Origin of the sequence: Rhodoligotrophos appendicifer, from assembly GCF_007474605.1 — a bacterium.
Classification (GTDB): domain Bacteria; phylum Pseudomonadota; class Alphaproteobacteria; order Rhizobiales; family Im1; genus Rhodoligotrophos; species Rhodoligotrophos appendicifer.
In genome coordinates, this window is sequence record NZ_VHKL01000001.1 from 1 (window position 1) to 56,137 (window position 56,137).

Here is a 56,137-nt window from a genome sequence, read left to right on the forward strand (position 1 = left end):
CGGCGGGCGCAGCGGGTGCCGCAGGGACGGGCGCAGCGGGCGCGGCGGGCGCAGGCTCGGCAGGGGCCGGCGCGGCGGGGGCGGGAGCCGTTGACGCGGGTGCGGGCTTCGGAGGATCGAAATAGCCGCTCGGCCGCAATGCGACCCAGGAAAATCCTGCGATAGCCAGAATTGCGACCACGATCAGCAGGTAGCCCCACGATTTGGTGGACATAGCGTTTCCTTTCTTCTTGGCTTTATGGGAGTCATCTTTGCATGGAAGTATCGATCACAGATTAACGTTCCGGGCACCTCCGCTCTTGGCACGACCCTTTCACGGCCGGGCGCCCCGCGCCTTGCGCGACGTTGCTGTCGGGGAGCATTCGTCAGGAACCCTGGAAGGTCGCGAGCGCCGTCAAAGTTCGGTCGCGCCCCTCCACGTCTCCGTCGGCATGGACCGGCTGAATGCAGACGTGATCGGCGCCTGCCTCCAGATGCGCTCTCAATCCCTGGGCGATCTGCGCCGGCTCCCCCCAAAGCACCATCGCATCGAGGAACCTGTCGGAGCCGCCATCCGCGAGATCGGCTTCCGTAAAGCCGATCCGCAGCCAGTTGTTGCGATAGTTCGGCAGCGTCATGTAGCGCGCCAGCTCGTGCCGGGCGAGGCCCCGCGCGACTGTGGCATCCGTTTCCAGGCACACCTTCTGCTCCACGGCGAGCAGCTTGCCGGGTCCCAGGATGGCCCGCGCGGTCCTCGTATGCTCTGGCGTCACATTGTACGGAACGGCGCCGGCTGAACGCTCCCCCGCCAGCTTCAGCATCATCGGCCCCAGCGCCGCGATCACCAGGGGCCATTCCGCCGTATCCCGTCGATCGTCATACACGCCGTCGAGATAGCGGCGCATCGCGGCGACCGGCTTTTCATAGACATGACCGCGAACCCCCTCGACCAAGGGCACGTGACTGACGCCGAGGCCAAGGATGAAGCGGTCGTCATAGAGGCGCGACAAGGTCCGCAAGCCGCGCCGGGAGGTGAAAGGGTCGCGCGCATAGATGTTGGCGATGGAGCTGCCGATGATCAATTTCTTGGTATTCGCCAGCATGAAGCTGGCAATGGAGAGGGACTCGTATCCGAGCGCTTCCGGATACCAGAGGGCCGAATAGCCGAGGTCTTCAACCCGGCCCAGCAACTGTCTGATTTCGGCTTCGTCCAGCCGGTCGATCGAATACCAGACCCCGACTCTTCCCAATGTCCTCATCATGCGAACTCCTGAACCAGCTGCCTGGATGACGCGCCCTGACCGCGCACGGTCTGTTGACGCTGACTTATAGAGCCGAACGCGCAGCAAGCCAGCGCCGATCTGACCTCCCGTCTCCGTGTTGAACACCCCTCGCCTCCTGAGCCCCCACCGGCCTGGATTTTGCTTCGGCGAGGTGCCGGTCCCCTCCACCACGGGGCGGCATATCGTTGGCAGACACGATCAGGTGACATGCGGACCCTGTTGGACACCGCCTTGAAGCGACTGGCCCTGGGCCGCATCCTCGATCCGAGCGCAGTGCTCGGCGGCGCATTTCGCGTGCTTGTCATCCGGGTGATAGGCGCTGCCCTGGCCTATTTGGCGATGGTGATGCTGATCAGGTGGATGGGCGTCGCCGAATTCGGCATCTACAGCTACGTCCTCTCCTGGGCGACCATAGTGGCACTCCTCTTGCCCCTCGGCCTGAATGCGGGCGTTTTGCGGTTCATTCCGGAATACCAGGAGCGTCGCTTTATGGGACGCCTGAAGGGGGTGATCTCCCGATCGCGTCTGATCGTGACCCTGGTGAGCACTTTGGGCGCCGGGATCCTGTTGCTGGGGGTCATAGGCTTCAGGGACAGTCTTCCCTCCGCCTTCGTCATGCCGCTGATCGTGAGCCTCGCCTGCATCCCGGTCTTTGCTCTCATGGACCTCCACGAATCCTTTGCGCGCGCCTTCGGCTGGCCGGCGCTGGCTTACGGGCCACCTTACGTTCTCCAACCGCTGATCGTGCTGATGGCCGCGGGCGCCTTCGTCTTCCTGGGACACCGCCTCGACGCTGCCTTTGCGATGGCCATCATGATGGCCGCCTCCGCCCTCTGCCTGGCTTGGCAGATGGTCTCGGTGCAAGCCGGGATCAGGGAGCGGCTTCGCGGCGTGAAGATCCGCTTCCACACGCGCTATTGGATGGCCATCTCCGTTCCGATGCTGTTGATGGAGGCCTTTCGGGCGCTCCTGGAGCACACGGACATCATCATGCTCGGCTCCTTCGCCGAGCCTGAGACGGTCGCCGCCTATGTCGCATCGGTCAGGACGGCGGGCCTGCTGGGCTTCGTTTTCTTCGCCATCGCCGCCATGGCCGTCCCGAAGATCCCCGAAGCGCATTTCGCTGGTGGTCGGAAGGCCTTGCAGAAGCTCGTCTCCACCATCGTCGCCATGATCTTCCTTCCCTCGCTTTTGCTCGGCGTCGCCCTCCTTGTCTTCGGCCCATGGATATTGACGGTCTTCTCCCCTGATTTCGCATCCGCCTATCCGGCCATGGCCATTGTCATCTGTGGCTACTTATTCCGCGCCGCCACCGGGCCGGTGGAATACATGCTCAATCTCACGGGGCATCAGAGGGAGTGCATCTGGGCCTATGTCGCGGCGTGCGTCTTCAACATCGCCGCCAACCTCGCCCTCATTCCCAGCTTTGGCCTGATGGGAGCGGCCCTTGCAACAGCCTCTTCCACGATCCTGATCCAGGCTTGGTTGGGGTTCAAAGTCTGGCGGCACCTGGGCGTCATACCCTTCGTCATGCCGTTTCTCCTGCGGCGTGATCCGCGCAGTCCGATGTCGGACGCCTTAGCGTCTGACGCCGACGCGACCATCCAAACCGAATTGGCAAGATTATGCTCGAAGCACTAACCGCGCTGCAGGCTTTTGAGATTCTCGGGCCTCTTTTCCCCACGGTCAGGTGGTTCTGGCGACGCCGGCTATCGACTTCTGTCGCAGCTCGATGCTCAGCAGAGGCAAGCCGCAAGGAAGAGCGGCCCGCCGAGCGCCGACACCCTACGACCTCCGCGCCCAGCAACCCGTTCTTCGAACCCTGGGCTCTGGACCCCGCAATGGCCTGGCTCGGGCGGGGGGAGGCCGACATGGCCTTGATCGGTGGCGAGGAACAGCCCTTGGGCGTGTTGCCGTTGTCGCCTCTCATCACGGCTCCGGTCCCGGTCTACGCCTTGACTTCCGTTTGGCGGCATCGCCACTGCTTCGAGTCCACGCCAATTATTCGAGAGGGGGAGGAAGCGAAGTTCCTGGCGGCTCTGTTCCGCGATCTCCGCCGCAATGGGGTCAAGCTGTTCCACTGGCCCTCATTGGCGCTCGATACGGCCTTTGCAGAGGAACTTCTGCAACATGTGCGCCGCAACGGCTTCGCCTGCCAGGTCATCCAGCGCGTTGATCGACCTCTGCTGATTGCGGAGGATCAATGTCCCGACACCTTCATGTCCTCCGTGCTGTCAAAGAAGCGCCTGCGGGAGCTGCGCCGCTGCAGGCGCCGTCTGGATGAGTTGGGCCAAGTCCGTTTTCGTGTCTTTGAAGGCGTCCACGATGCTGGCGAATGGTGCCAGGATTTTCTGGCGCTGGAGGCCTCGGGCTGGAAGGGAGCGAGCGGCACCGGGACCGCCTTGTCCTGTCGGCCAGAGGATCGCGCCTACTTCGAGGCCCTCGCCTCCGGCAGTGCCGCGCGCGGCGCAGCATTGGTCCATAGCCTCGAACTGGATGGCCGACCGGTCGCGATGACGGTCAATTACCGTGACGGGGGTCGGGTTTGGGCCTTCAAGACGGCTTATGACGACCGCCTTGCGCATCTGTCGCCGGGAGTGCTGGTGGAGATCGAAGGAACGCGTGCAGCCCTTCGTGATCCGAACATAGCCTGGATCGACGCCTGTACGGACGGCAATCCGGGCCTGATGAACGAGTTGTGGCCGGACCGTCGGCCCGTGGTGGATCTCTTGATCGCCACGTCGTCCACATCCAACGCCCTGGTCCGCCCGGTGACGAAGATCATCCGGTCCATTCGCAGGCTGCGATCCGGCGCAGGCGAACTCCGCCGCAGGATGCGCAGGCGGGGTCACCGGTCGCGCGGCGGCCCGACCTGACCGAGACAAGCGCAGGTCAGCCTCTCTCCCCGGTGATCCGGGCGAGATTACAAACGTCGTTCCGCGATCATATGCCAGTGCCAGGACCCCGGCACGGAATGGACCCGATCCTCCAGGGAAAGCAGCTCGAAGCCGTCGAAGAACTCCACCAGCTCTTTCGCGTCGCAATAGAGATGCGGATGGACCTTGTCGTCGTCGTCGTCGGCCTTCACGAACGTGCTCGGCGCGATCTCTGTGCCCTGTCCGTAATTGGCGTTTCGCTTTGACAGCATCGTCCCCTGATAGACGCCTCCCGGCCGCAGGACGCGCTTGATCTCGGCGATCGTCTCGCGGACGACGGTCTCGTCCCCATGATAGATGACGTTGAAGGCAAGGACGTAATCGAAGTGGGCATCCGGAAACGGCAGTTGTGTCATGGGAGCGTGATAGGTTTTGACGTCGAGAGTGGCATGTGTTGCCACGCGTCGAAGTTCGTCGAGTCCCGCACCGGCCATGTCCACGGCGGATACGTCCAGGCCCATTCTTGCGAACTCCAGGGAATGTCGGCCGACCCCGCATCCAAGGTAGAGAGCGCGCACGGAGCCCTGCGCCTGCAGGAGTCGCTGCGCGCAGGCCACCACATCCTGCTCCGGTGTGAGCCAGTCGTGCCGCCCTTCGGCATTGCTCCAGCGGTCGTTCCACGCGAGATGAGCGGTATCTGTCGTCATATGCCCTGGACCTGATCGGTAAGCTGTGGACCCGTCGCCCGGACCGTGACCGAGGCGAGGCCGAAAGTCACGAACTGTCGTCGAGAAAAGGCCCACCCGAGGCGATCCTATTTCTTCAGCGTGATGCCTGCACTTTCCCGGTCCCACGTGGCAGACGTTCGGCCCGCCTCCCTCAAAATGTGCTTCTTCACCTTTCCCGTGGGCGTCTTGGGCAGCTCTGCCGCGAATTCGAGAAACCGCGGGATCATGAAATGCGGCATCCTTGGCTCGGCGAAGCGGATGAGATCCTCAGGTGAAAGCGTCTCCTGCGGCTTGAGCACGATCGCCGCCATCACCTCATGTTCGGTATGGATGGAGGAGACGGGAAAGACGGCGCATTCGGCGATGGCAGGATGCTGGCACAGAAGTCCCTCGACCTCCATGGAGGAGATGTTCTCGCCGCGGCGTCGGATGGTGTCCTGGATCCGATCCACGAAATAGAAAGTGCCCGCCTCGTCATACCGGCCCGCATCCCCGCTGTGCAGCCACAAATTGCGCCACATCTTGACGGTCTGCGCCGGCTGGTTCCAGTAGCCGAGCATCGTGATCCAGGGCTGCTTCGGGCGCACCAGGATCTCTCCCAACGTCCCCGGCGGCACCGGCATGTCGTTCTCGTCCGCGACCATCACGTCGAACCGGTCATGTCTGATCTTGCCGACATTCTGACTGTCCGCGACGTGCCGTGCGAGGGGCATGGAGAGCGGCGCATTGACTTCCGTCGATCCATAGGCCGAAGCGATCCTCACGTCGAAGCGCTCGGCGAACTCCCCCACATCCGGCAGCAGCGGACACATCAGCACCTTGCCCAGGGGATTGTCCGCATCCTCCGGCAAGGGTGGTTGACGCTGCAGGAAATTGGCCATGGCGCCGAGCAGGTACGTCGCCGTGACCTTGAACCGGCGCACGTCGTCCCAGAATTTCCGCGCGCTGAACTGGCGCGGCAGGGCGGCCGTGGCACCGAAAAGGGCGGCACCGAAGATCACCCCCCATTTGCCCGCCACATGGAACAGCGGCAGACCCGCTGTATAATAGACGTCCTGGTCGTGGATCTCCAGGACCCCGGCACAGCCCGCCGCATATTCGAAGGCATGGGCATGAGACACCATCACTCCCTTGGAGCCTCCCGTCGTCCCCGACGTATACATGATCGACATCACCTGCGATTCCGGCGGCAGGCCGCCGGCCTCGGCCTCGTCCCCGGAAATCAGGCTCTCGAACGCAGCCACCCTCAGGCCCTGCACGTCCCGGAAGGCTGACACCGCGTCCTCGCCCTCGACGGTGAACGCATAGACCTGCTGCAGGCTTTGCAACCGGTCGCGGATATCCACGAGCCGTTCCGCGAATCCCGCGCCGATAATCGCCGATTTTGCCCCGCAATCGTTCATGATGTGGGCCAGGAACTCGCCGCGATAGGCGGTATTCACCGGCACCTCTATGATGCCGAGCTTTGCGCAGGCGATCCAGATGGCGATCTGCTCGGCCGAATCCGGCATCATGACGAGCAGGGTATCGCCCGGCTGCACGCCGGCATTCACGAGACCATGGGCCAATCGGTTCGACAGGGTCTCCATCGCCGCATAGCTCATATCGCCGGCATCCGAACGGAGCCAGGCTTTATCAGGATGCGCCCGGCAGGCCTCGCGCAACACATGTACGATCGTTCGCTCGCCCATAGCGAAGGACGTCATCGCCACCACCAGTCCCTCTCCCCCATAACGCCGGCTCGGACTGCCAAGCCCGCCTTGCTTTCTTTTCGACTGCTCAGTAGGTTATCCGACCATATGGACGGTTTCCACAAAAAGTGGCGCAGGGAGGCAACATGAAGTCACCGATCAGGGTCGAGAAATCAGGGCATATCGCGTGGATGTATCTGGATCGGCCTGAAAAGCTGAATGCCATGACCATCGACACCTGGGCCCTGATGGGTGACTTGCTCCGCGAGCTGAATGCGGATTTGGAAATCCGGGTCCTGGTCATCGCCGGAGAGGGACGCGCCTTCCTGGCGGGCCACGATGTCGGCGAGATTAAGGAGCATTCGGAGCATATCAGCTCCGGTCAGATCGGCGCCAGCCAGCTGCGGGAGTGGCAGAAGAAGCTGCAGGACACCACGCGCCTCATCCGGCTGGTCCGTTTCCCCGTGATCGCCGCCGTGCAAGGTTATGCGGTCGGTGCGGGCTGTGAGCTGGTCTTCGCCTGCGATCTCGTCGTCGCCGAGCGTGCGGCGAAATTCGGCTTCCCCGAGGTGAATATCGGCGCCACCATCACCAACGGCGGGACCTTCTTTATGCCGCGGAAGGTGGGCTTGGCCAAGGCCCGCGAGCTCGCCTATACGGGTGAGTTCATCGACGGCGAGGAGGCTCACCGAATCGGTCTGGTGAATCGCCTGGCTGCGGAGGGCGAGGTTCGCGCCGAGGCCGCCAAGCTGGCCCAGCAGATCGCCAGCCGTGCCCCGATCGCAGTCCAGGCGCACAAGGTCATGCTCGACAGGGGCATGGAGGCCTCACTTGAGGTCATGCTGCATTTCGAAACCGAGTGCATGATCCAGTCCAACCTGTCGAAGGACAGCCTGGAGGGCACCTCCGCTTGGCTTGAGAAGCGGCAGCCGAATTTCACGGGCACATGACGCGCGCGACACATGCGCCTGTGCTGGCCGGCTGATGCCGGACCGCAAGGACAGCATCGCCCTCACCGAATCTCGCAACAAGGCGCTTCACGGAGAACGTGGACGCCAGCGCGGCAATGTCGATCGCGAGCGTCTCCTCGACGTCGCCTCCGTGTTGTTTGCGGAAAAGGGCTACCGGGCAACGTCCTTGGACGATGTCGGCAGCGCCTTGGGCATGAGCAAATCGAGCCTCTACCACTACGTCGCGTCCAAGGACGAGATCCTGATCGGACTCTATGATCGGCTTTACGAGCTGGTCGAGGCCCGCATCCAGGAGATCACCGCGGAGGACCTGCCTCCCGACGAGAAGCTTCGCAAGATGGCCGCCGCCTACATCGATCTCATCACCACCCATGTCGATATCTTCGCCATGGCGTGGCGCAACGAGCACGAGCTCTCCCCTCGCAACCGGCTGTCCATCCGGCGCCGGCATCGGCGCATGGAGCGGGTGTTCGAAGCGGTCATCGTCGACGGTCAGCGACAGGGCCTGCTGGCGGAGCTGAACCCCCGCCTCATGGAACTGGCCATGTTCGGCATGATCATGTTCATCCAATACTGGTACAGAAACGCGAAGATCCCGCGTGAGGAGATCGCCGCGGATTTTCTGTCCCTCCTCGAATCGGGCTGGAGGCTCGGTGCCCGCCGAGGCATCCCCGCTGCATCGAAGAAGCCCTTCGAAGGCGTGGACCGAGCGCTCACTCTGCTTCAGCAGGAGCTGAACAACCTGAAAATGGCGTGAGCAGCTCACCCCAATCCTCATCCTGAGGTGCCTGCGCAGCAGGCCTCGAAGGACCCTCGCCTAGCTGACCGCCTGCAGCTTGTCCTGCGTCTTCGTCTCGAAGTCGCTGGCATCATGCCGCTCATGCAGCTGGCTTGCCGGGTCGCCGGTGATGCGATTCACCATCCGCCCGCGTTGCACCGCCGGCCTCTTGGCGATCTGGTCGGCCCAGCGAATGACATGCGTGTATTCATGCACCTGCAGGAACTCGGCGGCGTCATATTGCAGCCCCTTGGCCAAGCCCCCATACCAGGGCCACACGGCCATGTCCGCGATCGTATACGCATCGCCCGCGAGATATTCGCTCTCCGCCAGGCGCCGGTCCAGGACGTCCATCTGGCGCTTGACCTCCATGGCGAAGCGGTCGATGGCATATTCGATCTTGAGGGGCGCATAGGCATAGAAGTGCCCGAACCCGCCGCCCAGATAGGGCGCCGCCCCCATTTGCCAGAACAGCCAGGACAGGCACTCCGCCCGCGCCGCTGCCTCGGTCGGCAGAAACGCCCCGAACTTTTCCGCGAGATAGACCAGGATCGCGCCGGACTCGAACACCCGGATGGGTTTCGGCCCGCTGCGATCCATCAGCGCCGGGATCTTGGAATTCGGATTGATGGCCACGAAACCGCTGCCGAACTGTTCGCCATCGCCGATCTTGATCAGCCAGGCGTCGTACTCGGCCCCCTTATGTCCCCGGGCCAGCAGCTCCTCCAGCATGACCGTGACCTTGACGCCGTTGGGTGTCGCTAAGGAATAGAGTTGCAGGGGATGCTTCCCCACCGGCAGCCCCTTGTCGTGGGTTGGGCCGGAGATGGGACGATTGATGCTGGCGAACCTGCCCCCGCTCTCCTTTGTCCAGCTCCAAACCTTCGGCGGCGTGTACTCGGTCGAGCTTGTCATGATCTCAACTCCAGATGATCGGGCGGCAACGGTGTCGATGGTGCATCCATCCTGCCTCACGCTTACATAGTTGCGCCGCAGCAATGATCAACGCCGCACGGCACCGATCGAGACGTCTTCTTGTTGAAAACGAGGCAGGCTTGGGGCGGTGCTCCCCTCCGCCTGGCCGGGTCCTTGCGGCCACCGCAGCAGTGCGTCTTCACCGGCCTGCGTCAGCCGGTATGAACCCCGCTCCACGCGCTCGAACCACCCATAGACATTCCGCAGCAGGATGGCTGCTGCATCGGCATAGTCTTGTTTCAGATCCCTCGGACGCCGTGCGCCATGCGCCAAGGCCGCCGCACAACCGAGGGCGCGCTGCCGGTAGGCCGTCATCAATGGCATTCGCGACTGGCCCCCGACGGCCGGGTCGCCACGGCGCCGCCGATGCTCATGGATCAAGCGCGACCGGCGCTTCGGGTTTCGGCGCGGAGTCGCGGCCTCTGGGCTCACAAGCACCTGGACCTCCCCCGCCGGCGTAACACCGAGCAGGCCGAGTCCGAGGCGGCGGCAGAGATTTCGGAATCGCGCATCCCCCTCGCGTCCCTTCCCCAACTTGGAGAGCTTGGCTGCCAGCCACACCTCGTCGCTCGCAGCCAGCCGATCGACGCCCTGGAGGACCAGCTCGAGATTGAAAACCTGTTTCAGCTCCCCGATGACCACGACGGGCGGGTCTTCGCCGCTCAGTCCCACCAGATCGCAGCCGCCGATCTCGCCTTTGACCACATAGCCAAGGCGTTCGAGGAACGCTTTCACCGGCACGTAAAGCGCTGTTTCCAAGGGCGGCTCCGGGCTTGGGCGTGAAAGGATGCGGGGCAGCGCGAGCCGCCTCCATCCTCAACCTATGCAGATCATCCTTACCAAAATCTTCCCGTCCGCCACTCTCTATGCGATCGGCCAGGGCGGCACGGTCTCGATTTAGAGGTTTGAGCCGGAAAATTTTGGAGTATACCTGAATGGCAGCGCTGCCATTCCATGCCGCCCGATCTGCCGGAGTTTGCCATGAGCCATCCTGTCCAGCCCAGAACCCTTCGCTCTCGCGCATGGTTCGACAATCCCTCGAATGCCGACATGACGGCGCTCTATCTCGAGCGCTACCTGAATTACGGCCTGTCGCTGGAGGAGCTGCAATCGGGCAAGCCCATCATCGGCATCGCCCAGACCGGCTCTGACCTGTCCCCCTGCAACCGTCATCATCTGGAGCTCGCCAAGCGTGTCCGCGAGGGCATCCGCGAGTCGGGCGGCATTGCAATCGAGTTCCCCGTCCACCCGATCCAGGAGACCGGCAAGCGCCCGACCGCTGGCCTTGACCGCAATCTCGCTTATCTCGGCCTGGTGGAAGTCCTCTACGGTTATCCTATCGACGGGGTGGTCCTCACTATCGGCTGCGACAAGACCACGCCGGCCTGCCTCATGGCGGCCGCGACCGTGAACCTCCCCGCCATCGCCCTCTCCGTCGGCCCCATGCTGAACGGCTGGTTCCGGGGTGTGCGCACTGGCTCGGGCACGATCGTATGGAAGGCCCGTGAGCTGATGGCGGCGGGAGAGATCGACTATGCCGGCTTCATCAAGCTCGTAGCCTCGTCAGCCCCCTCCACGGGCTTCTGCAACTCCATGGGGACGGCGACGACGATGAATTCCTTGGCTGAAGTGCTGGGGATGCAGCTCCCCGGCTCCGCCGCCATTCCGGCCCCCTATCGCGACCGTCAGGAGATGGCCTATCGCACGGGCAAGCGCATCGTCGACATGGTTCATGAGGATCTGAAGCCCTCCGACATCATGACCCGCGACGCCTTCATCAATGCGATCAGGGTCAACTCCGCCATCGGCGGCTCGACCAACGCGCCCGTGCACTTGAACGGATTGGCTCGGCACATCGGTGTCGAGCTTTCCGTCGACGACTGGCAGGCCTATGGCGAGGAAATCCCCCTGCTTGTGAACCTGCAGCCCGCCGGCGAATATCTCGGCGAGGACTACTATCGCGCCGGCGGTGTTCCCGCCGTGGTGAACCAGTTGATGCTTCAGGGCCTGATTGTTGAAGACACCATGACCGTGAACGGTCGCACCCTCGGCGACAATTGCCGTGGTGCGGAGATCATCGATGAGGAGGTCATTCGCCCATTTGACCGCCCGCTCATGACCCATGCGGGCTTCCGCGTGCTGAAGGGCAACCTCTTCGACAACGCCATCATGAAGCTCTCGGTGATCTCGGCCGAGTTCCGCGAGCGATACCTGTCGAACCCCGACGATCCCATGGCGTACGAAGGCAAGGCGATCGTCTTCGACGGACCTGAGGACTATCACGCCCGAATCGATGACCCATCCTTGGAAATCGATGAGCATTCGGTCCTTTTCATGCGCGGCGCCGGCCCGATCGGCTATCCCGGTGCGGCCGAGGTCGTCAACATGCGCGCCCCCGATTACCTCCTCAAGCAGGGCATCCATACCCTCGCCTGCATCGGCGACGGCCGCCAGTCCGGCACCTCCGGTTCGCCGTCCATCCTCAATGCATCGCCCGAGGCTGCGGCCGGTGGCGGATTGTCCCTGCTCCGAACCGGCGACCGCGTGCGCATCGACCTGGAGCGCGGCACCGCGAATATGCTGGTGCCGGAGGAAGAGCTCGAGGCACGTCGCGCAGCCATGCAGGACGCGGGAGGCTATCCCTACCCCGCCCACCAGACCCCCTGGCAGGAGATCCAGCGCGGCATCGTCTCCCAACTCGATGTGGGCATGGTGCTCAAGCCGGCACTCGCCTATCAGCGCCTGGCTCAAGGCGGCATCAACGGCAAGGGCCCCCTTGTCCCTCGCGACAATCACTGAAAACTCAGGTCGTCGTTCCCTCGATCAGCTGGAAGGCGACCTCCACCACCGTCGGTGGTCCATCCTCCAGGATCAGCCTTGCGCCGATCTCCCCGACCTGCGTCCGCGGGGTGAGCACCGTCGTCAACGGCTGCGGGGCGAACCGTCCGATGTCGAGCCCGTTATAGCCCATAATGGCGAGCTGCGAGGGGATGGCAAGTCCCGACGCGATGCAGTGGAAGACGCCCCCCATCGCGAAGTCGTCATTGGAAAAATAGACGGCATCGAAAATCTTGCCGCGGCCCAGCAATCGCTCCAGCGCCGCACGGCCAGCCTCCGTCGATGAAGTCCCGGTGATGATCTCCATGTCGACCAGATCCAAGCCGCACTCCAGCAGCACGCTGCGAAATCCCTCATACCGCTTGGCCGACCGTGAATCGCTGTCGAACGCCGGGCCGACATAGCCGATCGATCGATAGCCTTTCGCGATCAGATGCTTGGCGCTCGTGGCACCGGCCTCCCGCTGTGAGAAGCCCACGACGATGTCCATCCCCTCCCCGTCCGTGTCGAGAAGCTCGCCGACGCGCACCCCGCTGCTGGCGAGCATCGCTCGGGTGCGCGGCGTATGCTCCAGGCCCACCAGCAGGAAGCCTGCGGGACGCCATGCCAGCATCGACTGCACCAGAGCTTCCTCTTGCGCGAAGTCGTACTCCGTCACCCCGATCACCGGCTGGTACCCGTGCGGCGTGAGCGATCGCGCAGCACCGCTGAGGAGATCCGGGAAGACGATGTTGTGGAGCGATGGGATGACGATGCCCACCAGGTTTGATCCCGCGGATGCCAACGCGCCTGCCACGCGGTTCGGCACATAGCTCAGCTGCTCCACCACCTCCATGACCCGCGCGCGGGTCTCGTCGGAGAACGAGCCATGGTTGCGCAGCACCCGCGAAACCGTGGACATTCCCAGGCCGGCGGCCTCGCTGACCTCCCGCAGGGTGACCGCCTTGGTCGCCTTCGAGCCCCGTCCGTGTTGCGTCATGCTCCCGCTCCCGGCGGCCTCACTCGCCACTCGCAGCAGCGCAAAGCGGTCGATGATACACCCTTTTATGACACGATGGCAGCGCTGCCAATTGCTAGTTGCCAGCCCCTGAAGAATGAGTTACCGATTCAGGCGATGCTGTGAATGAGAGCGGCCTACCGCCAGATGCAGCGCCCGGTTCCGCAGAAATCGGACCGAGGGAGGAATGAATTTATGGCGTCAGTCGACATCGACGACGTACGCAAGTCCTTTGGATCGCACTCGGTCATCAAGGGCGTGACCGTCAACATCGAAGATGGCGAGTTCGTCACTCTGGTCGGCCCTTCGGGCTGTGGCAAGTCCACCCTTCTGCGCATGCTGGCGGGGCTGGAGCACATCACCTCCGGACAGATCCGCATCGGCAACCGCGTTGTGAACGATCTTCCGCCGAAAGATCGCGACGTGGCGATGGTGTTCCAGAACTACGCCCTCTACCCCCACATGACGGTGGCCCAGAATATGGCCTTCTCTCTGTTGTTGAAGGGAGCTTCGAAGGCCGAAATCGAGGAGAAGGTGAAGCCCGCAGCGGCCATTCTCGGCCTGTCGGGTCTGCTCGACCGCTATCCTCGCCAGCTCTCCGGAGGCCAGCGCCAGCGCGTCGCCATGGGACGCGCCATCGTTCGCGATCCACAGGTCTTCCTCTTCGACGAGCCCCTCTCGAACCTCGATGCGAAACTCCGTGTCTCCATGCGCACGGAGATCAAGAACCTGCATCACCGCCTCACCACGACCACCGTTTACGTCACCCATGACCAGATCGAAGCCATGACCATGGCCGACAAGATCGTCGTCATGCAGGATGGAATCGTGGAGCAGATCGGCGCCCCGCTTGAGCTTTACGACTCGCCGAACAGCATCTTCGTGGCCGGCTTCATCGGTTCGCCCGCCATGAACATGCTGCGGGGCCGGCTGGACCCCGCCGATCCGACGCGATTCCTGGCGGGCGGCGATATCGTTCTGCCCATCGCGCGCCCGGCAAACGGGGCCCAGGGGCGCGATCTCGTCTACGGCGTCCGGCCCGAGGCGATTGTGCTGGGCGGACCGATATCTCTGCGGGTCATCGTGGTCGAGCCCACCGGTTCGGAAAGCCAGGTCGTGGCGATGCTGGGCGACACGGAGATCACCTGCGTCTTCCGGGAGCGCGTCCAGGCGCGTCCTGGGGAGACTGTGAATGTGTCCATAGATCCTGCCGCCGTTCACCTCTTCGACGCGAAGTCGGGAGCCCGGTTGGCACACTGAGCACTGCCGGTCCTCGGCATCGTTGCCGGGTCCGCAGGAGAAGGATCGCCAAGGGTGCGACAGATGCCCAAGGCGCGAACAAGGGCGCCATGCCGTGCAGCGCAAACCCGCGTGAGACGGGAGTAGCCCCGACAAAGGAGGAGACGCGATGCCCATGAATCGTAGACAGCTTCTTGCAGGAACCACCACCCTTGCTGCAGCCGCGGCCCTTGGCGGAACGCTCGGTGCGGGGCGATCTTCGGCCCAGGGCGCCATTCCCACCTTCACCCCCGAGCAGGGAGCCACGCTCCGGCTCCTTCGTTGGGTGCCCTTCGTGAAGGGCGAGGAAGAAGCCTGGAACGCCAACACCAAGGCCTTTACCGACGCGACCGGCGTTCAGGTCCGCATCGACCAGGAAAGCTGGGAGGACGTCCGGCCCAAGGCGGCCGTGGCGGCGAATATCGGCTCCGGCCCTGATATGGTCATGGGCTGGTTCGACGATGTCTTCCAATATCCCGACAAGCTGGTCCCCCTGACCGACCTCGGCACCGCTCTCGGCGCCGCCAATGGGGGCTGGTACGAGGGCGTCGAGGGCTATGCCCGTCGTGGCGACGAGTTCATCGCGCTGCCGCTCTGCGCCATCGGCAACGCCATCTGCTATCGCAATAGCCAGGTCGAGAAGGCCGGGTTCTCCAAATTTCCGACCGACACCGCCGGTTTCCTCGAACTGTGCAAGGCGCTGAAGGCCAACAACACCCCGGCGGGCTTCCCCCACGGCAAGGCGGTGGGTGACGGCAACAACTATGCCCATTGGCTGCTATGGAGTCATGGCGGTCGCATGGTCGACGAGAACGGCAAGGTCGCCATCAACAGCCCTGAGACGATGAAGGCGATCGAATACGCCAAGAGCCTCTACGAAACCTTCATCCCGGGAACCGAGAGCTGGCTCGACATCAACAACAATCGCGCCTTCCTTGCCGGCAAGATCTCGGTCACGGCCAACGGAGTGTCGCTCTACTACGCAGCGACCAAGGATCCCGCCATGAAGGAGCTGGCCGATGACATCCGCACCGTCAACCTGCCCGTCGGTCCCGTCGGCAAGTCGGTTGAGCTGCACCAGACTTCGACCCTCGCCGTCTTCAAGCATACGAAATACCCGGAAGCGGCGAAGGCCTATCTCGCCTTCATGTACCAGCCCGACAAGATGAACGCCTGGATCACCGGTGCCAGCGCCTATTGCTGTCAGCCGTTGAAGGCGTTCGAGAACAACCCCGTCTGGACCTCGACGCCCATTCACGAACCCTATTCGCGTGCGTCCGCCACGCTGCGGCCCAACGGCTATGCGGGTCCCCTGGGCTATGCCTCTGCCGGCGTCATGGCCGATTATGTTCTCGTCGACATGTTCGCCGAGGCCGTGACCGGCCAGCGCAAGCCCGAGGAGGCGATCGCCAACGCCGAACGGCGCACCAACCGCTACTACCGCATCTGACCTGTGCGGACACCGGGCGGAGGTCGTCGAGCCCTTCGCCCGGGCACCCCCGGAGATGGCTATGTCCAGTACCCCTGTTCTTGACCGAGCGTTGACACTCGAAAAGCGGCCGTCCAGGCTTGAGAACCTCTCTCAGAGCCGGAACGGGCTTGGCCTTCTCTTCATGCTGCCCGCCGTGGCGTTTCTCGTGTTCTTTCTCACCTATCCTCTGGGCCTCGGGGTCTGGCTCGGCTTCACCGATGCCTCGATCGGCCGTCCCGGCGTCTTCATCGGTTTGGAGAACTACATCTGGCTCTGGAACGATTCCGTCTTCTGGCTCTCGGTCTTCAACACCGTCCTCTACACCTCCGTCGCCTCCGTCCTGAAATTCGGCCTCGGCCTCTGGCTCGCCTTGCTCCTGAACGAGCACATGCCCTTCAAGAACCTGTTTCGCGCCATCATTCTCCTCCCCTGGGTGGTGCCGACGGTTCTCTCGGCCCTGGCCTTCTGGTGGCTGTTCGACTCGCAATTCTCGATCATTTCCTGGGTCCTGATGCAGGCTGGAATCATCACCGGGCCGATCAACTTCCTGGGCGATCCGAACCATGCCCGCGCCTCGGTCATTGCGGCGAATGTCTGGCGCGGCATTCCCTTCGTGGCGATTTCCCTGCTGGCGGGCCTTCAGACGATCCCGCAATCGCTCCACGAGGCCGCGGCCCTTGATGGCGCCACCTCCTGGCAGCGCTTCCGCCGCATCACGCTGCCGCTGCTCACCCCCATCATCGCGGTGGTCATGACCTTTTCGGTGCTGTTCACCTTCACCGATTTCCAGCTCATCTACGTGCTCACCCGGGGCGGCCCCGTCAACGCCACCCATCTCATGGCGACGCTCTCCTTCCAACGCGCCATCCCGGGGGGCCAGCTCGGCGAAGGCGCCGCGATCGCCGTCGCAATGATCCCCTTCCTTCTTGCCGCGATCCTGTTCAGCTATTTCGGCCTGCAACGCCGCAAGTGGCAGCAGGGTGGCATTGATTGAGGCCGCAGCCATGACAGACAAGGCGACCACACCCAGGATTGTTCAAGACGACGTCACCGGCTTGCAGCAGTTCAACTCCCTGCCGCGGCGCATTCTCATGCTCTATTTGCCGCTCGGCGTCTTCCTGTTCGTGCTGCTCTTCCCCTTCTACTGGATGGCCATCACCGCCATCAAACCAAACGCGCAGCTCACCAACTATTCGGTCTACAGCCCCTTCTGGGTGGTTGAGCCGACCCTTGAGCACATCCGCTATCTCCTCTTCGAGACCTCCTATCCCGGCTGGCTCTGGAACACGATGATCGTCGCCGTCTTCGCGACCATTCTCTCTCTCGCCGCCGCGGTCTTTGCCGCCTATGCGATCGAGCGGATCCGCTTCACCGGCGCCCGGGTGACGGGTCTCATGATCTTTCTGGCCTATCTCGTCCCGCCCTCCATCCTCTTCATCCCCCTCGCGGTGCTCGTCTTCCAGATCGGCATCTACGATTCGCGTCTGGCGCTGATCCTCACCTATCCGACTTTCCTCATCCCCTTCTGCACCTGGCTCCTCATGGGCTATTTCCGCTCCATTCCCTTCGAGCTGGAGGAGAGTGCTCTGGTCGATGGCGCGACGCGCTGGCAGATTCTGACGAAGATCATGCTGCCCCTCGCGGTACCGGGCCTCATTTCGGCGGGAATCTTCGCCTTCACCCTGTCCTGGAACGAGTTCATCTACGCCCTCACCTTCATCGCATCTTCCGAAAACAAGACGGTTCCCGTCGGGGTCCTCACGGAACTCGTTCGCGGCGACGTCTACGAATGGGGATCCCTGATGGCGGGCGCTCTCATCGGCTCGCTGCCGGTGGTCATCCTCTATTCCTTCTTCGTCGACTACTACGTCTCCTCCATGACCGGTGCCGTGAAGGAATAGCCGGGCTCTTCGGCGGAGCGGGCAATTTCGAACATTTCTCGTCGGCGCGGAACATACTGCTCCATGGCGCATTCTCGGTGGGCAATGTTGGGCTGCGTCGAAGGGAGCGACAGATGGTGGAAGAGGCGCGGAAGTGGTTCCGGCCCATGGCCCGCGTGGGCTACGCGGCCCGCGGCCTGATCTACCTCGTCATCGGCATCTTCGCTGCCCTCGCCGCCATCGGAGCGGGCGAAGCGATGGGCTCGGAGGATGCTCTCCAGGTTCTGCTGTCCAGTGGCGCCGGCGGCGTCGTCGCCTACCTCCTGGTCGCCGGCCTCTTGTTCTATGCGCTGTGGCGCCTGATCCAGTCTGGCTTCGACACGGATTCCCATGGCACCGATGCAAAGGGGCTCGCGGTCCGTGCCGGCCTCTTGGTGAGCGGCGTGACCTATGCGGCGCTCGCCCTCTATGCCTGGTCGTCCGTACGGGGCGACGGTGGTGGCGGGGGCAGTGACGGTGGTGGCGGCGTCGCCGAGTATTTGGCAGGCTTCGTCGGCGCGCGCTGGGTGTCCGGCGGCCTCGCCCTCATTCTGGCTGGTGTCGGCATCGCCCACATCGCCAAGGCTGTTCGCGAGCGCTACGCCAAATACATCGAGGCCGGTCCCGATGCGATGCGCTACATCCATCCCGTGGCGAAAACCGGCCTTGTCGCCCGCGGCATCGTCTTCCTGATTTTGTCCTTCATGCTGGCCACCCGTGCGATGCGCGGTGGCGGAGGCACGCCGGGCTCGAAGGAGGCCTTGGAGTTCATCCAGTCCTTGCCGTTCGGCTGGCTGTTGCTCGCCGGCATGGGTGTCGGCCTCCTCGCCTTTGCTCTTTACTCCTTCACCGAGGCCGCCTTCCGCCGCATCAACGTCGAGGATGCCAACTGACGGCCGGAGTCCTCTTGCCGAAGAGCCCTGTCCTCGAAAGCGGCGCGGTGGACGTCTCGTCAGAAAGGGACGCTCTGCCAGAGAATGTAGAAGGCCGCTGTAAACACCACCCCAGCAAAGATGCGGGTGAGTGCAGTTCGGTGGCTGGACAGCCTCGCCGAAAGGAGCATCCCCGACAGTCCCCCGACGAGCCCGCCTCCGATGAATTCCGCAGCCAGCACCCAGTCGATCAGCCCCGAAGCTGCATAATTGAGCGCCGTGGCGAGGCCGAAGGCCGAGACCGCGAGCAGCGACGATCCCACGGCGCTGATCATCGGCATCCCCGTAGCGGCCATGAGCGCGGGAACGATCAGGAACCCCCCGCCGATTCCAAAGAACCCGGATGCCGCCCCGACGCCCAGCGCCGCCACCCCGGTCGTCACGCACATCTTCAGATCCACGGGGCGAGGCGCGGCGCGTGTCACCCTGCGAGGCCTGAGCATCAACCCTCCGACCACCAGCATGATGAGACCGAACAGGAAGAGCAGTCGCTCCCCGTCCATGGCTTTGCCGAGGCTCGAGCCGAAAACTGCACCGACCGTTCCCACGAGCGCGAAAACGAACGCACACCGCCACCAGACATGCCCCCTCACGCCGTGCCCGGCGAAGTTGGCGAGCGCGTTGATGGACACGGCAAGGGCGCTGGTGCCGATCGCCACATGCGGGTTGGCGACCCCCACGACATAGAGCAGCAGCGGAGTGGCGAGAATCGAGCCGCCGCCCCCGAGCAGTCCAAGCATGAAGCCCACGACCGCCCCTGATCCGACCGCTGTGGCAAGATCTCCGATCAAGCCGCTCTCTTCGCGATGAAAGTGTCGTGCAGCAGCATGCCGCTGATCATGGCGATCACGAAGACCACCGAGGGCCACAGGCCCAGTGAGAGCGAGGCGACGGCCGGGCCTGGGCAGAAGCCGCCGAGCCCCCATCCCAGTCCGAAGAGGATTGAGCCCAGGACCAAGGGGCGGTCGATTTTGGTGTTCGTCGGCACGTGGAAGGACTGATCGAGCACCGGATGCTGCAACCTGCCCATCAGCCGCACGCCGAGAAACGCGACGACCACGGCCCCACCCAGCACGAAGCCGAGGCTCGGGTCCCAGCGGCCGTCGGGAATGCTGCCGAGGTCGAGAAACCCTTGCACCCGGGTGGGGTCCATCATGCCCGAGAGAGCAAGCCCGAAGCCGAAGATTAATCCCGCCAACAGCGCTACGATGATCCGGCCCGCCTTCATGCTCCGACTCCCCGGATCACGGCAACGGCCAGGATGGCTGCGGCCAGAAAGCTGGCGACGGCCACGAACGAGCGCGGCGACAGTCGTGCCAGGCCGAGCACCCCATGGCCGCTGGTGCAGCCCGACCCCATGCGTGTACCGAAACCGACAAGCAGGCCCGCCAGGATGAGCAGGGGCCATGAAGCGGTGATGGTCACGGCCGGCCATGCCCCGAAAGCCAGGAGATAAAGGACGGGACCCAGCACGAGACCGAGGACGAAGGCGCCGTTGGAAGCGATGTCCGCCCCCTGCGCCAGCCGCCCCACGATACCGCTGATTCCAGCGATCCGCCCATTGATGAGCAGCAGCACCGCTGCCGACAGGCCGATCAGCATGCCGCCGATAAGGGAGGGCCAGTAAGCGGCCATGGCTAGTCTCCGTCCTTGCAGAAGATCTCGTAAAGGGCCTCGATCAGCGCCGCCGCCTTCTTTTCGCTCAGCCGGTAGAAGATCTGTTTGCCCTCCCGCCGCGTCTCCACGATGTCGGCGACGCGCAGCACGGTCAGTTGCGCCGACAGCGTTGGCTGATGAATCGAGAGCTTATCCTCCAAAGCGCCGACCGAATATTCGCCTTCTGCGAGAGTGCAGGCGAGCATCAGTCGCACCGGATGGGCCAGTGTCTTCAGCAAGACCGCCACGTCGCCCGCCCGCCGGGCCATCTCGCCACGTGTCAGCTCCGGTGTCGCGGCCACAGCGTGCATACCTTTCACCATGGCGAGCCCGAAAGAGCATTCAGCGGAAACTTCAGGTACCGCTGACCATTGTCCTCGGGCTCAGGCAGCCGGCCTCCCATGATGTTCACTTGGAGCGCGTGCAGAATGAGCTTCGGCATCGCAAGCGTTTTGTCGCGCGCTTCACGGAGTGTGATGAAACCCGCTTCGTCGATCCCGGCGAGATGCGGATTGGTGCGCCGTTCTTCGCCGACGGTGCTCTCCCATCGCGGATGGCGTCCGCCGGGCTGATAGTCATGTCCCGTGAACACCCTCGTGGTGTCCGGCAGGCTGAGTATGCCTTGGATGGAGTGCCAGAGCACGCGTGCGCTGCCGCCGGGAAAGTCTGCGCGCGCGCTTCCGCTGTCGGGCATGAAGATCGTGTCGTGCACGAAGGCGGCATCCCCGATCACATAGGTGATGGACGCCAGCGTGTGGCCCGGCGAGAAGATGACCCGCGCATCGATGGAACCGACCTTGAACGGTTCGCCATGAGAGAACAGCCGGTCCCACTGGGATCCGTCCGTTCGCAGCGTTGGCCAGTTGTAGATGCCCTGCCAGAGCTTTTGCACCTCGACCACGTGGTCGCCGATCGCCATGGGCGCACCGGTTTTTTGCTTGAGGTAATGCGCCGCCGAAAAGTGATCCGCATGGGGATGTGTATCCAGGATCCACTCGACCTCGAGGCCCTCGCTCTTCACATAGCTGAGAATGGCATCCGCGCTCACTGTGCCCGTGGCGCCCGATTTCTCGTCGAAGTCGAGAACCGGATCGATGATCGCGCACTTCTGCGTCTCGGGATCGGACACGACATACTGAATGCTCGACGTCCGCGGATCGAAGAAACCCTTCACGCGCGGGCGCTGGCTGTTCCACGTCCTGAGCCAGTCCGAGGCCGCGGCTAGGTCGATGCCGTGAGCGCGCCCGAAACCCTGCACCTCCTCGGCCCCCATCCGCCCATCCAGAACCTCGCCCAGGACGAAGAGCATCAGCGAGCGCTTGCCGGACTGGCAATGGGCGATCACCGGCCCGCCCGCCTTGCGAAGGGCGGACTGGAAACCGCGAATGTCCGCTTCGGTGATGCTCGAGCCTGTGACGGGAACGAAGCTGTAGCTCAGCCCTGCCTTCTTGGCTGCGTCCATCTCGGCCTCGTTGCCGGGCTGTGAGGGATGCTCTCCATCAGGACGATTGTTGATGATTGCCGCGAAGCCGTCCTTCGCGAAACCGCCGAAATCGCCAAGCTGCGGCTGCCCGCTCACGACCAGTCTCTCGTCGACCCTCACTGCACTCATCCGAAGCCCTCCCAATCAATATACATTATATTATAATGAAAATTATTCCTCGCAAGGGACAGATTGCCTCGCTGACACGTTTCTTTTCCTGTGGTGGTTGACCTGGGTCCAAAGGCCACTAGATCAGTTTAAAATGAGAACGATTTGCATTTGCAAGACGCCTATGCAAATCTGTGCCGGTGCTCAACGACAGGGACAAGGAAATGTTGGATCGACTCCTCCGCCCGCTTTTCGCCGCTACGCTGATCATCCTGTCTCTGGGTGTTCTGCCGTCCGGCGCAGAAGCTCAGGCCAAGTTCAAGGCGGTGACCACCTTCACCGTGATCGCCGACATGGCGAAGAACGTGGCGGGCGATGTGGCGATCGTGGAGTCGATCACTCGGCCGGGCGCCGAGATCCACAACTACCAGCCGACGCCGGGCGACATCCTCAAGGCGCAGGATGCCCAGCTCATCCTCTGGAACGGTCTCAACCTGGAGCTCTGGTTCGAGAAGTTTTTCCGCAATCTCAAGGACGTTCCCAGCGTTGTGATTTCCGACGGGATCGAACCCATGGGCATCGCCGAAGGCCCCTACACGGGCAAGCCCAATCCCCATGCCTGGATGTCGCCGAACGCCGCTCTGGTCTATGTCGACAATATCCGCGACGCGTTCGTGAAATACGATCCGCAGAACGCGAAGACCTACGAGGCCAACGCCGAGGCCTATAAGAAGCAGATCACCGAGGCCATCCAGCCGATCCGCCAGGAGTTGGAGGCGATCCCCGAGGAACGCCGTTGGCTCGTCACCAGCGAAGGGGCCTTCAGCTACCTCGCCCGCGATTTCGGCCTCAAGGAGCTTTATCTCTGGCCGATCAACGCCGACCAGCAGGGCACCCCGAAACAGGTGCGCAAGGTCATCGAGAAGATCCGCGCCAACAAGATCGGCGTGGTCTTCAGCGAGAGCACGATCTCCCCCAATCCCGCCAAGCAGGTGGCGCGCGAGACCGGCGCCCGCTACGGCGGCGTCCTCTATGTCGACAGTCTCAGCGAGGCCGACGGTCCGGTCCCGACCTATATCGATTTGCTCCGCGTCACGTCTGACACCATCGCGAAGGGGCTCGCGCAATGAATGCCCCCTTCTCCACCGCCGCGTTGCCCATCGATCGAGAAGCGGAGCAGGGTCTTTGTGTGAGGGACGTCACCGTCACCTATCGCAATGGTCACACGGCCCTGCGCAACGCCAGCTTTGAGATCCCCACCGGCACCATCACCGCCCTGGTCGGCGTCAATGGCAGCGGCAAGTCCACATTGTTCAAGGCGATCATGGGCTTTGTGAAGGCCTCCAAGGGCTCGATCTCGATCCTCGGCCGGCCGGTCCGCGAGGCCTTGCGGCAAAGCATCGTGGCCTATGTCCCGCAAAGCGAGGATGTCGACTGGAATTTTCCGGTCAGCGTCGAGGATGTCGTGATGATGGGTCGCTATGGCCGCATGAATTTCATGCGCATCGCCAAGGCCAGCGACCATGCGGCAGTCGCGGCCGCCCTGGCCCGCGTCGGCATGAGCGACTACCGCTCGCGCCAGATCGGCGAACTTTCGGGCGGCCAGAAAAAGCGGGTCTTCCTCGCCCGCGCCCTGGCCCAGGAAGGTCGGGTCATCCTCCTGGATGAGCCCTTCACCGGTGTCGATGTCAACACCGAGGAGGCCATCATCCGCTTGCTCGGATCCCTGCGGGACGAGGGCCGGGTGATGCTCGTCTCCACCCACAACCTCGGCAGCGTCCCGGATTTCTGCGACCGGACCGTCCTGCTGAAGGGCACCGTCATCGACTACGGCCTGACCGCCGACGTCTTTACTCGTGAGAATTTGGAAAAGACTTTCGGCGGCGTCTTGCGTCACTTCACCCTGGATGAAGCGGTGGCGGGACAGCCCCGCGCTGTCGGTGTCATTACCGATGATGAGCGACCCTTCGTCGTCTTTGGCAATCACGCCGTGCCTGAGGCCGTCGACGAAGACGCGGACCGCCGCTGATGGACTATCTCCTCGAACCCTTCGGCTACGGCTACATGGTGAACGCCATGTGGGTCAGCGCGATGGTGGGCGGCGTCTGCGCCTTTCTCTCGGCCTATCTGATGCTGAAGGGCTGGTCCCTGATCGGCGACGCTCTCTCCCATGCCATCGTGCCCGGCGTCGCCGGTGCCTTTATGCTGGGTCTGCCATTCTCCCTGGGGGCCTTCTTCTCGGGCGCGCTCGCGGCTGGGGCCATGCTATTCCTCAATCAGCGCACCAAGCTCCGCGAGGATGCGATCATCGGCCTGATCTTCACCTCCTTCTTCGGTCTCGGCCTCTTCATGGTCTCCCTCTCGCCCACCTCCGTGAACATCCAGACCATCGTCCTGGGCAACATCCTCGCCATTACCCCTGAGGACACCCTGCAGCTTGCCATCATCGGCTGCGTCTCACTGGCCATATTGTTCGTCAAATGGAAGGACCTGATGGTCACCTTCTTTGATGAGAGCCACGCCCGCTCCATCGGGCTCAACACCACTCTCCTGAAGGTCCTGTTCTTCACCCTGCTCTCCGCCTGCACGGTGGCGGCCCTCCAGACCGTGGGCGCCTTCCTCGTCATCGCCATGGTGGTGACGCCCGGCGCCACCGCCTATCTGCTGACTGATCGCTTCCAGCGTCTCCTGGTCCTCAGCATCGCCATCGGCGCCCTCACCAGTTTCATCGGCGCCTATATCAGCTATTTTCTCGACGGCGCCACCGGCGGCATCATCGTGACGCTGCAGACGCTGGTCTTCCTGACCGCGTTCGTTTTTGCGCCGAAGCATGGCATGCTCGCCTCCCGGCTGAAGGCCGCCCGCGCCCTGGAGGCGGCACAGTGATGGATCTCTTTGCGGCACTTCTGCGCCCCTTCGAGTTCGAGTTCATGCGCAATGCGCTGATGATCTCGGTTCTCGTGGCGCTCCCCACCGCCCTCCTCTCGTGCTTCCTCGTCTTGAAGGGCTGGTCCCTGATGGGCGATGCCATTTCCCACGCGGTGCTCCCGGGAGTGGTCCTCGCCTACATCCTGGGCATCCCCCTCGCCATCGGCGCCTTTGCCGCCGGCATGACCTGCGCGCTCGCCACTGGCTTCTTGAAGGAGAACAGCCGCATCAAGCAGGACACCGTGATGGGCGTCGTCTTCTCCGGCATGTTCGGCATCGGCATCGTGCTCTACACCAAGATCGAAACCGAGGTGCATCTGGATCATATCCTGTTCGGCGATATGCTCGGCGTCGGCTGGCAGGATATTCTGGAGACCGCCGTCATCGCCGCCATAACCGCCGGCATCATCCTCTTCAAATGGCGCGACCTCCTGCTTCATGCATTCGATCCGGTCCAGGCGAAGGCGGTGGGGCTGAGGGTCCGGCTCCTGCATTATAGCCTCTTGTGCCTCCTCTCGCTCACCATCGTCGGCGCCTTGAAGGCCGTCGGCATCATCCTCGTCATCGCCATGCTGATTTCGCCCGGCGCCATCGCCTTCCTGCTGACGCGCACCTTTGGGGGCATGCTGACGCTGGCGGTCGCCCTGGCCGTGGGATCGTCCTTCCTCGGCGTCTATCTCAGCTTCTTCATCGACAGTGCCCCCGCCCCCACCATCGTGCTCCTGATGGCCGTCTGCTTCATCGCGGCCTTCCTCTATTCCACCGGCAAGGCCGCCCGGGCGTCAGCCCAGGAGATCTGAGACGATCCGCGGGCCTTCACCGCTTTAGCAGAAAGGCCATCGCCCCGCTGGCGATGATCAGCCCCGAGCCGACCACGGTCCACAGATCGGGAACCGAACTGAAGAAGACATATCCGAGGATCCCGTTGCTCACGATCTGCAAATAGAAGAACGGCGCCAGCAGCGAGGCATCCGCCAGCCGTGCCGCCTGGATCACCAGATAATGCCCGATGGTGCTGGAGAGCCCCACCCCGAACCCGAGCAGCGCCTGGTCCCACGACAGCGGCACCCACAGAAACGGCAGGGGCGCGGACAGGATGACCAGTCCCACCAGCGCCGTGCACAGCAGGGTGATCACCGGGCCATCCTGCTTGGCGATGCTCCAGGTGGCGATGGCGCCGAAGGCAAAGCTCAAGGCGGCGGCCAGGGGGAAGACGATCGCCGGGTCGAACGCCGCCGTTCCCGGCCGGATGACCACCAGCACTCCCGCCAATCCCAGGAGGACCACCCCCCATCGCGGCAGGCTGATCGTCTCTCTCAGGATCAGCCCGGCCAGCAGGGTGATGAACACCGGTGACACGAAATTCGTCGCCGCCGCTACGGCGATCGGCAGATGCGCGAGACCCGCCGCATAAAGGAAGGTCGAGGCCGACATCATCACGCCGCGCCCGATCTGCAGCGGCAGCGCCCGCGGCCGCACGACGCTGCCGCGGCGCTGGGCGAGGGCCAGGACGATCAGCAATGCGGAGAAACTGGCATAGCGGAGCCAGGCGACCTCCAGCACCGGAAGGCTGCCGGTAAGCTGCTTGGTCAGGATATCCGAACCGGTGAACGTCACGGCGGCGACGCAGACGAGGGCAATCGCCGCGCCGGATGATCCGAGCAGGCGCGACAGGGCCCCTTCGCCCGGAACCTTGCCGCTTGTCACGGTGGCTATCCTCCAGGGCCGGGCCCGGTGTTAGATTACGCCGGCCGCGCGAAAGGAGGCGATCTCGGTTTCCGAATAACCATACTCGGCCAGCACCGAGGGACCATCCGCCCCCTTCTCCGGTGCAGGTCGCTCCTCATGCGCCTCAAGCGACGCCATGCGGATGGGCGCCGCCGTGAAGCGGGCGCTGCCCACCTCCACGAACATCTTGCGCGCCGCCAGCTGCGCATCCTCCGCACTGTCCGCGATGGAGTTCAGCGGTCCCGCCGGGACGTCCGCCTCTTCGAACAGGGCGAGCCACTCGGCCCGCGGCCGCTTCCCCAGCGCCTCCGCCAGGATCTGCTCCAGCGCCGGATGGTTGGCGGTCCGCGCCGTCCCATCGGCGAAGCGTGGATCCTCCGGCAGGTCGTGCAGCGCCAGCACTCGGCACAGCGCCCGCCATTGCTGGTCGGTGTCGCAGCAGATCACCAGCGGGGCATCCTCGGCCATGAAGGCTTGGAACGGCGTCACCAGCGGGTGCCGTGAGCCGATCCGTTGCGGCACCTGCCCTGTGTTGAGGAAGCGCGAAAAGGCATTCTCCAGGATGGCAACCTGGGCATCGAGCATGGAAACGTCCACCAATGTGCCGCGTCCCGTCCGGCTGCGCTCCTGCAGGGCCGCGAGGATGCCGACCGCGCCGAACAGGCTCGCGGTGATGTCCCCGATCGAGGCGCCCACCCGAACGGGCCCGCCTCCTGGCTCCCCGGTGATGCTCATCATGCCGGACATGGCCTGGATCACGGCATCGAAGGCGGGCCGGGTTCGATACGGACCGGTCTGGCCGAACCCTGAGATCGAGGCGAAGATCAGCCGCTCGTTCAGCGCCCTCAGGTCTTCGAAGCCGAGGCCGAGGCGATCCATGACGCCCGGCCTGTTGTTCTCAACCAGGATATCGGCGCTGCTCGCCATGTGCCGGAAGATGTCCTTGCCCTGACCTGTCTTGAGATCGAGGCCAACGCTGCGCTTGTTGCGGTTGACGCTGCCGAAATAGAGGCTCTGCCCCTCATGGAAGGGAGCGATGCTCCGGGTCATGTCGCCCCGCTGCGGATGCTCGATCTTGATGACGTTGGCTCCCAGCGCGCCCAGCAGCCATGTGCAATACGGACCCGACAGCATGTGGGTGACGTCGATCACCGTGAGCCCCGCCAGGGGTCCATTCGCCTCAGCCATCAAGCGACTCCGATCGAGAATGTGATGCCACCGTTCACGCGGAATTCTCCTCTAGATGGGCAGCTCCAGCCCGACGCCCTTCGCTTTGGCCGCTCTGTAGACACACAGCGCGGTTGCGGCGTCCTCGAGGGCGATCCCCAGATTGAGTGCTGCGATCCGCTCCTCGCGTCCGCGCCGGCCCGGCTCCGTCCCGGCCACCACGGCCGCCAACTCGCGCGCCGTCGCGGGGACGCCTGAGAAATAACCAAACTCCCGCGTATGATCGAGCTGGTCGAGATCGTCCGAAAAGACCTGCGCGAAGGCACCGAATGCCGCGGGCTCCCAATAGCAGTCATAATCGAGCGTCACGACCGTTGCACCGGGATCCACCCACGCGATCTTCGCGCTCCTCGGGGCATCCGGAACGATCGGCCCGCAGGTGACGATGAGCTGTGCCCCGGCCATCGCCTCCTGAGCACCGCCGCAGCAGATGACGTCGAGCCCCTCATGCCGTGCCGTCATTTCGCGACGATAGCGCTCCATGGCCGCCGCTTCGATGTCGAAGCATCGAACCGTGCGCAGCGACGGGAAGACCAGCCGAAAAGCCTCGAGATTGCTGCGCCCCTGCACGCCGCAGCCCATGATCCCCAGAACTGCAGGCGAGGGATTGGCGAGAGCGCGGGCCGCAACGGCCGTCGCTGCAGCGGTCCGCTGTCCCGTGGTCCAGGTGGAATCCATGATGGCCATGGGCAGCCCGGTCGCCATGTCGTTGAGAATGAGCTGTCCGGTAATATAGGGCTGCCCGTTCAGGTGATTGTCTGGCGAACCGCTCTGCCACTTGCAGACCGTGGTCCCGAGACCCGCCAATTGTCCGCTCATCGCCGAGAAGAACCGCCGCGGCCCCGCGGGAATCCAGTGCTTGGGCGGAAGCAGTGTCTGACCCTTCGCCTTCTCCAGGAAGGCCTCCGTCACCGCGTCGATGATCTCGGACATGGGCAGGTTGAGCTGCTCCAGATCGGCCCGCGAGAGATAGAGCAGATGGTGAGGCCGGCTCATGCTGTGCTCTTTTCCGCGAGAACGAAGACTGGGAGCGGATAGCGCCGGGCAATCTCTGCGCTCGGCACCTCCACCGCGTCGCCGGAGGCAACCTGGTCGCGATTGTCGCCGACGATCCGAGCCAGCAGCGTAGCGCCCTCCACGAGCGCGATTTCTGCAAGCACGATCGGCGTCTCGTCGTTGAAGGCGGGATCGTTCGGCCGCGCGATCGAACTATATGACACGACGTGCCCGCGGCCCTCGGCGACCACCTCTTCCAGCTCGGTGGACCATGTCTCCGGATCCATCGGCCGCGGATAGAAGAACGGCTTTCCGCCCCGCGCCTTCTGCAGCAGGATTTTGCCGTCCTCCCGCCAACGCCGCAGGAAGGCGGCATTGTCCTGGTCTTCCCGCGGCTGCGGATAAGGTGCTTTTTCCGAACTCATTCTGCGGTCTCCAGCACGACGGCGGATGTGGAAAGGCCATGGCCGTAGCCGACCATTCCATAGCCGGACACCACGCCCCGGCACGCGCCCGGGGTCTGGAACGCCCCGGCTTCTCCGCGCAATTGGCGCACCGCCTCCACCAGTCCGATCATCCCGCCGGCAGCGCCGGCCTGTCCGCAGGACAGCTGGCCGCCATTGGTATTCACCGGGAACGACCCGTCGAACTGCATGGTCCGTTCCGCCAGGAAGCGGCTGACCTCGCCCTTGGCGCAGAAGCCCAGGTCTTCGAGCTGGATGGCCACCATGATCGGGTAGTCGTCATAGGCCTGCACGAACTGCATGTCTGCCGGCCCAAACCCGGCATCACCCCACAGCCGGTCCCGGAACAGCTCCCATCCTCCGCGCAGCGGAGCGATCTCCCCCGCCGGATGATTGTGCCGCTCATAGCCCGACAACACCTTCACCGCCTTGCCCCGGGGCGCCCGGTCCAGGGCGCCGACCACGACCGCTTCCGCACCCGGGCACGGCAGAACGCAGTCGTAAAGCCGGATCGGATCGGCGATGATCCGCGCATTCATGTAGTCTTCGATGCTCAGCGGCCCGCGCAGCAGCGCGTTCTCGTTCAGCCGGGCGCTCGCCCGCTGCCCCACGGCGATGCGCCCGAGATCCTCCCGCCGCGTCCCATAGGTCTCCATGTGCTTGCGCTGGATGATGCCGAACAGGCCGTTCGCGCCGCCGAAGCCGTTCGGGGTGCCGTAATTGATCAGCGCCTTGTTGAAATAGTCCATCAGCTTGAAATGGCCGCCGACGTCGTAATTGTCCGCCGCCAGGCACAGGACGGTCTTCGCGTCGCCCGCTTCCACCGCCCGGATCGCATTGATCACCGAGGCCACGGGTCCCGCCCCGCCGGCGGTCCCGAGATAGGCCCAGGACACGCTGATCCCGAATTGCTCGGCGAGTGTCACGGCATTGTCCGGCGGCAGCTCGAACGAGCACACGGCGATCCCGTCGATGTCGTTCTTCGTAAGGCCCGCCGAGGCCAATGCCCGCCGCGCCGCATCCGCCAGCAGCGCGATCAGGGTGCTGTCGCTCTTCTTCTTGTACACGGTCTCGCCGTAACCCAGGATCCCGATCGACTGCGCGGCGATTGAGGAGACGGCCATCAGATGATCCCCGCTTTGACCAGCGACTGGCGCTCGGCCGCGTTGAGCCCGAGCATTTCGCCGAACACCTCGTCATTGTGGAAGCCGGAATCTCGGCCGGTCCATCGGATCTGTCCCGGCGTGTCGCTGAGCCGTGGAACGGGTGCGGGCATCCGCATCGCCCCCAGCGTCTCGTCGAACAGCGTCGCGACCGCTTCCCGCGCCACCACATGGGGATGCGTCAGCACCTGTGAAATGTCGTGGATGACGCCGGCCACCACCTGATGCGACTCGAGAATGTCGACCGCGACATCCGTCGGCTGGAGGCGCATCCAATCCGCGACGATCCCGTCGATCGCATCCCGGTGCACCACCCGCTGCGCCATGGAGGTGAATCGCGCATCCGTCTTCAGCTCCGGTCGCCCCATCGCATCCGCCAGATTGTCGAAGATCCGCTGCGACCCGCAGCTGATCGCGATATGCCCGCCATCCGCCGTTGCATAGATATTGCGCGGCACGTCCTCTTCCATCTGGTTGCCGATGCGCGGCTTTCCGGCCCCGGTCTGGTCGTATCGGACCACCACCGACTCGATGATCCGCAACAGCGGCTCATAGAGGCTCACATCCACCACCTGCCCCAGGCCCGTGTGGCTTCGGTTGTGCAGCGCCACCATGGCTCCATAGGCTCCGAACAGCCCCGCCAGGTAATCTCCGAGCGGGAACGCTGAAACCATCGGCCCGCGGTCCGGAAAGCCAGTGAAGGATGCCAGGCCGCTGAAGCCTTCCGCCACCGTGGCGTAGCCGCCGCGCTCGCGATAGGGTCCGCTTTGGCCGAAGCCCGAGACCCGGACCCAAACCGTGCGGGGCATGCTCTCCCGCAGCACGGCAGGATCGAAGCCCCAGCGCTCCAGCGTGCCCGGCTTGAAGTTTTCAATGACGATGTCGCTGCGGGCGATCAGCTGCATTGCCACCTCGCGACCCTCGGGCTTCGAGATGTCCAATGTCACGAGCCTTTTGCCGCGGGATGTCGTCTTCCACCATAGCGGCTGGCCGTCCTTGTGGGGTGGCCACTCCCGCAAGGCATCCGGCTTCCCCGGCTTTTCGACCTTGATCACGTCGGCCCCGAAATCGGCCAGCATGCTGCCGACGAAGGGCCCGGCCAGCATGGAACCCAGTTCCAGGACCTTGATATCCGCCAGGGCTCCTGGCACCGGGGCCTTCGGTCTGACGTCTTCCGCAGCGTCGGTCATCGCTGGCCTCAACCGATCCGGAAGCCGCTTCCCAGCGGATCTTCGGGGTCGATGATGAACTGGTGCAGGCCCGTCATCCAGGCTGAACCGCTGATTTCCGGCACCCAGGCGTCATACTCGCCGACCTTCGTCTTCGACAGCATGCGGCCTCCGAACAATGAGCCGGTAATGCCCTCCGACACGATCGCCTCATCCTCTTTCATGAGGCCGTGGCTGATCATGATCGTCATCATGTGCGAAGTTCCGGTACCGCCCGGCGAACGGTCGAACGAGCCGTCCGAGAACACGTGGATGTTCTTGTAGAGCGCACCCGGTGCCCGCCCCGGTCCCCAGATGGTCACCAGGTCGACGGATTTGATATGGTCGAGCGTCGGGTGCTGCACTTTCATTTGCGCATTCACCGCGTGTCGGATGGCGAGCCCCGCCTTCACCAGCTTCTCGGTGTTCTCCGGCCCCACCTCGATCCCCAGGTTTTTGCCCTGGACGCCGGCGAAGAAGCTGCCGCCGAAGGCGATGTCGACCGGGACCGTGCCATAGCCCGGAACGTCGATCTGATTGTCGCGGCTATGCAGGAAGGCCGGAACATTGACCATGGCGGTCCTGACCGCGCGGCCGTTCTCGATGGTCACATGGGCTTCCACCAGGCCCGCCGGCATGTCGATTTTGATCTTCGTCACCGGCTCCGTCACCGGCACGAGGCCCGCTTCCACGCAGACGATGCCGATGCCGATCGTCCCATGGCCGCACATGTTGAGATAGCTGCCGTCGTGATCCACCCAGATGATGCCGAAATCGACTTCGGGCCGCGTCGCAGGCGCCATGACGGCCCCGAACATGCCCCGATGGCCGCGCGGCTCGCACATCAACGCGGAGCGCAGATGATCGAGATTGTTGCGCATGTAGTCGCGCTGCTCCAGCAGCGTCCGGCCCTTCAGCGGAATGCCGCTGACGATCAGCCGCGTAGGCTCGCCGCCCGTATGGGAATCGATGGTGGAAATGACGTGCTTGCTTCTCATGGGGTCAATCCTCGCTAGTTGGTTGCGGCCCGATCGATGCCGATGACGCGGTCGAGCGCGACGACGACGATGATGGCGACATAGATGGTAGTGGCGGATACGGCGGCGATCATTGGATCGACGTTGTATTGGATGTAGTTGAACAGCTTCACCGGGATGGGCATGAGGCTGGCGGTCGTGTTGAACATGCTGAGCTCGACATTGATCCAGGAGATGATGATCGCGAACAGCGAGCCCGCGATGATCCCCGGCTTGATCAGCGGCAGGGTGATCAGGAAGAAGGTGCTCACCGCCGACGCACCCAGGTCCTGCGCCGCTTCTTCGAGCGAATTGTTGAAGCCGGCGAGCGACGCCAGCGTCGTCCTCACGATATACGGGATGACCAGCACCACATGGCCCACATAGAGGACCCAGAAGGTGCGGGCGATCCCCGTCGACGTTCCGAACTGCAGCAGGGCCGCCCCGATCACGATCGGCGGCAGGATCAGAGGCGAGAGGAACAGGGCGGCAAGCGCTCTCGATCCCTTGAACTGTGCCCGGGTGAGCACCAGCGCCACTGGGACCCCCAGCACCACGGCCGTAGCCGTCGCCGAGACGGCGAGCCACCCGCTCAGCGCGAGCGAGTCGAGATAGGACCGATCCCCCAGGAACTGCGCATACCACTTGAGTGAGAAGCCCGCCGGCGGAAACTGCAGGAAGGCGCTGGCGGTGAATGATGTGCTGACGATGATCACCAGCGGCAGCGCCAGGAACAGGATGGTGATCCAGGCTGAAGCCGACAGGAGCATTTGGCCGAGGCTGGGCGCTCTCCGTTCCATGGTCTAACCTCTCGCCGCGCTGGGCTTTGAGCCCCGGTCGAGCACCAGCATGTAGAACACGACCAGGATGAGCGTGGTGACGAGCAGCACCACCGAGAGCGCGGCCCCGAGTTCGAAATTGAGGATCGCTCCATATTGCTGGAAGATCAGCATCGACATGACCAGCTCACGCCCGCCGCTCAGGATGCTCGGCGTCACATAGGCGCTCACCGTGAGGGTGAAGATGATCAGCGATCCAGCCACGACACCCGGCAGGCTCAGGGGAAAAGTCACCTTGAGAAAGGCGGTCCAGGCGTTGCAGCCCAGGTCGCGCGCGGCGTCTTCGAGGCTCTTGTCGATGTTCTGCAGCACGCTGGCGATGGTCAGCACCATGAACGGCAGCATGATGTAGACGAGGCCGAGGATGATGCTGAACTGTCCATAGAGCAGCGCGATGGGCCGGTCGATGATCCCCGCGCCCACCAGCGTGTCGTTGATCAGCCCTTTCCGTCCGAGGAGCACGATCCATCCGAACGCGCGCACGATGTTGCTGGTGAACAGCGGCGTGATGATCACGATATACATCAGCCGCCTGACCCAGCGGCTCTCGATCCGCCGCACGATGTAATAGGCCAGGGGATAGCCGATGATGAAGCAGCACACCGTCACCCAGAGGGACAGCCGAAAGGTGTCGAACAACGTCGCCCAGTAATAGCCCTCGCCGAAGATCTTGGCGTAATTGTCGGCCGCCCAGGCGCCGTCCTGTGTCTGGAAGCTCTGGATGACGATGAGGATGAACGGCACGATGAAGAAGGCGAGCAGAAAGGTCACCGGCGCGCAAAGCAGTGCAAGGACCCATTTGCGCGACAGCTGCATTATTTGTCCTCGAGCGTGATGGCCAGCCCCATCAGCGGCACATGCTGCTGGCAGCCATACATGTCGCTTTCACCGAAGGCCCCTTGCGCCTTTCGCTTGAGCGTCACTTTGATGGCATTCGCCATGTCGACGGCGAACAGCGAGGAGATCCTCTCCTCCGGTATGCCATAGGCCCCGGCGACCGAGGCCTCGGTCACCGACTTGCTGTCCCGAACGCGGCGATAGGTCTCCGCGTCGTCGAACAGGATGTCGAGAGTGATCCTGTACGGGCCGGCATTCTTGCTGCGGATAATGGCCGCGAGATCCTGAAGGGGAACGGTACGGGTCGGCATCAGAGGTCCTCGATCTCGACGGGGAACAGCTCCATGGGCGAAGCTGTCTTCATCAGATGATAGGCGGAGAACTCGTAGACGGCGCCGCCGTCGAGCTCCGATGGCGAATACGGAAACGCGAGATTGCCCGAGGTGTTGAACTGCCCGGGATGGTGCCGGTGCAGCAGCTTGCCGCTGAGATGGTGGCAGGCGCCATGGGCGGTGGCCTGGTCTGCTGCGAGCACGTCCATGACCAGGCCGATCTCCGTCGACTGCATGTTCCGCTTTGGCTCCAGCTCCTGCATGACGCCGTCCCGGCCATAGACATGGAAGGTGATCTTCAGGTCCGGCCGGCCGAAATAATCCAGCGTCTCCTGCCGTGATCCCGTCAGCAGATGGTCCAGATGCGCGATCGTGGTCGGACACCGGATGCCGGCCACCGAGATGCTGCGGAACCCGAGGCGACGTGCCCCTTCGAGCTTCACCCAATACTCGGGTGTCATCGTCGCCCGGGCGCCCGAGACCTTTACGCGGCGATCGCCGTCGGCGACGAATTTGCAGGCGGAAAGATCGAGTTCATGGCCGGGGCCGCCTTGCTGGAACGGGTTCTCGCGCTCATAGAGCGAATGCGCCGCGACCGACTTCACCGACGCCCGACGCTCCAGGGAGCCGGGCTCCAGGACGAAGTGGTCGTCATGCACCTCGCCCATCATCACGTCCATGGCGAACGGCTCGGCGGAAAAGGCGCCGCATTCCAGGATTTTTCCCATATGGATGGAAAGCGCCAGGTCGGCCCCGCGCCACACGGGGAAAGCGGCGATCGTCGAGTCGTCGCAGGCCCGTCCCGCGATGATGACGTCCGCGCCCTCGTCGAGCGCCTTGCAGATCGGCTCGTGACCCATCTGCGCCACGAGCGCGTTCGTGTCCTGGAGGTCGGCCTCCGTCAGCGGCGTCTCCGCTTCGAAGTCTTGGACTTCGCCGTTCCGGACGGCCCGTTTCGCCCGCTCGATGGGAATGTCCGAATAGATGGCGCCAAGCCGGAATTTCAGCCCTGTCTCCCGGGCGATCTCCCTGACGATGTCCAGCGTCCAGTCCACATGGGCGCCGGTCCCGGCACCGCCCGCGCTCCCGACGATCAGCGGAATCTTTGCCCGCCGGCTCGCCTCGATCAGATCCGTCAATTCCCGCTTCATGGCGAAACGGGACACCAGCGGCTCGCCGGCTCCCAGATAATGCGGGCCGGGATCGGTCGAGCCCGCATCCACCGCGATGACGTGAGGGGACAGCGACATGCCTCGCTTCAAGGCTTCGGCGCCAAAGCCATAGCCGAGAGTGCCGGTGGGCGTGAGGACGGTGATGGGTGCGGTCATAGGGGTGTCCGTTGCTTCAGTCTCAAATTAGGCATCGAGGACTCGGCCGCGATCGCGCTGCCAATGGATGGTCAGCCGATGGCCGGGCTCCAGGGACGCTCGCTCTTCGAACTTTGAAGGCTGGAAGACCAGCGGCTGGTCACCCCCGAAATCCGCATGGATCCGAGTTGCTCCGCCGAGAAACACCCGCTCGAGGACCGTGACGTCCAGTCCGACATGGTTCTCGTCTGGTGCGGGCCCCACCTCGATATCCTCGGGCCGGATCATCACGACCTTCTTCGCACTTCCGTTCGCCGTGTAGGGCAGCACGTCTGTTGTACCGTCGAGCCGCAATCCGTCTGTCGCGTTTGTGGCGTTGAGCAGGTTGGCCTCCCCGATGAAGGACGCGACGAAACGGCTGTTCGGAGCGCGATAGATGTCTTCTCCCGAGCCGGTCTGGATGATCAGCCCTTCATTCATGACCGCGATCCGGTTGGCCATGACCAGCGCTTCCTCTTGGTCATGCGTGACGAAGATGAACGTGATGCCCAGTCGTGCCTGTAAATGCTTCAACTCGAGCTGCATTCGCTTCCGCAGCTGCAGGTCGAGGGCCCCGAAGGGCTCGTCCAGCAACAGCACCCGCGGCTTGTTGATCACCGCCCTGGCGAGGGCGACCCGCTGCTGCTGGCCGCCGGAAAGTTCGTTGGGGAAGCGCTCCTCGAACCCGCTCAGTCCCACGAGTTCGAGCGTTGCTTTGACCTCCCGCTCGATCTCGGCCGCGTCCTGGCCGCGACGCTTCGGCCCGAAAGCCACGTTCCGCCCCACATTCAGATGCGGGAACAGCGCGTAGTTCTGGAAGACCGTGTTCACCGGCCGCTTGTTCGGCGGCAAGCCCATCATCGGCGTGCCGTCGATGGTGATGCTTCCCTCGCTGGGGTCGATGAAACCCGCGATGAGCCGAAGCAGCGTTGTCTTTCCGCAGCCGCTGGGACCGAGCAAGGCGACGAACTCGCCTTGCCCGATTTCCATGGAGATGCCCTTGAGCGCGGCAAAGGTTCCGTAGCGCTTGACCACGTTGTCCACGCGGATCAAGCAGTCGGAGGAGGCGGACACGATGGGGCGCTCCTTAATCCGCGATCACTTGCGCGCGATTTCCTTGTTCCAGATATCGGTAATCGCCTGGCGCTTGGCGTTGATGGCTGGCCAGTCGATCCGGGCAAGATCGGCAATGGTCCCATCGCCCCAGGGCATCCGGGACTTCGCCTTTTCCGAAAGCTCGACTCCCTTGGTGGCCGGGCCGACATAGAGCTTTTCCGACAGGCATTTGGCCTGCTCTTTGCCGATGGCGAAATCGACCAGCTTCTCTGCAGCCTCTGTCTTCTTCGTCCCCTCGACGATGTGCACGCGGATATCGCCGCTGGGCGCACCCTCCTTGGGCGGAGAATAGGAGATCGGCAGTCCCTTGTCGGCCAGCGACCAGGCGGCACTGGCATAATGCCCGCCGACGATCACTTCGCCGCTCTGAAAGCTGTTCGTCGCAGCACCCGAGCTATCGAAATAGGAGGAAACCTTCCACTCTTTGTACTTGTCGATGGCCGGTTTGAAATTGTCGAGGTCGCCCCCCGCCAGCTTGTTGATATGCACGAAGAGCGGCACGCCCATGGCGTTGGCCGGGCTCGGCACCGTGGAAGCGCCGTCGAATTCGGGCTTCGAGAGATCCCACCAGGAGGTCGGTGCCGGCTTGACGTCTTCGGTGTTGTAGACCAGGCCGAGCGAATAGAAGCCGGTCGACAGACCGTAGACCTTGCCGTCCTTGGACTTGTAGACGCCTTCCGTCTCCATGTTTGCCATGTTGGGGATCTTCGCAGGATCCAAGGTCGCGACGACCCCTTCCTCTCCGGCGAGCTCTGAGACACCGCCGTCGATCCATGCGACGTCGATCGCTGGATTACCCTTTTGTTGGCGCAGCTTGGCGAGCGTCACCGTGGATGTCCCTGGGTCCGGCGTCACGGTGATCCCGGTGGCCGCCGTGAAGGGCTGCAGGATGCACTGGGTAATGCCTTCGCCCCATTCGCCGCCATAGACGGCAACGGTCAGTGCTTCTTGAGCGGTACTCGGCTGTAGGAAAGTAACGGCGCTGGCGAGCAGCGTAGCAGCAAACACAGTTCTTTTTTGTAGGACTCTCATCATTAAGTCTCCCTGTCCCCGGCTCAACGGAAAGTTCCAATCCGACCAGTCTGTTGTTGACCTCTATTCCTGTCAAATGACAAGTTTTCGGTTTACTATTCCCTGGGGTTATTCCGCTTGGGGAGGCGGCATCGTGAATATGCGCCAGTTGGAGGCCTTCAGAGCGGTGATGGAGACGGGTTCGGTGACCCGTGCCGCGACGACCCTGCACGTCTCTCAGCCTGCGGTGAGCAAGCTGCTTGCAGCTCTGGCGCGGGAATGTGGCTTCGATCTGTTTCGTCGCCGGAGTAACCGCCTCTTTCCGACGTCGGAGGCGATGGCCCTGTTTGGTGAGGTCGAACGTGTCTTCGTCGGGGTGGAAAAGGTCTCCCGCTTCGCCGGGGATATCCGCGACATGCGGTTTGGTCAATTGTCCATTGCGTCCTTCCCGGCCATCACCACCCGTTTTCTGCCCAAGATCATTGTCCGCTTTCGCGAGACCTATCCTGGCACGGCTGTCTCGCTGGTCAGTCGCAGTTCCCGGGCACTCGTTGACTGGATCGCAGCCCAGCGTGCCGATATCGGCATCGGTCTGATGACCGTTGAAGTGGCCGACATTGAGTTCCAGCCACTGGGATCCTTTGACGGTGTCTGCGTGCTTCCTCCCGGCCATCCCCTGACCGCGAAGGATGTCGTACATGTTCACGACCTGGACGGTGTCCCCTTCATCGAAATCGGCGCTGATGATCGCTCACGCGCCCGCGTCGATCGCGCCTTCGAAGGCGTGCGAATCCACCGCAACAACATCATAGAGGCCCAACAATCGGAAGCCGCCTGCGCTTTCGTCGCTGCGGGAGCGGGGGTCTCGGTGGTAGAGCCCTTCAGTGCCTCGGGATTCAGGGATGATGAAATCGTCGTGCGCCCCTTCCGCCCCCGCGTCACCTTCGATCTGTGGCTGATGCTGCCGACACTCCGCCCCCGCGCTCAGATGACGGATGTGTTTGTGAGCACGCTGCGCGAGAGTTTGGCGAGCTTCTCGGCCAGTTTCCCTCCGGGGAGAGGCTAGGCGTCCGGCTTGAGGAAGGCTGCAAGATGCGCCGCCACCGCCTCCGGTGCGTCCTCCATCAGGAAGTGGCCACCCCCCTCGATCAGTTTCAGCTCGACGCCACCGAGAATGCCCTGAAGGCGCCGCGCCTGGTCCACCGGGATCCACGTGTCATCGGTTCCCCAGATGATCAGCGCCGGCACATCCAGCGGTCCCAACTGGCTCTCGAGCCTATCCGTGTAGCGGGGATCGATCTGCGCGACCCTGTTATACCAGATGGCTTGTCCGTCGGCGCCGCTGAAGGGCTGGGTATAGGCCTGGAAGGCTTCGTCCGAGATCGGCTTGAACGTCGTTGAGCGCACCCGCGTCGCCAGGATCTGCTCGTAGATCCAGGTCGGCATCGTGCGATAGGCCTCGATATATTTCTGTGCATGCAGCGTGGCCGCCGTCACGCAGGGATTGAGCATGGCGGCGCTGACGAAGGCGATCCGCTCGTAACGGCATCCCTCGTCGTAATAGGCGATCATGCCGTAGCTGTTGGCGATGTCGTGCAGCACGATGGCCGGCCGTTCGAGCCGCCATTCCTCCAGCAGCAGTTTCAGGATGCGCGCCTGGCGGGGATCGCTCACATCCAGGCCGTCCCGCTTCTCGGAGGCCCCCTGCCCCGGAAGGTCGTAGAGATAGACGGTCCGCGTCTCCGCCAGCTTCGGCGCCACGTCGCGCCAGATGAAGGAATGGCTGGGAAATCCGTGAACCAGGACGACGGGAGGTCCGGACCCCATCACCTCATAGGCCACCTCGACCCCGTGGACCCGCGCGCGCTTCGTCATCTCCCAACGGCCAGGCATCACCAGCTCCGACATTGTTCAAGACTGAGGTCGCCAAGGTGTCGCCTTGGAGGGGTCTTTGCAAGCCCCTCCATGCAGGCATCAGCGCTTTTGATCAATCGCGTTCGGCAGGTGTCTCGGGGCCTGCTCCGCGACGACGAGGGGCGTCAGGACTCGTCGAGACTGTCGAGAAAGGCGAGCAGATGACGGGCCTCTTCCACCCCATGCGAGAAAGGGAGGCCGTGGCGCACACCGGGAACAACGCGCAATCGCGTGTTCTTCGCCAGTTCCTTCAGCTCCACTCCATGGGCCACCGGGACGAACGGGCTGGAGTCCGGAAGAGTGACGGAGACTGGCATTTCGAGGCTTTTGAGCGCCTCGGTCAGATCCGATTGCGCCAGTACCCCGCCGAGTCCCATCGCCACATGCGGCCTCGTCCTTGCCTGCTCCTCCTGGAACCATGTGAGCGCCCTTGCCTCCCCCGCACCGTCCGCGAAACGGTTCTCCATCATCCGGCGGCTCCAGCCTTCTGCACCGCCCTCCGCGAACTGCGTCCGCCAATAGGCCAGCTCTCCCAGGCCTTTCCCCTTGAAGGATGCATTGGAGATCGACACCGAGGCGACCCGCTCGGGCCGCGCCACGGCCGCCGCCAGCACGATGGTGCCGCCCATGGACTCGCCCATGAGATGCACTCTCTCGACGCCCGCGCCGTCCGCCACCTCCCAGAGGTCTGCCACCATCTCGTCCATGGACCAGACATGGTCCTCCGCGGGCACGGCCGACTGGCCGAAGCCTCGCATATCGAAGCGAACGACACGGTGGCGGGCGGCGACGATCGGCACCCACTCCGCCCAGATGTCCATGTTTGTGCCGATGCCGTGGTTGAACAGCACGGGAAGAGTGTCTCTGGCCCATGGGGCGCGGCAATCGCTGACGGAAAAGTGCAGTCCGCCTTTGGTCCTAGGCATTTTCGCGTGTCCTTTCCAGGTCGACCATTCCGTCATTGTTTTCTTGCAGCTGCCGCCGCTGGATTTTTTGTGTCTCGGTCCTGGGAATGCTGGCCACGAACTGGACATAGCGGGGCAGCATGAAGTCGGCGATGCGTCCTTTGAGGAAGCTGCGGATGCTGTCCGGCGGAAACGCCCGCTTCGCCACGACCACGGCCTTGATCTCCTCGCCGAAGATGGGATCCGGCACCGCGACGACCGCAGCGTCCTCGATGTCCGGATGGTCCAGCAGCGCGGTCTCGAGTTCGAACGGGGAAATGTTCTCCCCGCCGCGCCGTATGATCTCCTTCAGCCGCCCGAGAAAATAAAGGTAGCCATCGTCGTCGAGCTGCCCGGCATCACCGGTATGGAACCAGAAATTTCGCGAGGCCTCCCAATTGGCTTTGGGATTGTCCCAATATCCCAGCAGCAGGGTGAAGGGCGCCTTCGGCCGCACCACGATCTCCCCCGGCGTCCCCGCTGCCACGGGCTTGTCCTCTTGGTCGAACACCTGCACGTCCATGTCGGGGCGGATCGTCCCGCAGGAGCCGAAGCGGTAGTTTTCCGAGCTGTTTCCGGTGACCCAGCCCCCGACCTCTGTCATGCCGTAAAGTTCGTGCGGAGTGATGCCGAACCGCTCCTGCATCGCCCGCCACACATCCGGCGGACAGCCGCCGCCCACGCAGCGCGTGATCGAGTGGTCGCTGTCCCCCTCCCGGAGGCGGCTGGTGAGCATGGCCAGCACCGTGCCCACATAGGTGAACATCGTGCACTCGAAGCGCCGCGCGTCCTCGAAGAAAGTGCTGACCGAGAACTTCGGCCGGATCACCAATGTGCAGCCGACTTCCAGCGCCGACATGACGGCATACATCTGCGGATTGGTATGGAACAGCGGCAGGAACACCATGATCCTGTCGCTCTCGACGATGTTGAGGAAGCGCGACATCCACAGCCCGCTCGCGATAAACGCCTCGTGGCAATTCAGGACGCCCTTGGGCAGCCCCGTCGTCCCCGATGTATAGATGATGCTGAGCGGGTTGGACCCCTGCCCCTCGTAAGGAGCGGCGGGCGCAAACGCCGTTGCACGGGCGAACAGATCGGCCTCGTCCTCGAAAACGATGACCGTCCGCCCCTCCAGGACCGGTTCCAGGTCCGCCCGCTTGGCCTCGAGCAGGGCGCGCTCGACGATCACCGCCTTTGCACTGCATTGCGTGACCGAATACCGCAATCCCTCTCCGACGAGCCCCGTATTGAGCGAAACCGTCACGGCCCCGAGATTGGCGAGACCGAACCAGGCCACCAGGAACGCAGGGCGGTTTCCGCAGAGCAGGGCGACATTGTCGCCCTTCCCGATCCCCTGAGCCTGCAGCAGCGAAGAGGTCCGCAGCGAGAGATCGCAGAGTTCGGCCCAGGTCAGTTCCATCTCGTCGAAGACGACGGCGACCTTCGAGCCGCGCGTTTCCGCCTGCTGCACCAGCTTCCGCGACAGCGTCGTCATTAGGTCGGCTTCTTTGCTGGTGTCAGGCCGGACAGCGGCAGGAGCATCTTGGCGATGGTGTTTTTCAGGATCTCGTTTGATCCGCCTGCAACTTCATAGGCCTTGGCATCCCGGAGATAGCGCCCGAACGGAGCATTTTCCATGATCCCGTAGGCCCCGCAGATCTGCGCGGCCTGGGTCGCGACGGCTGTGGCCACCACGGAGGCCTTCAACTTCGCTTCGCTGCTCCACCGCGACACCTGCTGCTTGGTCCCCAGCGCCTCGGTGGCGCGATAGATCAACAGCCGTGCGGCGTCGATCTCCGTCAGCATGTCGGCGAAATACCATTGGATGCCCTGGAATTCGAGGACCCGCTGGTCGAACGCCACGCGATCTCGCGCAAAGATCAGTGCTCCTTCGAACGCGGCGCGCGCGATCCCCAGGCTGATGGCCCCCGCCAAGGTGCGCGAATGGTTCAGCACCGTCGCGGCTTGCCGCACCCCCTTGCCCTCTTCGCCGATGAGATGGTCAGCCGGCAGCCTCACCTCATCGAAGACGACATTCATGTGCGGACCGTTCCGCAGCCCGAACGTTGCGGAATTCTCGCCCTCATAGATGGAGACGCCCTTGGCGTCCCGCGGCACGGCGAAGACCGAAACGCCGACATCCGTCTGGGCGAGAATGATGAAGAACTCGGCCGCCGACCCCGAGGTGATGAAATGCTTCTCACCCTGGATGACCCATTCCTCGCCATCCTTGCGCGCTTTTGTATCCAGCTTGCGGATGTCGCTGCCATGGCTCGCCTCGGTCAGCGCATAGGAGGACAGCAGCCCCTCGGCGAAGGCGGGCAGATAGCGCCGTTTGACGCTGTCGCAGCCGAAGGTCCGGAGCATCGTCTGCGCCTGGAAGATGGTGATGAGCGAAACGCCCACGGCGGCACTCGCCACCGCCACCTCCTCGCACACCGCCGCTGCATGCAGATAGGTCAATCCCTCCCCGCCGAATTCTGGCTCCAGCACCACGGTGCTGTAGCCCTGCTTCGCTAGGTCCTTCATGATCTCGACGGGATAGATGTCCTCGCGGTCGATCCGGTCGCCCTCTGGCGCGATCACGCGCGCAACATAGCTGCGGATCTTCTCCACATAGGCCTCGTCCACCAGCGCGGGCCACAGGGACGCGCTGTCGACGGGAAGGGTGCCTTGCATCATCGTCCGTAATCCATTGTTTGGGGAAGCCATGTGGCGAGATCCTGCCAATAGGCGACGGCGTACATCATCAGGATCATCATCACGACATAGGGGATGATCGCCTTGGCCATGCTCTCGAACGGGATCTTGCCGATCTGCGAGACGGTGAACAGGTTGATGCCCACCGGCGGCGTGATCTGTGCGACTTCGATTGCCAGCACCACGAAGATGCCGAAGGCCAGCGGGTGGATCCCCGCCGCCATGGCGACCGGATAAAGGATCGGGATCGTGATCAGCATCATTGAAAGCGCTTCGAGGAACATGCCGAGGATGAGGTAGAAGACCACCATCACCGTCAGCACCCCGAAGAAGCCGAGGCCCGACCCGGCGATCACCTCCGTCAGCGCCTGCGGCACCCGGGTGACCGTTAGGAAATGTGTCATCAGGGCCCCGAAGGCGACCAGCATCAGGATCATCACCGACGCATGTGTGGCCGCAAGCCCGGCCTTCACGAACTGCTGCCATCCGAGCGTCCGCGTCACGAGCCCGACCATCACCGTATAGACCACGGCGAGGGCGGCGACTTCGGTGGCCGTGGCGACGCCCGTATAGATGCCCGCGAAGATCAGGATCGGCAGCAGCAGGATCGCGCCTGCATCCAGGGTCGCCTTCAGGATGTCCTTGACGCTGGCCTGCTTGGCGTCTGGATCGCGCGGATTCATGAAGATCGTATAGACCGCCATGATCAGGGCGAGCATGACCCCCGGAATGACCCCGGCGACGAACAGCGCGCCGATCGACTGGTCGGTGAGCACCCCATAGAGCAGCAGCGCGATCGACGGTGGAATGAGGATGCCGAGCGTGCCGCCGCCGGCGATGAGCCCGCCGGATCGCGCCAGCGGGTAGCCGTTGCGCGTCAGCACCGGTATGGCCACGAGCCCGATGGTCGCCGCCGTGGCGACGCTGGAGCCGGAAATGGCCGCAAAGATCGCACAGGCGATGACCGTCGCAACGCCCAATCCGCCGCGGATTCCAGAGACGAGGGATGCCGCGAAGGCGAACAGCCTGTCGGACAGCCCCGTCTGTTGCAGCAGCGTCCCTGCGAGAATGTAGAGTGGCACGGCCAGCAGCACGAAGCTGTTGAGGGCGTTATAGGCCCCGAGCGCCGCATCCTGCAGCAGGTTCGATCCGCCGAGCAGGTAGTTGCCGAGGAGGGCGCTCACCCCCATGGCCACGAACACCGGCACGCTGCAGGCAAGACAGATGAGGAAGAAGACGATGACGCCTATGGCAATGGTCATCTTAGATCACTTCTCCCGATCCCGCTGTGTCGCGGAAGGCGCTGCCATGCATGAAGACCATGAGCAGATCACGCAAGGTTGCGAGGCAGAGAAGCACCCCGCCCACCACCAGCATCCCTTGCAGCAGCCACATCGGGACCTGCAGGATCGTGGAACTCTTGAAGTTCAGCATCCAGGAGAACGAGACCAGCGTCCACGCCCCATAGGTGAAGCCGATGGCGAAGGCGAAGCTCAGCGTAAGGGCGAACACATCCAGGACCACGCGGACCCTTGGTGGGCAGAGGTCTCGCAGGAACGTCACCCGGAAATGCCCGTCGACTCCCTGCGTCGCGCCGATCCCGATGAACGCCATGGCGATCATCAGATAGATGCTGACCTCGGCGGCCCAGAGCGTGGGAATGCCGAGGCCGCGAAGGATCACGTCATAGGTCACCGTGAAGGCCAGCAGCCAGGTGATCAGGGTGGCCAGATGGCCTCCCCAATCGCCGAGACGCTCCAAGACCCTCACCACCGGTGAGGGGGGCCTTTCCGGATCGACCATCGTTATTCCTTGGCTTCAATCAGGGCCGAGACATCCGAGCTGAGCCCGGCCAGGGTGCTCTTCAGGAGCGGGGCTGTGGCCTCCTTCCAGGCTGCGAACTCCGGCATGTCAGGCGTCAGGATGGTCACCTCCAACCCGCGATCCCGATAGGCCTTCGTGAGCTGGTCGATCTCTGCGATGATCGCCTTCCGGTTGGAGTGGCTGGCCTCGTCGACGGCCTTTTCCAGCGCCACCCGGTCTTGCTCGGGCAAGCCTTCGATCCATTGCTTGTTCGCAGCCCAGCCCATCATCGTGGTGCCGAGGAAGGATGCCGGCACGAGCACATGCTTCGACACCTCATACATGCGCTGGCTGTCGACGCCCTGGAAGCCCAGAATAGCGGCATCGACCGTCCCATATTGCATCGCTGAATAGACGTCGGCGAAGGGGATCGTCACGGGGGAACCGCCGAACGAGCGCACCGCTTCCGCCTGCCCTTCGGAGAACACGCGCACTTTCTTGCCGGCGAAGTCCTGCGGCGTCTTCAGCGGCACCTTCGACACCACTGCGGGAGGTCCGAGATCCGCCAGGCCGAGAAGTTCGCTGTTCTTCTCCTCGAACTTCGTCTTCAGCACGTCCATGAGGCCGTTCGGCTTCTCGATGATTTCATCGAGCTGCGCCATGGTGAGGCCCGTCGGCGCGTCCATGATCTTCGTGTCCGGCACGGTGCCCGACCAGCCATTGACGGTGATCCAGCCGAACTTCACCTGGCCCATGGGAATGCCCACCGGCATGTCCTTGTCCTGTGCCAGCTGGCCGCCCGGAAAATGTTGCAGCACGATCGTATTGGGCTGTTCCTTCTTCAGCGCCTCCTCCAGCGCCGGCACGAATTGACGGACGCCGATATGGTTGGCGCCGCCCCATGTCGCGAGCGGGACCGTCGTCTCTTGCGCCTGCGCCGAAAAGCTCGCCGTGACCAGCAGCATCGTCGCGGAAATGCCGGCCGCAGCCAGCCCCTTGAAGCGTCTCATTCCTTCTCCTCCAAATTTTCTGTCTTGGGATTATTTGCCGTCGAAGCGCTTGACCATGCGGGTCGCGGTATAGACGAGGACCGCCTCGCTCTTCTGGTTCACCACGGTGTTGATCGCCGTGACGATGCCGCGCCCTGGCTTCGAGGTGGGGCGGGCTTCGGTGACTTCGCACTCCACATGGATGGTGTCGCCGGCAAAGACCGGTTTGTTGACCTTCAGCTCCATGCCGAGAAATGCGAGCCCCGTATGCTGCATGACGGATTGCATGAGCAGCCCTTCGGCGAAGGAATAGACCAGCGCGCCGGGGGCAAGCCGCCCTTTGATCAGCGACTCCTTCTCGAGATAGTCGAGATTGGTGAACAGCACCTCGAGCATGCCGGTGATGCAGACGAAATTCGTGATGTCCGCTTCGGTGACGGTCCGGCCGACGGTCTTGAACCGGCGTCCGAGCGTCCATTCCTCGAAGGGAATGCCGAGCCCGACCGTCGGCAGATCTGCCGACCCCTGTGTAACCTGCATACGCTCTCCTGGACTGAATCCGGGCCGCTTTCTGCAGCCTTCTTGTTCACAATGATGAACCCAGGATACAAGCTGGTGAATTACTCCGTCAAGCCACACTTGCGGAGGGGCTCGGCTACTCCTCCTCGCCAGCCATGAATCGCTCGATCTCCGCCTGCAGCGAGGCGACGAGATCTGCAACGCGATCCTCCGTGCGATAGGCTGGACCGGCCACCATCAGACAATATTGGCGGTCCTTGAGTGGCACCGGGACGGCGATGCCGAGCAGATCTGGAGAATAGCCGTTATTGTTCAGAAACCAGCCGCGTTCCATGGAGGCGGCGATGTCCGCTTCGACGTCTTCCGCCGTCATCAAGGCCCGTGGTGCAAAACGGATGTAGTCTGATTTTCTCAAGACGGCGGCGCGCTCTTTTGCCGAGACCATCGACAGCAGGGCTCTTCCGGCCGAGGTCGCATGCAGGGGGACTCTCTGCCCGACCTGGGCGAAATAACGAATGGGTGAGCTTGACTCCACCACCTCGACGAAGACGGCGCTCATATGCGAAAGCGCCGCAAGCACGGCCGTTTCCCCGGTCTGTGCCGCAATGTTTGAGACCATGATGCGCATGTCCTCTGACAGCGGTCCATCGGCCACGATTTCGTGTGCGAGCTTGAGCAGGCGGCGTGTCGGATAATATCCGGCGCGGAATTTTGGCTCGTACAGCAGCCCGCTTTTGCTCAGCGTCTCGATGAGGTTGAAGGTGCTCGATCGCGGCCAGCCGAAATGATCCGCAATTTCAGAAAGAGTAGCGGGCCGCCGGTGCTCCGAGAAATATTCGAGGATTTGAATGGCGAATTGAACCTGTTTGACGATCATGAAGCAGGCTGGTCTCCGAAGACGGTCCGAAAGCTGTACCTTGCCCTCAGGCACCGGCGAAAGCTTTTTGGCGATGGCGGGTCACTGCGAAAGATGTTTTCGCACTGTCTCCTGAACACAGGATGGGAACCCGTTTGAGGAAATCACGTTTACTCGGCAAGCCGCGCCATGCCGGGCAGTCATGGCATCAGCTGTAATCGTCAAACACAGCTCGGAACCCCGCTTCGGCGGGGTTCTTTGATTTCGCCTATCCGGGCGACGCGCTCCAGGTGCATTTGTTCTCGCCCTGGTGTCTCCAATCCTCCCAGAAATGCTCGTCGAGATGCGGGACGATTGTGTAATACGCAGTGTGTTGGCCGGGATGCAGCACGAGAGGGACATTTGCGACTTTGAAGTCCCACGGCAGCAGCTGCATCGTATACGGAGTGAGGGGAATCGAGATGGCGCAGGTGGCGGAGACAATTACCGGCCCATCCCACTGCGTCCGCTCCACCATGATCACGAGATCACCCTTCTGCGACCGTGGCACGCGCCCGTCGAGCAGGCACACCTGAAGCTTCGCATATTGCGACGTGAAGACCGTGAACTCTGGTGTCCGGCAGGTCATCGCCGGACTTCTCGTCGTTACGCTTTTCGAGAACGCGAAGGCGCCGCCGCTCAGGCAGGAAACCGCGAGGACCACCAGTCCGAAAACTCTCCACATCGCCCATTGCTCCATACGGTGGCCCACCCTGTCCGATTCGATCGAGCAGGAAGTCGATCTTGCCATCATAGGCAATGGAAGGAAAAGCTTCCATTGGTTTGCTCGCTCCCTAGACCTCCACCGGCTGGAGCAGGGAATCATCGGACGCCGACGCGACGAGGTTTCGTCCCGCCTTCTTGGCGCGATAGAGCGCATTGTCCGCACGCTTCACCACAGCATCGATATCCGCATCCCCCGACGCGCATTCGGCGACGCCGATGCTGACAGTGACGGCGATCTGCGCCCTGTCCACGGCAATGGCGAGATCGGCGATCACTTCGCGCAGCTGTTCAGCCAGGACGCAGGCTTGCGCCAGTCCCATCGCCGGCAGCAGCAGGGCAAACTCTTCGCCGCCGAATCGCGCCATCAGGTCGCCCTGACGGATGCCCGCGCCGATCGCCTTCGCGACGGCCCTCAGCACTTCGTCTCCGGCGGGATGTCCGTAACTGTCGTTGATCGCCTTGAAGTGGTCGATGTCCAGGAGCAGGAGCGACAGCGGTTGTCGGGTCCGCCGTGCATTGCTGATTTTCTGCGCTGCCACCTGATAGAACTGCAGCCGGTTCGGGGCGCCTGTTAACATGTCGTGATGGGCGATGTGGTCGAGCGAGGCATTGGCTGCCGTGAGTGCGCGGGTCTTCTCGGCATTCACCAAGGCCAGCGAGACCGAGGTTGCGAGCGACCCGAGCAGCGCCCGTTCGAGCCGCCCGTCGCTCCTGGCTGTCCCGATGACGATTGACAGCACCCCGAGCAGCCGCTCGTTTGCCGTGAGTGGCAGGTGGATCGCTTCACCTTCCGCCCGTTGCTCGATGAACTCGCGGCCATTGCTGATGACGAAATTCACCGGATGATCCCGGTCCCGACTGAAATCCGGCATGGCATGGCCATCCGATCCGACGCGTCGGATGTCCCCCTCCTGGGATTCGAGAAGATGGATCGCGACCTCGATCGCCCCGATGATCTCCGGCAGTCTTTGCGCCAGGATCTGGTTGACCTTGGCGACATCCAGGCTGGCGCTGAGCTCCTGCCCCACGGCACCGAAGAGCTTGAGCGCCTCGTCTGACCGCTTGCGATCGGAAATGTCGTAGAAGAAGAAGGCGACGCAGGGATTGTTGTCGAATTCGATGGGGCTCGTGGACATGAGCACCCACACGACGCCGCCATCCACCCGCAGCAGCCGCGTCTCCACGTCGCGCAGTCTGTTGCCCGCCCGCGCCTCAGCCAGGGCAAGCCGAAAATGCTCGTGATCGAGGAACACGTCAGTGGGCGTGACGCCGCCCATATTGATCTCGGTCGAACGCCGTAATGCCGCCATTGGCGCATTCGCGAAGTAGCATTTCTCCGTCCGGTCGGCGACGATCATGATGGCCATCGGCGAATAGGTCAGGAGGTCGCGGACATTCCGCTCCATCCGCGCCAGAGCCCCTTCGGCCACGGCCATTTCCCTGGAGATCTGCGCGATTTCCTTCGACTCGCTGCTCGGCGCTCTGCCGACGGCGGGCCAGCTCGCGAGTCCGGGAAACGGGATGTTCCCGCAGGCGAAGCCCATGACCCGGTCATTGTCGTCGACATAGGGCAGCAGATAGCGGCACCATGTCGTCGAAACCAGCTTGGGCGCCGAGACCACCTCGCTATAATGCGGCTTGCGGTAGACGGCTGCCGCATAATAGCTGGCGGCAAAGAAGATCGAATAGGGCGCATGCTGTGCCAGGGTGCCCACCGTCGATCCCGCTTGGCTCCCGCCGGCATGGAAGGCGAGCTCCTCACCATAATGCCGGTAGTCCAGATCCGTTTGGTCCGCCCAGAAATCCAGCACCATCATGACCGCGGCTGCGTCGCCGAAATCCTCGATCCTGCACCGCGAGATATGCGGCAGCTCAGCCCCGTCGCGGTGCTCGTTCCAGACCCGGTTCATGGTGGCGAACCGCGGGTCCGGCAGGTCCAGGACCACGGGGTTCCAGCACGTCAGAGGGCGCCGGGTTGCAAAATTGCTCAGGATGTCTTCGACAGGCGTGAAATCCTCCGAAATCCACGCGGCCACGAGCCGACGCATGATCAGCCGCTGTGCCTCGGTGAACTGAGACTTGCGCGTCAATGTGAATTTTCCCAGCCTTGCCCCACTCGGACGGCTGGTGCATGCCGGCAGGCAAGTCCTGCTCTGGCCTTGTAAGCGATGAGACCTGCCCCGGTGTCGCTAGCCGCCCGAGCAACAGAATAGTTCCATTTTGGTCATGCGTGAATAGTTTTTCCTGAAAGGCATGAAAATCGATGAATATCGGGCTTCGGGCGTCTCGATATCTATTGATGAGCTGTACACTGATCATTCAGGTTGGCCGCGCGAGAGTTTCAACGCTGCTTACTTTTTAATCATTCCAATGTTGGAGCGAAGACATGAATATCACCGGCAAGCGTGTTCTTATAACCGGCGGCTCCGCGCCGGTGCGCAGCAGGGCATCCTCCGCGAGCCCGTCGCCGATGTCGCGGACGCCACCATTGCCGCCATCGAGAAGGAAGACATGCAGGTCGTCCGCGGCGGCGAGGCGCGCGCCGCGATGATCGCCTTGAATCGTGGCGATCCTTCGGCCGTCGACCGACGCTTCGCAGAACTCAAGCCATCTTTGGAAGAGGCCGTGCGCGATCACACCGCTCTCTGACCAGTCTGCCGGCCGCAATCGGCCGAACTCAGTATCCCGCCGCGATGTTCACCCGTCCGCTCGGCTCCTCGCCCCGCTCGAACCGGTTGAAATTATCGAGCACCACGCTGGTCGCAGCATCGCTCACCGGCTGTGCTGCCACATGCGGGGTAACGAAGACGCGCGGGTGCGCCCAAAGCGGGCTGTCTGCGGGAAGCGGCTCGGTCGGGAACACGTCCAGCATCGCCCAGTCCAGCTGCTTGCCCTCCAGTGCGGCCAACAGGTCCGCTTCGACGAGATGCCCGCCGCGCCCGAGATGGATCAGCGCTCCGCCCCCCGGCAGCGACGCGAAAAGTCTCCCGCTCAAAATCCCTCTGGTTTCATCCGTCAGCGGCAGCACGTTGATCAGGATCTCGCTGCGACCGAGAAACGCCTCGAGCCCGTCGGGCCCAGCAAAACCCTCGACCCCGTCCAATGTCTTTGGCGTTCGGCTCCATCCGGCCACGTCATATCCCATGGCGGCGAGCGTGCGGGCGATGTCCATGCCGAACACCCCGAGCCCCATCACGCCGATCCGCCGGTGCGAGGGATGCACCGCCTCCAGCATCCGCCATTCTCCCGCGGCCTGCTGGCGGGCATACTGCCCCATCTGCCGGTGCCAGTGCAGCACGCCGTAAAGGGCATATTCGGTCATCTGCTCGCGCAGGCCCGCATCGACGAGCCGGAACAGCGGAACATCTCGAGGAAAAGTCGCATCGCGGATGATCTGGTCGATTCCCGCACCCAAGGCGAAGATGGCCTTCACGTTGGGCAGCTTTCTCAGCGCCCCCTCCTCGATCCGCCAGATCAGCGCATGGGTGATCTCCTCCGGGTCCCCCACATCGGGCCACACCCGAAACCGCACATCCGGCCGATGCTTCGCAAAGGCCGCCTGCCAAGGGGCCGGATCGTCAATTCCGCTGGCGAACAGAAGGGTGGGCACGCGCGTTCTCCTCTCGACGCGCTCGGACAAAAGGCGCGCACGTCATCTTCTATCCAATGCTGCCACCCGATGCCAACGGCTATCGCGTCTCGATCGAATCCACTCGGTCGGGATAGAAAGCCATGTAATCCTTGATCTTCGCCACCGCCTCGTAAGGCTGCTCGTAGCTCCAGATCGCATTGACGGCCCGCGCGCCCGCCGATGGGATGCTGTAATAGGAGCAGTCCCCCTTATACGGGCAATAGGTGGAGAGCTCTGTCCGCTCCAGCAGCGAGAGATCCACATCGCCGCGCGGCACGTAGGTCACCGGTTTGTAGCCTCCCTCGCGAAGGATGAGGGCAGCCGTCGTGTCGGCGATGACCGCACCACCCGCCGAGACGGTGATCCGTTGCGGGCTCGGCTCGATGGTGATCGGGTGTTCGGGTCCCGGTGTCTTGATGGCTCGACCACTCATGCTCATGGCGAAGATCTCCTCTCCTTGCCCCTGTGCAAATGTGGCCCCTCCCCACTGGAATACCAGTGCAGACGCCCTCACTTGAGGGGGGGGGGTACCACCACTGCAACGCCCCGCTTCGTTGCGGCGGTGCCAAAAAGTGCCGACTATCCGTCTTGAGTTGCGTCTGCGTGTGTGAGGACTGGTTGACCGAAGATCTCATGTCGAGCATGGGCACCGCTCTGGCTCATGACCCCGAGCTGACATCCATGCTGCTGCAAAGTCTCGACACGGGGCATGTGGGCCTGTGCCTGTGCGACGAACTCGACCTGATCCGCTATGCCAACCCCGCGTTTTGCGGCGCCTTCTTCCCTCATTACGCCGGCGATCGCATCCCCTTCATTGACGCTATCGCGGCGGCCATCGATGGCAAGACGGGCATCAGGCTGGAGAATTTCACGCTTCCCGAGTTCGTGGCGCGGGTCGCCCGCAGGCGGAAGGGAAGCGGCCGCAGGTTCGATTTTGCCGTCGACATGATCGATGGCAGCTGGTGGTGGGTGAATGATTTCAAGCTGTCCAATGGCTGGCTTCTGGCCGTCGCCTCGGAGATCTCCACCATCAAGAACGAGGAGTTCCTCCTCAGGAGCGCCCATGACACGGCGGTCCAGGCCTCCCGCACCGACTATCTCACCGGCCTCGCCAACCGGCGCTATGGCTTCGAGCGCGCCGAACTGGCTCTGATCGAATTTCGCGAGAACCGGCTTCCTTTGTCCATTGCTCTCGTCGACATCGACCACTTCAAGCAGGTGAATGATACCTACGGCCATGACATCGGCGACAAGGTTCTGGTGCACTGCGCCGAGATCTTCCGCAGTTGGCTCGGACCGCAGGATCAGGTCAGCCGCATCGGCGGCGAGGAGTTTCTCCTCGTGATGCCGGGAATATCGGCCTCGCGAGCCGAGCGCGGCATCGGCGATTTTCTTCGCAGCACACCCCCTTTGCCGCTGGGACCGGGCAAGGAGCCCCTCCCCTTCACCCTCAGCGCCGGCGTGGCGACGGCCCACGACAGCGACACCTTGAGCGATCTTCTGCACCGGGCCGACGTTGCTCTCTATGCCGCAAAGGCAAAGGGCCGCCACCGCGTCGAGCTCGTACGCCGGAAGCAGGATTCCGTGCCCGTCGTTTGAGCATGGCGAATTGCTTTTTTTGCTCGTCCTGTCGGCTGCGGGCATACTGCCGCGTCTTCAAGATGACGAGGTGCTTCGATGTTCTACGCGATACTCTGTTACCACGCCGAAGATGTGGTGGGCTGCTGGTCCAAGGAAGACGACGACGCCGTCATGGCCAAGCTCGCTGTCGTGCAGGAAAAGCTTGCCAAGCAGGGGCGCCTGGGCCCGGTTGCGCGGCTCTTGCCAACCACGGCGGCAGCGACGGTCCGCGGCCATGGCGAGGCGCCTCTCGTCATTGATGGTCCCTTCGCCGAAACCAAGGAGCAGCTCCTTGGCTTCTATCTGGTCGATTGTGAATCTCTCGACGAAGCCGTCAGCGTGGCCAATGAGCTCTCGATCGCGAACCCTGGGGGTGCTCACGAGGTCCGGCCCGTGGGCCTCTTCCGGCCGGGAACGGGTCCCACGTGACGGATCTGGCCTGGATCAATTCAGCGATCACCTCGTCCCGGCCCCAGGCGCTGGGAGCACTTCTCCGGTATTTCCGCAACCTGGAGACCGCCGAGGAAGCCTTCCAGGAAGCCTGTCTGAAGGCCCTGAAGAACTGGCCCGAGAACGGCCCCCCGCGTGACCCGGCGGCCTGGCTGATCTTCGTCGGCCGCAATGCCGCCATCGATGGCGTACGCCGGCGCGCGCGGGAGCAGCCGCTGCCGGAGGAAGATGTCCTCTCCGACCTGGACGATGCGGAATCGACCCTGGCGGAGCGCCTCGACGACTCCCACTACCGCGACGACATCCTGCGCCTGCTCTTCGTCTGCTGCCATCCTGATCTCCCCTCCACGCAGCAGATCGCGCTCGCCCTGCGCATCGTCTCCGGCCTCACGGTAAAGCAGATCGCCCGCGCCTTCCTCGTCGGCGAGAGCGCCATGGAGCAGCGCATCACCCGTGCCAAGGCGAAGGTCGCTGCCGCCGGCCTGCCCTTCGAGACCCCCGGCCCCATCGAGCGCGCCGAACGTCTGACTACCGTTGCAGCCATGATCTACCTCGTCTTCAACGAGGGTTATTCGGCCAGCGGCAGCGAAGTCCCGGTGCGGGCGCCCCTCTGCGACGAGGCGATCCGCCTCGTCCGCCTGCTCCTGCGTCTCTTTCCGTCCGAACCCGAGATCATGGGCCTCGCAGCTTTGATGCTTCTGCAGCACGCCAGAATTGCCGCTCGCTTCGATGCGGAAGGCGAGATCATCCTCCTTGAGGATCAGGACCGCTCCCTCTGGAACCAGAAGAGCATCGCCGAGGGCCTCGCCTTGATCGACAAGGCCATCCGTCACCGCAATCCTGGCCCCTATCAGGCGCAGGCGGCGATAGCCGCCCTGCACGCCCGCGCCCGGCGCCACGAAGACACCGATTGGGTCCAAATCGATCTGCTCTATGGCGCCTTGGAGCTCATGCAGCCCTCGCCGGTCATCACCCTCAACCGGGCCGTCGCCGTCGCCAAGACGCGGGGCCCCGAAGCGGCACTCGCCCTCATAGAACCCCTCGCCGACCGCCTGTCCGGCTATTTCCACTTCTTCGGCGTGAAGGGCGCCTTCCTCCTGCAGCTGGGCCGCACCGCCGAAGCGCGCACCGCCTTCGACCGCGCGATCGCCCTGGCCAACACCCCGGCCGAAGCCTCCCACATCCGCATGCATCTTGACCGGCTGCTCAAGGAAAACAGCCATTCGCAATCCGCATCGCTCTAGCAGTTTTTTTGCAACTACGCTGTCGGATCAGACCTTCTCGCTGCGTCCTTGGACCAAATTGGAGGACGACATGACGACAAGCTCGGACAGGACAGCCATCACCGCTCTGCTGAACGATCAGGCGGCCGCCATACGCGCCAAGGACACCGCATCGGCCATCGCGCCCTATTCCGCGGACTTCGTTCGCTTCGACCTCGCGCCGCCGCTCGCCACCTCCGGCCCTGATCTCGACCCCCAGGACTTGGAAGCCTGGTTCGCCACCTGGCGCGGACCGATCGGCTATCAGTTCCGGGACCTGGACGTCTCCGCCGCCGGTGACCTCGCCTTCGCCCACGGCTATCTCCACATCAGCGGCACGAAGGTCGACGGAGAGCAGCCCGCCCTCTGGGCCCGCATCACCTTCTGTCTTCGTCGTAGGGACGGCGCCTGGAAGATCGTCCACGAGCACAGCTCCGTCCCCTTCTACATGGATGGCAGCTACAGGGCGGCCACCGACCTTCACCCCTGACCACTCGATATTGAAGG

Annotated in this window: 58 protein-coding genes; 20 read left to right on the forward strand and 38 right to left on the reverse strand. The window is 63.4% G+C overall.

Going from position 1 to position 56,137, the window contains the following annotated elements:
- Positions 1–214 (reverse strand): hypothetical protein (locus FKM97_RS00005; RefSeq protein WP_428977874.1); only part of this gene is annotated, 214 nt, incomplete at its 3' end.
- 151 nt (positions 215–365) lie between these two features.
- Positions 366–1,241: a TIGR03620 family F420-dependent LLM class oxidoreductase gene (locus tag FKM97_RS00010; RefSeq protein ID WP_143957097.1), complete on the reverse strand. Its 876-nt coding sequence runs from the start codon at positions 1,239–1,241 to the stop codon at positions 366–368.
- A 228-nt stretch (positions 1,242–1,469) separates the two neighbouring features.
- Here FKM97_RS00010 and FKM97_RS00015 point away from each other — a divergent pair, with 228 nt between their 5' ends.
- Complete coding sequence (locus FKM97_RS00015) at positions 1,470–2,903, forward strand: lipopolysaccharide biosynthesis protein (RefSeq protein ID WP_143957098.1); 1,434 nt, start codon at positions 1,470–1,472, stop codon at positions 2,901–2,903.
- Positions 2,904–3,133: 230 nt separating this feature from the next.
- Positions 3,134–4,138, forward strand: coding sequence for a GNAT family N-acetyltransferase (locus FKM97_RS00020; protein ID WP_170240661.1), 1,005 nt, complete (start codon positions 3,134–3,136; stop codon positions 4,136–4,138).
- A 47-nt stretch (positions 4,139–4,185) separates the two neighbouring features.
- Here the strand turns inward: FKM97_RS00020 and FKM97_RS00025 are convergent, their stop codons facing one another.
- Together FKM97_RS00025 and FKM97_RS00030 are read right to left on the reverse strand one after the other, a co-directional pair.
- Entirely contained in the window at positions 4,186–4,845 is a 660-nt protein-coding gene (locus tag FKM97_RS00025; protein WP_143957100.1) for a class I SAM-dependent methyltransferase, read from the reverse strand.
- A 107-nt stretch (positions 4,846–4,952) separates the two neighbouring features.
- Positions 4,953–6,572: an AMP-binding protein gene (locus FKM97_RS00030; protein ID WP_143957101.1), complete on the reverse strand. Its 1,620-nt coding sequence runs from the start codon at positions 6,570–6,572 to the stop codon at positions 4,953–4,955.
- 131 nt (positions 6,573–6,703) lie between these two features.
- On the opposite strand from FKM97_RS00030, the gene FKM97_RS00035 reads away from it, so the two are divergent.
- Both FKM97_RS00035 and FKM97_RS00040 read left to right on the forward strand, forming a co-directional pair.
- The gene (locus tag FKM97_RS00035) at positions 6,704–7,507 is read left to right on the forward strand and encodes an enoyl-CoA hydratase/isomerase family protein (protein ID WP_143957102.1); all 804 of its coding nucleotides are present in this window, start codon (positions 6,704–6,706) and stop codon (positions 7,505–7,507) included.
- Positions 7,508–7,541: 34 nt separating this feature from the next.
- A complete protein-coding gene (locus tag FKM97_RS00040; protein ID WP_143957103.1) occupies positions 7,542–8,285 on the forward strand; it encodes a TetR/AcrR family transcriptional regulator in 744 nt (247 codons plus the stop codon).
- Between the two features lie 60 nt (positions 8,286–8,345).
- Here the strand turns inward: FKM97_RS00040 and yghU are convergent, their stop codons facing one another.
- Positions 8,346–9,221 carry a glutathione-dependent disulfide-bond oxidoreductase gene (yghU, locus tag FKM97_RS00045; protein ID WP_143957104.1) on the reverse strand — a complete coding sequence of 292 codons (876 nt, stop codon included), beginning with the start codon at positions 9,219–9,221 and terminating at the stop codon, positions 8,346–8,348.
- 87 nt (positions 9,222–9,308) lie between these two features.
- On the reverse strand, positions 9,309–10,040 hold the full coding sequence (locus FKM97_RS00050; protein ID WP_143957105.1) for a DUF2161 domain-containing phosphodiesterase: 732 nt from the start codon (positions 10,038–10,040) through the stop codon (positions 9,309–9,311).
- A 222-nt stretch (positions 10,041–10,262) separates the two neighbouring features.
- Between FKM97_RS00050 and FKM97_RS00055 the strand changes: the two genes are divergently transcribed.
- Positions 10,263–12,080, forward strand: a complete 1,818-nt coding sequence (locus FKM97_RS00055; RefSeq protein WP_143957106.1) for an IlvD/Edd family dehydratase — start codon at positions 10,263–10,265, stop codon at positions 12,078–12,080.
- A gap of 4 nt (positions 12,081–12,084) precedes the next feature.
- Here the strand turns inward: FKM97_RS00055 and FKM97_RS00060 are convergent, their stop codons facing one another.
- Positions 12,085–13,098, reverse strand: coding sequence for a LacI family DNA-binding transcriptional regulator (locus FKM97_RS00060; RefSeq protein ID WP_143957107.1), 1,014 nt, complete (start codon positions 13,096–13,098; stop codon positions 12,085–12,087).
- 213 nt (positions 13,099–13,311) lie between these two features.
- Here FKM97_RS00060 and FKM97_RS00065 point away from each other — a divergent pair, with 213 nt between their 5' ends.
- From FKM97_RS00065 to FKM97_RS00085, 5 genes are all read left to right on the forward strand, one after another.
- On the forward strand, positions 13,312–14,376 hold the full coding sequence (locus tag FKM97_RS00065; protein ID WP_143957108.1) for an ABC transporter ATP-binding protein: 1,065 nt from the start codon (positions 13,312–13,314) through the stop codon (positions 14,374–14,376).
- Between the two features lie 148 nt (positions 14,377–14,524).
- Positions 14,525–15,844 (forward strand): ABC transporter substrate-binding protein, encoded by a 1,320-nt coding sequence (locus FKM97_RS00070; protein WP_143957109.1) that lies wholly within the window; start codon positions 14,525–14,527, stop codon positions 15,842–15,844.
- 163 nt (positions 15,845–16,007) lie between these two features.
- Positions 16,008–16,859, forward strand: coding sequence for a carbohydrate ABC transporter permease (locus tag FKM97_RS00075; protein WP_428977884.1), 852 nt, complete (start codon positions 16,008–16,010; stop codon positions 16,857–16,859).
- Between the two features lie 10 nt (positions 16,860–16,869).
- Positions 16,870–17,766 (forward strand): carbohydrate ABC transporter permease, encoded by an 897-nt coding sequence (locus tag FKM97_RS00080; RefSeq protein ID WP_143957111.1) that lies wholly within the window; start codon positions 16,870–16,872, stop codon positions 17,764–17,766.
- 113 nt (positions 17,767–17,879) lie between these two features.
- Complete coding sequence (locus FKM97_RS00085) at positions 17,880–18,677, forward strand: DUF1206 domain-containing protein (RefSeq protein WP_170240662.1); 798 nt, start codon at positions 17,880–17,882, stop codon at positions 18,675–18,677.
- A gap of 59 nt (positions 18,678–18,736) precedes the next feature.
- Here the strand turns inward: FKM97_RS00085 and FKM97_RS00090 are convergent, their stop codons facing one another.
- From FKM97_RS00090 to blh, 5 genes are read right to left on the reverse strand one after another with little or no spacing between them, the layout of a single operon-like run.
- Entirely contained in the window at positions 18,737–19,507 is a 771-nt protein-coding gene (locus tag FKM97_RS00090; protein WP_281290051.1) for a sulfite exporter TauE/SafE family protein, read from the reverse strand.
- The gene (locus FKM97_RS00095) at positions 19,504–19,944 is read right to left on the reverse strand and encodes a DUF6691 family protein (RefSeq protein ID WP_143957113.1); all 441 of its coding nucleotides are present in this window, start codon (positions 19,942–19,944) and stop codon (positions 19,504–19,506) included. The genes FKM97_RS00090 and FKM97_RS00095 overlap by 4 nt, the downstream gene beginning before the upstream one ends.
- Positions 19,941–20,351, reverse strand: coding sequence for a YeeE/YedE family protein (locus FKM97_RS00100; protein ID WP_143957114.1), 411 nt, complete (start codon positions 20,349–20,351; stop codon positions 19,941–19,943). Before FKM97_RS00100 ends, FKM97_RS00095 begins: the two co-directional genes overlap by 4 nt.
- A gap of 2 nt (positions 20,352–20,353) precedes the next feature.
- Positions 20,354–20,695 carry a sulfite-sensing transcriptional repressor BigR gene (gene bigR, locus FKM97_RS00105; protein ID WP_143957115.1) on the reverse strand — a complete coding sequence of 114 codons (342 nt, stop codon included), beginning with the start codon at positions 20,693–20,695 and terminating at the stop codon, positions 20,354–20,356.
- Positions 20,689–21,984: a bifunctional sulfur transferase/dioxygenase Blh gene (gene blh / locus FKM97_RS00110; RefSeq protein ID WP_143957116.1), complete on the reverse strand. Its 1,296-nt coding sequence runs from the start codon at positions 21,982–21,984 to the stop codon at positions 20,689–20,691. Before blh ends, bigR begins: the two co-directional genes overlap by 7 nt.
- Positions 21,985–22,187: 203 nt before the next feature.
- Here blh and FKM97_RS00115 point away from each other — a divergent pair, with 203 nt between their 5' ends.
- From FKM97_RS00115 to FKM97_RS00130, 4 genes are read left to right on the forward strand one after another with little or no spacing between them, the layout of a single operon-like run.
- Positions 22,188–23,093 (forward strand): metal ABC transporter substrate-binding protein, encoded by a 906-nt coding sequence (locus tag FKM97_RS00115; RefSeq protein ID WP_143957117.1) that lies wholly within the window; start codon positions 22,188–22,190, stop codon positions 23,091–23,093.
- Positions 23,090–23,992: a manganese/iron ABC transporter ATP-binding protein gene (locus FKM97_RS00120; protein ID WP_143957118.1), complete on the forward strand. Its 903-nt coding sequence runs from the start codon at positions 23,090–23,092 to the stop codon at positions 23,990–23,992. The genes FKM97_RS00115 and FKM97_RS00120 overlap by 4 nt, the downstream gene beginning before the upstream one ends.
- Positions 23,992–24,849 (forward strand): metal ABC transporter permease, encoded by an 858-nt coding sequence (locus FKM97_RS00125; protein WP_170240663.1) that lies wholly within the window; start codon positions 23,992–23,994, stop codon positions 24,847–24,849. Before FKM97_RS00120 ends, FKM97_RS00125 begins: the two co-directional genes overlap by 1 nt.
- Positions 24,849–25,691: a metal ABC transporter permease gene (locus FKM97_RS00130; protein ID WP_143957825.1), complete on the forward strand. Its 843-nt coding sequence runs from the start codon at positions 24,849–24,851 to the stop codon at positions 25,689–25,691. The genes FKM97_RS00125 and FKM97_RS00130 overlap by 1 nt, the downstream gene beginning before the upstream one ends.
- Before the next feature lie 16 nt (positions 25,692–25,707).
- On the opposite strand, the gene FKM97_RS00135 is transcribed toward FKM97_RS00130, so the two are convergent.
- From FKM97_RS00135 to FKM97_RS00195, 13 genes are read right to left on the reverse strand one after another with little or no spacing between them, the layout of a single operon-like run.
- Positions 25,708–26,598 (reverse strand): DMT family transporter, encoded by an 891-nt coding sequence (locus tag FKM97_RS00135; RefSeq protein ID WP_143957120.1) that lies wholly within the window; start codon positions 26,596–26,598, stop codon positions 25,708–25,710.
- A 30-nt stretch (positions 26,599–26,628) separates the two neighbouring features.
- Positions 26,629–27,807, reverse strand: coding sequence for a CaiB/BaiF CoA transferase family protein (locus FKM97_RS00140; protein WP_205014622.1), 1,179 nt, complete (start codon positions 27,805–27,807; stop codon positions 26,629–26,631).
- Between the two features lie 51 nt (positions 27,808–27,858).
- Entirely contained in the window at positions 27,859–28,842 is a 984-nt protein-coding gene (locus FKM97_RS00145) for an ornithine cyclodeaminase family protein (RefSeq protein ID WP_143957122.1), read from the reverse strand.
- Positions 28,839–29,267 (reverse strand): Zn-ribbon domain-containing OB-fold protein, encoded by a 429-nt coding sequence (locus FKM97_RS00150; RefSeq protein WP_143957123.1) that lies wholly within the window; start codon positions 29,265–29,267, stop codon positions 28,839–28,841. The genes FKM97_RS00145 and FKM97_RS00150 overlap by 4 nt, the downstream gene beginning before the upstream one ends.
- Positions 29,264–30,430 (reverse strand): thiolase family protein, encoded by a 1,167-nt coding sequence (locus FKM97_RS00155; protein ID WP_143957124.1) that lies wholly within the window; start codon positions 30,428–30,430, stop codon positions 29,264–29,266. The genes FKM97_RS00150 and FKM97_RS00155 overlap by 4 nt, the downstream gene beginning before the upstream one ends.
- Positions 30,430–31,659, reverse strand: coding sequence for a CaiB/BaiF CoA transferase family protein (locus tag FKM97_RS00160; RefSeq protein ID WP_143957125.1), 1,230 nt, complete (start codon positions 31,657–31,659; stop codon positions 30,430–30,432). Before FKM97_RS00160 ends, FKM97_RS00155 begins: the two co-directional genes overlap by 1 nt.
- Positions 31,660–31,667: 8 nt before the next feature.
- Positions 31,668–32,675 carry a proline racemase family protein gene (locus FKM97_RS00165; protein WP_143957126.1) on the reverse strand — a complete coding sequence of 336 codons (1,008 nt, stop codon included), beginning with the start codon at positions 32,673–32,675 and terminating at the stop codon, positions 31,668–31,670.
- A 14-nt stretch (positions 32,676–32,689) separates the two neighbouring features.
- Positions 32,690–33,493, reverse strand: a complete 804-nt coding sequence (locus FKM97_RS00170; RefSeq protein ID WP_143957127.1) for an ABC transporter permease — start codon at positions 33,491–33,493, stop codon at positions 32,690–32,692.
- 3 nt (positions 33,494–33,496) lie between these two features.
- Entirely contained in the window at positions 33,497–34,348 is an 852-nt protein-coding gene (locus tag FKM97_RS00175) for an ABC transporter permease (RefSeq protein ID WP_143957128.1), read from the reverse strand.
- On the reverse strand, positions 34,348–34,680 hold the full coding sequence (locus tag FKM97_RS00180) for a DUF4387 domain-containing protein (RefSeq protein WP_143957129.1): 333 nt from the start codon (positions 34,678–34,680) through the stop codon (positions 34,348–34,350). Before FKM97_RS00180 ends, FKM97_RS00175 begins: the two co-directional genes overlap by 1 nt.
- Entirely contained in the window at positions 34,680–36,029 is a 1,350-nt protein-coding gene (locus tag FKM97_RS00185) for an acyclic terpene utilization AtuA family protein (RefSeq protein ID WP_143957130.1), read from the reverse strand. The genes FKM97_RS00180 and FKM97_RS00185 overlap by 1 nt, the downstream gene beginning before the upstream one ends.
- Before the next feature lie 27 nt (positions 36,030–36,056).
- Positions 36,057–37,121, reverse strand: a complete 1,065-nt coding sequence (locus FKM97_RS00190) for an ABC transporter ATP-binding protein (protein ID WP_246104875.1) — start codon at positions 37,119–37,121, stop codon at positions 36,057–36,059.
- A 24-nt stretch (positions 37,122–37,145) separates the two neighbouring features.
- On the reverse strand, positions 37,146–38,198 hold the full coding sequence (locus tag FKM97_RS00195) for an ABC transporter substrate-binding protein (protein ID WP_205014624.1): 1,053 nt from the start codon (positions 38,196–38,198) through the stop codon (positions 37,146–37,148).
- A 136-nt stretch (positions 38,199–38,334) separates the two neighbouring features.
- On the opposite strand from FKM97_RS00195, the gene FKM97_RS00200 reads away from it, so the two are divergent.
- Positions 38,335–39,240 (forward strand): LysR substrate-binding domain-containing protein, encoded by a 906-nt coding sequence (locus FKM97_RS00200; RefSeq protein WP_246104920.1) that lies wholly within the window; start codon positions 38,335–38,337, stop codon positions 39,238–39,240.
- Here FKM97_RS00200 and FKM97_RS00205 read toward each other — a convergent pair.
- From FKM97_RS00205 to FKM97_RS00255, 11 genes are all read right to left on the reverse strand, one after another.
- Complete coding sequence (locus FKM97_RS00205; protein ID WP_170240665.1) at positions 39,237–40,067, reverse strand: alpha/beta fold hydrolase; 831 nt, start codon at positions 40,065–40,067, stop codon at positions 39,237–39,239. The genes FKM97_RS00200 and FKM97_RS00205 overlap by 4 nt on opposite strands.
- Positions 40,068–40,213: 146 nt before the next feature.
- Positions 40,214–41,014, reverse strand: coding sequence for an alpha/beta fold hydrolase (locus tag FKM97_RS00210; RefSeq protein WP_170240666.1), 801 nt, complete (start codon positions 41,012–41,014; stop codon positions 40,214–40,216).
- Positions 41,007–42,530, reverse strand: a complete 1,524-nt coding sequence (locus FKM97_RS00215) for an AMP-binding protein (protein ID WP_143957134.1) — start codon at positions 42,528–42,530, stop codon at positions 41,007–41,009. The genes FKM97_RS00210 and FKM97_RS00215 overlap by 8 nt, the downstream gene beginning before the upstream one ends.
- Positions 42,530–43,717, reverse strand: coding sequence for an acyl-CoA dehydrogenase family protein (locus tag FKM97_RS00220; RefSeq protein WP_143957135.1), 1,188 nt, complete (start codon positions 43,715–43,717; stop codon positions 42,530–42,532). Before FKM97_RS00220 ends, FKM97_RS00215 begins: the two co-directional genes overlap by 1 nt.
- Positions 43,714–44,997: a TRAP transporter large permease gene (locus tag FKM97_RS00225; RefSeq protein WP_143957136.1), complete on the reverse strand. Its 1,284-nt coding sequence runs from the start codon at positions 44,995–44,997 to the stop codon at positions 43,714–43,716. Before FKM97_RS00225 ends, FKM97_RS00220 begins: the two co-directional genes overlap by 4 nt.
- A gap of 1 nt (position 44,998) precedes the next feature.
- Entirely contained in the window at positions 44,999–45,538 is a 540-nt protein-coding gene (locus FKM97_RS00230; RefSeq protein ID WP_143957137.1) for a TRAP transporter small permease subunit, read from the reverse strand.
- A 2-nt stretch (positions 45,539–45,540) separates the two neighbouring features.
- Complete coding sequence (locus tag FKM97_RS00235; protein WP_143957138.1) at positions 45,541–46,548, reverse strand: TRAP transporter substrate-binding protein; 1,008 nt, start codon at positions 46,546–46,548, stop codon at positions 45,541–45,543.
- 30 nt (positions 46,549–46,578) lie between these two features.
- The gene (locus tag FKM97_RS00240) at positions 46,579–47,067 is read right to left on the reverse strand and encodes a MaoC family dehydratase (RefSeq protein ID WP_143957139.1); all 489 of its coding nucleotides are present in this window, start codon (positions 47,065–47,067) and stop codon (positions 46,579–46,581) included.
- A 115-nt stretch (positions 47,068–47,182) separates the two neighbouring features.
- Positions 47,183–47,923, reverse strand: a complete 741-nt coding sequence (locus FKM97_RS00245; protein ID WP_143957140.1) for an IclR family transcriptional regulator — start codon at positions 47,921–47,923, stop codon at positions 47,183–47,185.
- 247 nt (positions 47,924–48,170) lie between these two features.
- Positions 48,171–48,626 carry a hypothetical protein gene (locus tag FKM97_RS00250; RefSeq protein WP_143957141.1) on the reverse strand — a complete coding sequence of 152 codons (456 nt, stop codon included), beginning with the start codon at positions 48,624–48,626 and terminating at the stop codon, positions 48,171–48,173.
- Between the two features lie 109 nt (positions 48,627–48,735).
- Positions 48,736–50,757 carry a sensor domain-containing diguanylate cyclase gene (locus FKM97_RS00255; RefSeq protein WP_143957142.1) on the reverse strand — a complete coding sequence of 674 codons (2,022 nt, stop codon included), beginning with the start codon at positions 50,755–50,757 and terminating at the stop codon, positions 48,736–48,738.
- A 163-nt stretch (positions 50,758–50,920) separates the two neighbouring features.
- Between FKM97_RS00255 and FKM97_RS00260 the strand changes: the two genes are divergently transcribed.
- Entirely contained in the window at positions 50,921–51,316 is a 396-nt protein-coding gene (locus FKM97_RS00260) for a hypothetical protein (RefSeq protein ID WP_143957143.1), read from the forward strand.
- Positions 51,317–51,344: 28 nt separating this feature from the next.
- Here the strand turns inward: FKM97_RS00260 and FKM97_RS00265 are convergent, their stop codons facing one another.
- Together FKM97_RS00265 and FKM97_RS00270 are read right to left on the reverse strand one after the other, a co-directional pair.
- Positions 51,345–52,277: a 2-hydroxyacid dehydrogenase gene (locus FKM97_RS00265; RefSeq protein WP_143957144.1), complete on the reverse strand. Its 933-nt coding sequence runs from the start codon at positions 52,275–52,277 to the stop codon at positions 51,345–51,347.
- A 79-nt stretch (positions 52,278–52,356) separates the two neighbouring features.
- Entirely contained in the window at positions 52,357–52,731 is a 375-nt protein-coding gene (locus FKM97_RS00270; RefSeq protein WP_205014686.1) for a DUF427 domain-containing protein, read from the reverse strand.
- A gap of 185 nt (positions 52,732–52,916) precedes the next feature.
- On the opposite strand from FKM97_RS00270, the gene FKM97_RS00275 reads away from it, so the two are divergent.
- From FKM97_RS00275 to FKM97_RS00290, 4 genes are all read left to right on the forward strand, one after another.
- Positions 52,917–53,897: a GGDEF domain-containing protein gene (locus FKM97_RS00275; RefSeq protein ID WP_170240667.1), complete on the forward strand. Its 981-nt coding sequence runs from the start codon at positions 52,917–52,919 to the stop codon at positions 53,895–53,897.
- Positions 53,898–53,975: 78 nt separating this feature from the next.
- Positions 53,976–54,347, forward strand: coding sequence for a YciI family protein (locus tag FKM97_RS00280; RefSeq protein ID WP_143957147.1), 372 nt, complete (start codon positions 53,976–53,978; stop codon positions 54,345–54,347).
- Positions 54,344–55,612, forward strand: a complete 1,269-nt coding sequence (locus tag FKM97_RS00285; protein ID WP_143957148.1) for an RNA polymerase sigma factor — start codon at positions 54,344–54,346, stop codon at positions 55,610–55,612. The genes FKM97_RS00280 and FKM97_RS00285 overlap by 4 nt, the downstream gene beginning before the upstream one ends.
- A gap of 70 nt (positions 55,613–55,682) precedes the next feature.
- On the forward strand, positions 55,683–56,120 hold the full coding sequence (locus FKM97_RS00290; RefSeq protein WP_143957149.1) for a YybH family protein: 438 nt from the start codon (positions 55,683–55,685) through the stop codon (positions 56,118–56,120).
- The last annotated feature ends 17 nt before the right edge of the window (positions 56,121–56,137 follow it).

Coding starts and splice junctions, on each gene's coding strand:
- FKM97_RS00170 (WP_143957127.1), bottom strand. CDS start 33,493: ATGGAACGGAGAGCGCCCAGCCTCGGCCAAATGCTCCTGTCGGCTTCA.
- FKM97_RS00230 (WP_143957137.1), bottom strand. CDS start 45,538: ATGGTCGATCCGGAAAGGCCCCCCTCACCGGTGGTGAGGGTCTTGGAG.
- FKM97_RS00200 (WP_246104920.1), top strand. CDS start 38,335: ATGCGCCAGTTGGAGGCCTTCAGAGCGGTGATGGAGACGGGTTCGGTG.
- FKM97_RS00145 (WP_143957122.1), bottom strand. CDS start 28,842: ATGAGCCGGCCTCACCATCTGCTCTATCTCTCGCGGGCCGATCTGGAG.
- FKM97_RS00085 (WP_170240662.1), top strand. CDS start 17,880: ATGGTGGAAGAGGCGCGGAAGTGGTTCCGGCCCATGGCCCGCGTGGGC.
- FKM97_RS00060 (WP_143957107.1), bottom strand. CDS start 13,098: ATGACGCAACACGGACGGGGCTCGAAGGCGACCAAGGCGGTCACCCTG.
- FKM97_RS00225 (WP_143957136.1), bottom strand. CDS start 44,997: ATGACCATTGCCATAGGCGTCATCGTCTTCTTCCTCATCTGTCTTGCC.
- FKM97_RS00195 (WP_205014624.1), bottom strand. CDS start 38,198: ATGATGAGAGTCCTACAAAAAAGAACTGTGTTTGCTGCTACGCTGCTC.
- FKM97_RS00100 (WP_143957114.1), bottom strand. CDS start 20,351: ATGGCCGCTTACTGGCCCTCCCTTATCGGCGGCATGCTGATCGGCCTG.
- FKM97_RS00095 (WP_143957113.1), bottom strand. CDS start 19,944: ATGAAGGCGGGCCGGATCATCGTAGCGCTGTTGGCGGGATTAATCTTC.
- FKM97_RS00150 (WP_143957123.1), bottom strand. CDS start 29,267: ATGAGTTCGGAAAAAGCACCTTATCCGCAGCCGCGGGAAGACCAGGAC.
- FKM97_RS00025 (WP_143957100.1), bottom strand. CDS start 4,845: ATGACGACAGATACCGCTCATCTCGCGTGGAACGACCGCTGGAGCAAT.
- FKM97_RS00245 (WP_143957140.1), bottom strand. CDS start 47,923: ATGATCGTCAAACAGGTTCAATTCGCCATTCAAATCCTCGAATATTTC.
- FKM97_RS00055 (WP_143957106.1), top strand. CDS start 10,263: ATGAGCCATCCTGTCCAGCCCAGAACCCTTCGCTCTCGCGCATGGTTC.
- FKM97_RS00140 (WP_205014622.1), bottom strand. CDS start 27,807: ATGGCTGAGGCGAATGGACCCCTGGCGGGGCTCACGGTGATCGACGTC.
- FKM97_RS00260 (WP_143957143.1), top strand. CDS start 50,921: ATGAAAATCGATGAATATCGGGCTTCGGGCGTCTCGATATCTATTGAT.
- FKM97_RS00235 (WP_143957138.1), bottom strand. CDS start 46,548: ATGAGACGCTTCAAGGGGCTGGCTGCGGCCGGCATTTCCGCGACGATG.
- FKM97_RS00250 (WP_143957141.1), bottom strand. CDS start 48,626: ATGTGGAGAGTTTTCGGACTGGTGGTCCTCGCGGTTTCCTGCCTGAGC.
- FKM97_RS00240 (WP_143957139.1), bottom strand. CDS start 47,067: ATGCAGGTTACACAGGGGTCGGCAGATCTGCCGACGGTCGGGCTCGGC.
- FKM97_RS00070 (WP_143957109.1), top strand. CDS start 14,525: ATGCCCATGAATCGTAGACAGCTTCTTGCAGGAACCACCACCCTTGCT.
- FKM97_RS00130 (WP_143957825.1), top strand. CDS start 24,849: ATGGATCTCTTTGCGGCACTTCTGCGCCCCTTCGAGTTCGAGTTCATG.
- FKM97_RS00075 (WP_428977884.1), top strand. CDS start 16,008: ATGCTGCCCGCCGTGGCGTTTCTCGTGTTCTTTCTCACCTATCCTCTG.
- FKM97_RS00030 (WP_143957101.1), bottom strand. CDS start 6,572: ATGACGTCCTTCGCTATGGGCGAGCGAACGATCGTACATGTGTTGCGC.
- FKM97_RS00180 (WP_143957129.1), bottom strand. CDS start 34,680: ATGCCGACCCGTACCGTTCCCCTTCAGGATCTCGCGGCCATTATCCGC.
- FKM97_RS00155 (WP_143957124.1), bottom strand. CDS start 30,430: ATGGCCGTCTCCTCAATCGCCGCGCAGTCGATCGGGATCCTGGGTTAC.
- FKM97_RS00185 (WP_143957130.1), bottom strand. CDS start 36,029: ATGACCGCACCCATCACCGTCCTCACGCCCACCGGCACTCTCGGCTAT.
- FKM97_RS00065 (WP_143957108.1), top strand. CDS start 13,312: ATGGCGTCAGTCGACATCGACGACGTACGCAAGTCCTTTGGATCGCAC.
- FKM97_RS00160 (WP_143957125.1), bottom strand. CDS start 31,659: ATGACCGACGCTGCGGAAGACGTCAGACCGAAGGCCCCGGTGCCAGGA.
- FKM97_RS00210 (WP_170240666.1), bottom strand. CDS start 41,014: ATGCCTAGGACCAAAGGCGGACTGCACTTTTCCGTCAGCGATTGCCGC.
- FKM97_RS00020 (WP_170240661.1), top strand. CDS start 3,134: ATGGCCTTGATCGGTGGCGAGGAACAGCCCTTGGGCGTGTTGCCGTTG.
- FKM97_RS00115 (WP_143957117.1), top strand. CDS start 22,188: ATGTTGGATCGACTCCTCCGCCCGCTTTTCGCCGCTACGCTGATCATC.
- FKM97_RS00165 (WP_143957126.1), bottom strand. CDS start 32,675: ATGAGAAGCAAGCACGTCATTTCCACCATCGATTCCCATACGGGCGGC.
- FKM97_RS00220 (WP_143957135.1), bottom strand. CDS start 43,717: ATGATGCAAGGCACCCTTCCCGTCGACAGCGCGTCCCTGTGGCCCGCG.
- FKM97_RS00215 (WP_143957134.1), bottom strand. CDS start 42,530: ATGACGACGCTGTCGCGGAAGCTGGTGCAGCAGGCGGAAACGCGCGGC.
- FKM97_RS00175 (WP_143957128.1), bottom strand. CDS start 34,348: ATGCAGCTGTCGCGCAAATGGGTCCTTGCACTGCTTTGCGCGCCGGTG.
- FKM97_RS00015 (WP_143957098.1), top strand. CDS start 1,470: ATGCGGACCCTGTTGGACACCGCCTTGAAGCGACTGGCCCTGGGCCGC.
- FKM97_RS00125 (WP_170240663.1), top strand. CDS start 23,992: ATGGACTATCTCCTCGAACCCTTCGGCTACGGCTACATGGTGAACGCC.
- blh (WP_143957116.1), bottom strand. CDS start 21,984: ATGAGTGCAGTGAGGGTCGACGAGAGACTGGTCGTGAGCGGGCAGCCG.
- FKM97_RS00290 (WP_143957149.1), top strand. CDS start 55,683: ATGACGACAAGCTCGGACAGGACAGCCATCACCGCTCTGCTGAACGAT.
- FKM97_RS00035 (WP_143957102.1), top strand. CDS start 6,704: ATGAAGTCACCGATCAGGGTCGAGAAATCAGGGCATATCGCGTGGATG.
- FKM97_RS00120 (WP_143957118.1), top strand. CDS start 23,090: ATGAATGCCCCCTTCTCCACCGCCGCGTTGCCCATCGATCGAGAAGCG.
- FKM97_RS00010 (WP_143957097.1), bottom strand. CDS start 1,241: ATGATGAGGACATTGGGAAGAGTCGGGGTCTGGTATTCGATCGACCGG.
- FKM97_RS00040 (WP_143957103.1), top strand. CDS start 7,542: ATGCCGGACCGCAAGGACAGCATCGCCCTCACCGAATCTCGCAACAAG.
- FKM97_RS00270 (WP_205014686.1), bottom strand. CDS start 52,731: ATGAGTGGTCGAGCCATCAAGACACCGGGACCCGAACACCCGATCACC.
- yghU (WP_143957104.1), bottom strand. CDS start 9,221: ATGACAAGCTCGACCGAGTACACGCCGCCGAAGGTTTGGAGCTGGACA.
- bigR (WP_143957115.1), bottom strand. CDS start 20,695: ATGGTGAAAGGTATGCACGCTGTGGCCGCGACACCGGAGCTGACACGT.
- FKM97_RS00080 (WP_143957111.1), top strand. CDS start 16,870: ATGACAGACAAGGCGACCACACCCAGGATTGTTCAAGACGACGTCACC.
- FKM97_RS00280 (WP_143957147.1), top strand. CDS start 53,976: ATGTTCTACGCGATACTCTGTTACCACGCCGAAGATGTGGTGGGCTGC.
- FKM97_RS00205 (WP_170240665.1), bottom strand. CDS start 40,067: ATGCCTGGCCGTTGGGAGATGACGAAGCGCGCGCGGGTCCACGGGGTC.